At 70.2% G+C, this 51598-nt stretch carries 41 protein-coding genes and 1 tRNA gene; 7 read left to right on the top strand and 35 right to left on the bottom strand.

The genetic code is table 11. The features are described from left to right. Positions 1 to 202: 202 nt before the first annotated feature. The 5 genes from ACRX5W_RS08710 to coaE form a co-directional block, all read right to left on the bottom strand. Complete coding sequence (locus ACRX5W_RS08710; RefSeq protein ID WP_436787370.1) at positions 203 to 2044, bottom strand: TerD family protein; 1842 nt, start codon at positions 2042 to 2044, stop codon at positions 203 to 205. Between the two features lie 102 nt (positions 2045 to 2146). Continuing rightward, positions 2147 to 2719, bottom strand: a complete 573-nt coding sequence (locus tag ACRX5W_RS08705; protein WP_436787369.1) for a TerD family protein — start codon at positions 2717 to 2719, stop codon at positions 2147 to 2149. A 258-nt stretch (positions 2720 to 2977) separates the two neighbouring features. After that, positions 2978 to 5056: an excinuclease ABC subunit UvrB gene (gene uvrB / locus ACRX5W_RS08700; protein ID WP_436787368.1), complete on the bottom strand. Its 2079-nt coding sequence runs from the start codon at positions 5054 to 5056 to the stop codon at positions 2978 to 2980. Between the two features lie 68 nt (positions 5057 to 5124). Then, positions 5125 to 7200, bottom strand: coding sequence for a hypothetical protein (locus ACRX5W_RS08695; RefSeq protein WP_436787367.1), 2076 nt, complete (start codon positions 7198 to 7200; stop codon positions 5125 to 5127). 115 nt (positions 7201 to 7315) lie between these two features. Beyond that, the gene (coaE, locus tag ACRX5W_RS08690) at positions 7316 to 7927 is read right to left on the bottom strand and encodes a dephospho-CoA kinase (protein WP_436787366.1); all 612 of its coding nucleotides are present in this window, start codon (positions 7925 to 7927) and stop codon (positions 7316 to 7318) included. Positions 7928 to 8228: 301 nt separating this feature from the next. Here coaE and ACRX5W_RS08685 point away from each other — a divergent pair, with 301 nt between their 5' ends. Beyond that, positions 8229 to 9908 carry a N,N-dimethylformamidase beta subunit family domain-containing protein gene (locus ACRX5W_RS08685; protein WP_436787365.1) on the top strand — a complete coding sequence of 560 codons (1680 nt, stop codon included), beginning with the start codon at positions 8229 to 8231 and terminating at the stop codon, positions 9906 to 9908. Positions 9909 to 10013: 105 nt separating this feature from the next. On the opposite strand, the gene ACRX5W_RS08680 is transcribed toward ACRX5W_RS08685, so the two are convergent. The 7 genes from ACRX5W_RS08680 to rpsA all read right to left on the bottom strand — a co-directional run bounded on the left by ACRX5W_RS08680 (position 10014) and on the right by rpsA (position 18424). Further along, positions 10014 to 10769, bottom strand: a complete 756-nt coding sequence (locus tag ACRX5W_RS08680; protein WP_436787364.1) for a decaprenylphospho-beta-D-erythro-pentofuranosid-2-ulose 2-reductase — start codon at positions 10767 to 10769, stop codon at positions 10014 to 10016. Between the two features lie 39 nt (positions 10770 to 10808). Next, on the bottom strand, positions 10809 to 12197 hold the full coding sequence (locus ACRX5W_RS08675) for an FAD-binding protein (protein ID WP_436787363.1): 1389 nt from the start codon (positions 12195 to 12197) through the stop codon (positions 10809 to 10811). Beyond that, the gene (locus ACRX5W_RS08670; RefSeq protein ID WP_436787362.1) at positions 12190 to 13140 is read right to left on the bottom strand and encodes a decaprenyl-phosphate phosphoribosyltransferase; all 951 of its coding nucleotides are present in this window, start codon (positions 13138 to 13140) and stop codon (positions 12190 to 12192) included. The genes ACRX5W_RS08675 and ACRX5W_RS08670 overlap by 8 nt, the downstream gene beginning before the upstream one ends. A gap of 4 nt (positions 13141 to 13144) precedes the next feature. Then, entirely contained in the window at positions 13145 to 13669 is a 525-nt protein-coding gene (locus tag ACRX5W_RS08665; protein ID WP_436787361.1) for a phosphatase PAP2 family protein, read from the bottom strand. Positions 13670 to 14054: 385 nt separating this feature from the next. Continuing rightward, positions 14055 to 15128, bottom strand: a complete 1074-nt coding sequence (locus tag ACRX5W_RS08660) for a hypothetical protein (protein WP_436787360.1) — start codon at positions 15126 to 15128, stop codon at positions 14055 to 14057. After that, entirely contained in the window at positions 15109 to 16374 is a 1266-nt protein-coding gene (locus ACRX5W_RS08655) for an MFS transporter (RefSeq protein ID WP_436787359.1), read from the bottom strand. Before ACRX5W_RS08655 ends, ACRX5W_RS08660 begins: the two co-directional genes overlap by 20 nt. Before the next feature lie 562 nt (positions 16375 to 16936). Continuing rightward, positions 16937 to 18424 carry a 30S ribosomal protein S1 gene (gene rpsA / locus ACRX5W_RS08650; RefSeq protein WP_436787358.1) on the bottom strand — a complete coding sequence of 496 codons (1488 nt, stop codon included), beginning with the start codon at positions 18422 to 18424 and terminating at the stop codon, positions 16937 to 16939. Positions 18425 to 18749: 325 nt separating this feature from the next. Between rpsA and ACRX5W_RS08645 the strand changes: the two genes are divergently transcribed. After that, positions 18750 to 19580: a class I SAM-dependent methyltransferase gene (locus ACRX5W_RS08645; RefSeq protein WP_436787357.1), complete on the top strand. Its 831-nt coding sequence runs from the start codon at positions 18750 to 18752 to the stop codon at positions 19578 to 19580. A 16-nt stretch (positions 19581 to 19596) separates the two neighbouring features. Here ACRX5W_RS08645 and ACRX5W_RS08640 read toward each other — a convergent pair whose 3' ends face one another. The 4 genes from ACRX5W_RS08640 to polA all read right to left on the bottom strand — a co-directional run bounded on the left by ACRX5W_RS08640 (position 19597) and on the right by polA (position 25586). Further along, positions 19597 to 20676: a DUF3068 domain-containing protein gene (locus tag ACRX5W_RS08640; protein WP_436787356.1), complete on the bottom strand. Its 1080-nt coding sequence runs from the start codon at positions 20674 to 20676 to the stop codon at positions 19597 to 19599. Then, entirely contained in the window at positions 20666 to 20797 is a 132-nt protein-coding gene (locus ACRX5W_RS08635) for a hypothetical protein (protein ID WP_436787355.1), read from the bottom strand. The genes ACRX5W_RS08640 and ACRX5W_RS08635 overlap by 11 nt, the downstream gene beginning before the upstream one ends. Before the next feature lie 241 nt (positions 20798 to 21038). Beyond that, positions 21039 to 22307 (bottom strand): lytic transglycosylase domain-containing protein, encoded by a 1269-nt coding sequence (locus ACRX5W_RS08630; protein WP_436787354.1) that lies wholly within the window; start codon positions 22305 to 22307, stop codon positions 21039 to 21041. 540 nt (positions 22308 to 22847) lie between these two features. Continuing rightward, positions 22848 to 25586, bottom strand: a complete 2739-nt coding sequence (gene polA, locus ACRX5W_RS08625) for a DNA polymerase I (protein ID WP_436787353.1) — start codon at positions 25584 to 25586, stop codon at positions 22848 to 22850. Between the two features lie 197 nt (positions 25587 to 25783). Here polA and ACRX5W_RS08620 point away from each other — a divergent pair, with 197 nt between their 5' ends. Next, positions 25784 to 26236 carry a hotdog fold thioesterase gene (locus ACRX5W_RS08620; protein WP_436787352.1) on the top strand — a complete coding sequence of 151 codons (453 nt, stop codon included), beginning with the start codon at positions 25784 to 25786 and terminating at the stop codon, positions 26234 to 26236. Here the strand turns inward: ACRX5W_RS08620 and ACRX5W_RS08615 are convergent. Then, a complete protein-coding gene (locus ACRX5W_RS08615; protein ID WP_436787528.1) occupies positions 26226 to 27392 on the bottom strand; it encodes a branched-chain amino acid ABC transporter substrate-binding protein in 1167 nt (388 codons plus the stop codon). The two genes, ACRX5W_RS08620 and ACRX5W_RS08615, sit on opposite strands and share 11 nt — an antisense overlap. 125 nt (positions 27393 to 27517) lie before the next feature. Next, on the bottom strand, positions 27518 to 28138 hold the full coding sequence (locus tag ACRX5W_RS08610; RefSeq protein ID WP_436787351.1) for an ANTAR domain-containing response regulator: 621 nt from the start codon (positions 28136 to 28138) through the stop codon (positions 27518 to 27520). 131 nt (positions 28139 to 28269) lie between these two features. On the opposite strand from ACRX5W_RS08610, the gene ACRX5W_RS08605 reads away from it, so the two are divergent. Continuing rightward, a tRNA-Leu gene (locus ACRX5W_RS08605) sits at positions 28270 to 28354 on the top strand. A 101-nt stretch (positions 28355 to 28455) separates the two neighbouring features. Further along, the gene (locus ACRX5W_RS08600) at positions 28456 to 29316 is read left to right on the top strand and encodes a helix-turn-helix domain-containing protein (RefSeq protein WP_436787350.1); all 861 of its coding nucleotides are present in this window, start codon (positions 28456 to 28458) and stop codon (positions 29314 to 29316) included. On the opposite strand, the gene pyk is transcribed toward ACRX5W_RS08600, so the two are convergent. The 17 genes from pyk to hisI all read right to left on the bottom strand — a co-directional run bounded on the left by pyk (position 29234) and on the right by hisI (position 49452). Next, complete coding sequence (gene pyk / locus ACRX5W_RS08595) at positions 29234 to 30658, bottom strand: pyruvate kinase (RefSeq protein WP_436787349.1); 1425 nt, start codon at positions 30656 to 30658, stop codon at positions 29234 to 29236. The genes ACRX5W_RS08600 and pyk overlap by 83 nt on opposite strands. A gap of 202 nt (positions 30659 to 30860) precedes the next feature. Then, entirely contained in the window at positions 30861 to 32321 is a 1461-nt protein-coding gene (locus ACRX5W_RS08590) for a glutamate synthase subunit beta (protein WP_436787348.1), read from the bottom strand. Continuing rightward, entirely contained in the window at positions 32314 to 36879 is a 4566-nt protein-coding gene (gene gltB, locus ACRX5W_RS08585; protein WP_436787347.1) for a glutamate synthase large subunit, read from the bottom strand. Before gltB ends, ACRX5W_RS08590 begins: the two co-directional genes overlap by 8 nt. Before the next feature lie 331 nt (positions 36880 to 37210). Then, entirely contained in the window at positions 37211 to 37897 is a 687-nt protein-coding gene (locus ACRX5W_RS08580) for a VIT1/CCC1 transporter family protein (RefSeq protein ID WP_436787527.1), read from the bottom strand. Between the two features lie 252 nt (positions 37898 to 38149). Beyond that, on the bottom strand, positions 38150 to 39211 hold the full coding sequence (lgt, locus tag ACRX5W_RS08575) for a prolipoprotein diacylglyceryl transferase (protein WP_436787346.1): 1062 nt from the start codon (positions 39209 to 39211) through the stop codon (positions 38150 to 38152). Between the two features lie 255 nt (positions 39212 to 39466). Beyond that, the gene (locus ACRX5W_RS08570) at positions 39467 to 40279 is read right to left on the bottom strand and encodes a DsbA family protein (protein ID WP_436787345.1); all 813 of its coding nucleotides are present in this window, start codon (positions 40277 to 40279) and stop codon (positions 39467 to 39469) included. A gap of 210 nt (positions 40280 to 40489) precedes the next feature. Continuing rightward, positions 40490 to 41056: a MauE/DoxX family redox-associated membrane protein gene (locus ACRX5W_RS08565; RefSeq protein ID WP_436787343.1), complete on the bottom strand. Its 567-nt coding sequence runs from the start codon at positions 41054 to 41056 to the stop codon at positions 40490 to 40492. 248 nt (positions 41057 to 41304) lie between these two features. Next, the gene (gene trpA, locus ACRX5W_RS08560; RefSeq protein ID WP_436787342.1) at positions 41305 to 42105 is read right to left on the bottom strand and encodes a tryptophan synthase subunit alpha; all 801 of its coding nucleotides are present in this window, start codon (positions 42103 to 42105) and stop codon (positions 41305 to 41307) included. Further along, the gene (gene trpB / locus ACRX5W_RS08555; RefSeq protein ID WP_436787341.1) at positions 42102 to 43340 is read right to left on the bottom strand and encodes a tryptophan synthase subunit beta; all 1239 of its coding nucleotides are present in this window, start codon (positions 43338 to 43340) and stop codon (positions 42102 to 42104) included. Before trpB ends, trpA begins: the two co-directional genes overlap by 4 nt. Before the next feature lie 201 nt (positions 43341 to 43541). Next, positions 43542 to 43694: a tryptophan biosynthesis modulator TrpM gene (gene trpM / locus ACRX5W_RS08550; protein WP_436787339.1), complete on the bottom strand. Its 153-nt coding sequence runs from the start codon at positions 43692 to 43694 to the stop codon at positions 43542 to 43544. A 32-nt stretch (positions 43695 to 43726) separates the two neighbouring features. Further along, positions 43727 to 44536 (bottom strand): indole-3-glycerol phosphate synthase TrpC, encoded by an 810-nt coding sequence (gene trpC, locus ACRX5W_RS08545; RefSeq protein WP_436787338.1) that lies wholly within the window; start codon positions 44534 to 44536, stop codon positions 43727 to 43729. Between the two features lie 277 nt (positions 44537 to 44813). Continuing rightward, positions 44814 to 45344: a DUF2752 domain-containing protein gene (locus ACRX5W_RS08540; RefSeq protein WP_436787337.1), complete on the bottom strand. Its 531-nt coding sequence runs from the start codon at positions 45342 to 45344 to the stop codon at positions 44814 to 44816. A 70-nt stretch (positions 45345 to 45414) separates the two neighbouring features. Then, positions 45415 to 45846, bottom strand: coding sequence for a CD225/dispanin family protein (locus tag ACRX5W_RS08535; protein ID WP_436787336.1), 432 nt, complete (start codon positions 45844 to 45846; stop codon positions 45415 to 45417). 203 nt (positions 45847 to 46049) lie between these two features. Beyond that, positions 46050 to 46256 (bottom strand): HGxxPAAW family protein, encoded by a 207-nt coding sequence (locus ACRX5W_RS08530; RefSeq protein ID WP_436787335.1) that lies wholly within the window; start codon positions 46254 to 46256, stop codon positions 46050 to 46052. Positions 46257 to 46390: 134 nt separating this feature from the next. Next, a complete protein-coding gene (locus ACRX5W_RS08525; protein WP_436787334.1) occupies positions 46391 to 47164 on the bottom strand; it encodes a TIGR02234 family membrane protein in 774 nt (257 codons plus the stop codon). 118 nt (positions 47165 to 47282) lie between these two features. Next, the gene (locus ACRX5W_RS08520) at positions 47283 to 48824 is read right to left on the bottom strand and encodes an anthranilate synthase component I (protein ID WP_436787333.1); all 1542 of its coding nucleotides are present in this window, start codon (positions 48822 to 48824) and stop codon (positions 47283 to 47285) included. 223 nt (positions 48825 to 49047) lie between these two features. Further along, the gene (gene hisI / locus ACRX5W_RS08515; protein ID WP_436787332.1) at positions 49048 to 49452 is read right to left on the bottom strand and encodes a phosphoribosyl-AMP cyclohydrolase; all 405 of its coding nucleotides are present in this window, start codon (positions 49450 to 49452) and stop codon (positions 49048 to 49050) included. A 139-nt stretch (positions 49453 to 49591) separates the two neighbouring features. Here hisI and ACRX5W_RS08510 point away from each other — a divergent pair, with 139 nt between their 5' ends. Next, entirely contained in the window at positions 49592 to 50464 is an 873-nt protein-coding gene (locus tag ACRX5W_RS08510) for a septum formation family protein (protein ID WP_436787331.1), read from the top strand. A gap of 178 nt (positions 50465 to 50642) precedes the next feature. Continuing rightward, a complete protein-coding gene (locus tag ACRX5W_RS08505) occupies positions 50643 to 51527 on the top strand; it encodes a septum formation family protein (protein WP_436787330.1) in 885 nt (294 codons plus the stop codon). Positions 51528 to 51598: the final 71 nt, after the last annotated feature.

Raw genomic sequence — 51598 nt, 5'->3', positions numbered from 1 at the left:
ACCGCACGGCGGTCGGCACGACGGCGGCACGCGCACACTCTTGAAGTCCGCGCGGTCGCGGCGGAGCCACGCGGCTCACCACCCGGCGAGGCCTGACACTGCGTCAGGCCTCTGGCCGGCCGGGCTTGCGCGAGGACGGGGGAGATTCGGGCGGAACGCCGCCTCGGCTGTCGCCGTGCCCGACGCCCCCGCCCGTGCCCGGTCAGCGACCGCCCGCGGCGCTGGAAGCAACCCAGGTGAGCAGGGTCTGGGTCACGCCCGTGCCGTCGGACGGCAGGTCCGGCGTGTAGGTCCAGGCGTGGTTGACCCACGGGTCGGCGATGTGGTCCTCGGGAATCGGCGTCAGGCGCAGCATCGCCCGCCACAGCGGGTCGAGCAGCGGGCCGAACGACCCGGCGTCCGCGCGGGATCCGACGACCATCACGTGCACGCCGACCCGCGCGCCCTCGTCGACCAGGTGGCGCAACTGCGTGACCGTGCGGTCGTCGAACGCGTACGGGAACCCGTGCACGACGAGCAACTGGCGGCTGAAGTCGATGTGTTCGGGCAGCGCGTCGGTCGCACCGCTCTCGATCGCCATGCGGGCCAGCTCGACGCGGTCCATCAGTCGGCCCATCAGCGCCGCGACCTCGGGGGCGGTGGTCGCCGGCTGCCCGACCAGCAGGCCGCTGGCCGCCAGCGGCGCGAACGGCCCGGCGGCGGCGCCCTTGCCCTCGGGGTCGATCACGTGCAGCTTCAGGTCGCCCACCGGGAACGCCGCGAGCATGCGCGCCGCGATGGTCACCGCGAGCTCGGTCGCACGGGCCCGGACGGCCTCGGAGGCCAGGGAGGTCACATCGTCGTCGAGGCCGGACGCTCCGCTGTCGATCCACAGGCCGCGCTCCACCGGCAGGCGCAGCACCATCGGGATCCGCAACTGCGGGGACTCGGGCAGGTGCAGGTCGCCGAGCCGGATCGCGAGCGCGGTCTCCTCCGCGGCCCGCCAGCCCGCCCACACGGGCGAGTCCCAGCGCGCCATCTCCGGCGGCAGCTTCGGCTCCAACTGAGCGACTTCGGCGGCGAGTTGGGTGCTGTCCCGGTCCAGGCCGGCACGGGCGCGCTCGACGAGCTCGCGGTGCTTGGCACGTGCGGTTTCCTGAAGTGCCAGGCCTGCCGGGGATGTTCGCGCGGCAGGGTCGTTCAGCACCTCGGCGAGGTCCTGGTCGAGGCGGTTGTCGGCGAATCCGACCGACGACCGGTAGGAGGCGGCCGAGCGGGCGGCGTCCTCGAAGATGCCCCACACCTGCTCGTACAGCCGCTCGACCTCGCGGCGCGCCTCGCGCAGCGCGGCCTCGCGCTGCGCGTCGCTCATGCCGGGCGTGACCCGCGCCGCGGTCGACGCCTGGCCGGGCAGCCCCGCGGTCGGGAAGCCCGCGGCAGGCGGAACCGGCGCGACCGAGGGCGCGGACGCCTGGGAGGCGTGGGCGTTCGGACCGGGCGTGGTCGCCGGCTGCGGGGTGTCGGCGCGGGCGGGCACTGCGGATCCGCTGAGCTGTGCGCGCACCCGGTCCACGATGGGGGCCCGGAGTTCCACGCCGAGGTCGCGCAGCAGCGCGTCCAGGCCGCCGTCGAAGCCCTGGCCGATCGCACGGACCTTCCACGCGCCCTGGCGGCGGTACAGCTCGACGGTCTGGATGGCACGCTCCGCGCCGAGGTCGGTTATCGGGAACGACGCGACCGGACCGCCTCCGGAGAGGACCCGGACGACCGGCGGGGCGACCGCGCCGAAGCGGTCGACGCCGCTGCCTTCCAGCGTCGCGGCGACGATGACCCGGTCGACCTCCTCCGGCAGCGCGGAGAGGTCCGCGTCGACTCCGAGGGGGCGCACCGCGACACCGGCGATCGGGCTGCCGTCTCGGTGCACCACATCGGCGTCGCCGCGGACCTTGAGGTTCGCGTCGAGCAGCACGGCGACGAGTTCGACCGGGCACTGCGCGGTCACCTCGACCGCTGCCTGCGGCTGGGGCAGCGGCAGGTTCTGGCCCCGGACGAGTTCGGTGGTCATGGTGCGGTCCCCTCCCCGCCCCCCGAGGGACGGAACGGCACGGGCCGGGGCCGCCGGTCCTTCCGACCGTGTGGCCCCGGCCCGTTTCGGTTTGCTGCTCGGTTACAGGTGCGCGGCCAGGGCCGGCATCAGCTCGGTGAAGGTGCGGCCGTTGGCCGGCTCACCGATCGCGCTCATCTTCCAGCCGTCGCCGTGACGGTAGAGCTTCGCCATGACCTGCGCGTTGTGCGGGCCGCCCCCGGAGAGGGTGTACCGCGCGAGTTCCTGGCCGTTCGTCTCGTCGACGATGCGGCAGAACGCGTTCTCGATCTCTTGGAACGTCTGGCCCTGGAACGAGTTGACCGTGAAGATGATCTGCGTCACGTGCACGGGGACGCGGCTCAGGTCGACGATGATCGACTCGTCGTCGCCGTCGCCGGCACCGGTCAGGTTGTCGCCGGTGTGCCGGATCGAGCCGTCGTCGCTCACCAGGTGACCGAAGTAGACCGCGTCCACCGGCTGCTGCTCCGCGAACAGGACACACGACGCATCCAGGTCCACGTCGCGCTCCCGGCTCCCGAACAGACCCTTCTTCTTGATCGCGTCCCAGCCCAGGCCCATCCGGACCAGGGTCAGCTGGCCGCCACCCTGCTTTTCGAGCGACAGGCGCTGACCCTTGACCATGTTGACGGACACTGTGATGTCTCCCCTCACAAAGCTTTCCGCGGCACGCGGCCTCGCGCCCGCAGCGTAGTGCCCTTTCGGATCTCCCGTGTGCGGGATTCGGCAGGCACCCATCCGTGACGAACCTATCGTTCATGACGATCCGATTCGACGGGTCGTTCCCTCAGTTGAGGACCGATCTGGCTGATAAACGGTTCCGGCGGTCCGGAAACGGGAAATCTTCCGGGCTGTGCCTGGTTCCGGCCCGCCCGGCGGTGCGTTTCGGCGGTGTCATGCCATGCCTGCGGCTTTCATCCCGCGCAGCTCCTTCTTCAGTTCGCCGACCTCGTCGCGCAGCCGTGCCGCCAGCTCGAACTGAAGCTCCGCGGCGGCGGCGTGCATCTGCTCGGTGAGCTGGCCGATGAGGTCGGTGAGATCCGCGGCGGGCATGCCCTTGGTGTCCGGCATGCCGCGGCCCGCCGTCGGCACGGGTGCCTTCCGCCCCTTGCCGCCCGCCATCAGCTCGGCGGTGTCGGCGTCCTCGCGCGCGATCATGTCGAGGATGTCGACGATCTTCTTGCGCAGCGGCTGCGGGTCGATGCCGTTGGCCTTGTTGTACGCGACCTGCTTCTCGCGCCGCCGGTTCGTCTCGTCGATCGCCTTCTCCATTGACGGCGTGATGCGGTCCGCGTACATGTGGACCTGGCCCGACACGTTTCGTGCGGCACGGCCGATGGTCTGGATCAGCGACGTCCCCGAGCGCAGGAACCCCTCCTTGTCCGCGTCGAGGATCGCGACGAGCGACACCTCGGGAAGGTCAAGGCCCTCGCGCAGCAGGTTGATGCCGACCAGCACGTCGAACTCGCCCAGCCGCAGCTCGCGCAGCAGCTCGACGCGTCGCAGAGTGTCGATGTCGCTGTGCAGGTAGCGCACCCGGATCCCGAGTTCGAGCAGGTAGTCGGTGAGGTCTTCCGACATCTTCTTGGTCAGCGTGGTGACCAGCACGCGCTCGTCGCGTTCGGCGCGCTTGCGGATCTCGTGGACCAGGTCGTCGATCTGCCCCTCGGTCGGCTTGACGATCACCTCGGGGTCGACCAGTCCGGTCGGCCGGATGACCTGCTCGACGACGCCGTTGCCGCGCGACAGTTCGTAGGGCCCCGGGGTCGCCGAAAGGTACACGGTCTGACCGATGCGCTCCAGGAACTCCTCCCACTTCAGCGGGCGGTTGTCGATCGCGGACGGCAGCCGGAAGCCGTGGTCGACCAGGTTGCGCTTGCGCGACATGTCACCCTCGAACATCGCGCCGATCTGCGGCACGGTCTGGTGCGACTCATCGATGACCAGCAGGAAGTCCTCGGGGAAGTAGTCCAGCAACGTGTTCGGCGCGCTGCCGGCCTCGCGGCCGTCGATGTGCCGCGAGTAGTTCTCGATGCCCGAGCAGGTGCCGATCTGGCGCATCATCTCGATGTCGTACGTCGTGCGCATGCGCAGCCGCTGCGCCTCCAGCAGCTTGCCCTGCTTCTCGAACCGGGCGAGCTGCTCGGCGAGTTCGATCTCGATGCCGCTGATCGCGCGCTCCATGCGCTCGGGTCCGGCGACGTAGTGTGTCGCCGGGAACACGTAGAGCTGCTCGTCGTTGGTGACGACCTCGCCGGTGAGCGGGTGCAGTGTCATCAGCGACTCGATCTCGTCGCCGAACATCTCGATGCGGACCGCGAGCTCCTCGTACACCGGGAAGATCTCGATCGTGTCGCCGCGGACACGGAACGTGCCGCGCGTGAACGCGACGTCATTGCGCGCATATTGGATGTCCACGAAACGACGCAGGAGCGCGTCGCGGTCGATCTCCTCGCCGACCTTGAGCGACACCATGCGGTCGACGTACTCCTGCGGGGTGCCGAGGCCGTAGATGCACGACACCGACGCGACCACCACCACGTCGCGGCGGGTCAGCAGCGAGTTGGTGGTCGAGTGCCGCAGCCGCTCGACCTCCTCGTTGATCGAGGAGTCCTTCTCGATGTAGGTGTCCGTCTGCGCGATGTACGCCTCGGGCTGGTAGTAGTCGTAGTACGAGACGAAGTACTCGACGGCGTTGTTGGGCAGCAGCTCGCGGAATTCGTTGGCGAGCTGCGCGGCGAGGGTCTTGTTGGGCGCCATGACGAGCGTCGGTCGCTGCAGCCGCTCGATCATCCACGCGGTCGTCGCCGACTTGCCCGTGCCGGTCGCGCCGAGCAGCACGATGTCCTTCTCGTCGGCGCGCACACGCCGTTCGAGGTCGTCGATCGCCGCCGGCTGGTCGCCGTTGGGCTGGTAGGGGCTGACGACCTGGAAGGGCGCCACCTTGCGTTCGAGGTCCGTAATGGGTCGCACGCGTCAACGGTACGACCTGGCTCCGACATCCGGGGCGGGCCGGCGACGGCGCCCCTCCGGACCACGGGTCACTTCCGGGGCGGCGCCCACACGGCGACGAAGGAACCGCACGAGAACACCTCGCCGTGCAGCTCGCGCTTGACCCGCACCTCGATGTTGCGGTCGGTCCACTTGATGATCGGCTGGTTCGCCGGGACGTGCTTGGGCACATAGCCCGGCACCGCGACGAAGCGCACGTCGATCGTCTGGAACAGCACCAGGTAGTCGCCCTCCCGGTCGAGCTCCTTCGCGCGCTGGACCATCAGCTTCTCAGCTTCGGGGTTGGTCACCTCCATGTAGTAGAGCCAGTCCATCGGGAACGGGTTGTTCAGCTTGAAGACCGGATACGCCACCGCGGTGTCCGGCAGGATCGCCACCCACTTCGCCGGCCTGGCCTGGACGCAGTCGCGCACCTGCGTCATGTAGCGCCGGTCCCCCGGGCTCGTGCGGATGCCGCGCATCTCCGGCGACACCGTGCCCATGTCCTGCGTGAGGTGCGGACGGCCGCCGTCGATGTAGCCGTGTCCGTCGCGCACGTCCAGCAGCTTCACCGCGCCCGTGCCGACCACCAGCACGCCCGCGCAGGTCAGCGCGGTAGCCCGGACGAACACCGCCCGGCGCGCGGGCGACGCGGCGGCGGCGACCAGCGGCCCCGGGGTCACCGCGCCGCGCCACAGCACGACCAGCGTGGTGAGTGCGAGGGAGCCGCCGATCAGCGCGGGCACGTCGTAGCCGTACGACAGGCTGACCATCCAGCCCAGCGCCAGCACCGGCAGCGCGGCCGTCAGCACGCGGCGCCGCACGATCAGGTCGACGACCACCGCGGCGACCAGCATCCACCACAGGACGACCGAGTACAGCACCTCTTCGAAGATCCACTTGGCCTGCGCGAGCTCGGCGACCACCGCCGCGGTCGCCACCAGGCACGCGGCGGGGTCGGCCCATTCCGCGACGCGGCGGACCGGCCCGTCGCCCGCGTGCCGGGCGACCAGCCGGGCCACGACGATGGCCGCGAGAGCGGCGAGGAACAGCCACAGCCACCGGGCCTCGTGGGGCGCGTACTCCAGCATGTCGGGCAGCATCGTCAGGACGCGCTCGCCCCAGACGCTGTCGGTGCCCAGAAGCTGGTTCGGCAGCTCGGCGGTGCCGCCGCCGAGGACGACCCACACGACGTACGCGAACGGCCCGGCCGCCAGCGCCGCGAGGTCACGCACCACACCGCGGACGGTCGGCCTGCCGGTGCGGCGGGGGTGCAGGAACACCATCGCGAGCGCGACGATCGCGACCGGGGCGAAACTCTGCTTGCAGATGACCGCGTACCCGGCCAGGAACAGCCCCCAGCGGCGCATCGCCGGACTGTCGCGGCGCACGCCGCGGTCGATCAGGCACCAGCCGAGGCTGGCGAAGAAGATGCCGTCGGTGGTGTGCCACGTCATCGCGGCCCACATATGCAGGTTGATCATCGCCGCGGCGGCGGTCAGCCCGATCAGCAGCGGCCCGAAGCGCGTCCACCGGCGGCCGGTGACCAACACGGTCAGCGCGATCGCGGACACCACGAATTGCAGGGTCGCGATCCACGCCTGGACCAGCATCAGCGGCCCGGGGATCGCGAAGTCGACGATGTGGAACACCGCCGAACCCGCCGGGCGCGGCGAGAAGAAGTCCGCGTGCGGCACCTGGCCGTGGAGGATCCGCCACGTGAGTGCCTGCGTGAAGCCCTGGTCCATCGGCGCGAAACCGAAGCGGCCGACCGACACCGTCAGCCACGTGGCGAGCAGCACCGGCCAGCCCACTGCGAACGACACGCGCGCGGCGCGGCGCCGGTCCCATGCGCCGAGGCGGAAAGAAGCGGACCGCAGGCCGGCCCGGGAGGACTCGGCCTGTGGATCCGCGGTGGGGCGTCCGGCGACCGGGTCACGGTCCGACCGCGCCGGCCCGGCGCCGGGAGCGAGCGTCGCGTGCTCCGTGGCCGGCGCATCGGCCCGTATACCGGCCTTCGCGCGCGCCGGCACCGCGGCGCGCTGCTCGGCGCGCTGCTCGGTGCGCGCGGCGTCGCGGGCGCCGTCGCCCTCCGGGGCCCGCCCGCCGGCGGTGTCGTCCGTCATCGGGCGGTCGTCCTCGACCCGAGAATGGCCATCGTGTCCTTCTCCGTCACAGACGGTGTCGGCGTGCGTCAGCGCCGCGAAGTCGGCGGGCGCCGCGGTTCCGGTTCGGCCGCCGTCACGCGCCGGCGGCGGGTTCCTCGCCGGTCAGGCGCTTCCACAGCGCCCGGACCTGTGGTTCCAGCGCCTCGATCGGCCCGTCGTTGTCGATGACCACGTCGGCGATCGCGAGGCGCTCTTCGCGGGTTGCCTGCGCGGCCATACGGGCGCGGGCGTCCTGTTCGGTCATGCCGCGCAGCCGGACGAGCCGGTCCACCTGCGTCTCGGGGGACGTGTCGACGACCACGACCAGGTCGTACGCCGTTTTGGCCTTCGTCTCGGCCAGCAGCGGCACGTCGTTGACCAGCACCGCCCCCGAACCGGCCGCCGACGCCGCCAACTCGGCCGCGCGCGCACCCACCAAAGGATGCACGATCGCGTTGAGCGCGGCCAGGCGCTCCCGGTCGGAGAACACCAGCGCGCCCAGCTTGGGACGGTCCAACGTGCCGTCCGCAGCCAGCACGTCCTCGCCGAATTCCGCGACCACCGCGGCGAGTCCGGGCGTACCCGGCTCGACCACCTCGCGGGCGATCAGGTCGGAGTCGATCACCACGGCACCGTACGCCGCGAGCCGCTTGGACACCTCGCTCTTGCCGGATCCGATACCGCCGGTGAGCCCCACGTTGACCATGGCACGGAAGCCTAGTGCGCGTTGCCGCACGCTCCCGCGCCCGGGCACCGCCCCGCGCTCCCCGCACCGCACGAGCGGCGGTTTCCGCCGAATCGCCGCACGCCGCGTTCGGTTGTCGCTCGGCACCGGGCGGCAACCGAACGCTCCCCGGCATGCGTGGAAGCACCGCAACCCTTGTTCGACCCCCGTTCGAAGCTCTACCGTGCCAGCGCCGCGGCCCACGCGCCGCGCGTCGCCCCGACCACCCGAATATGCCACCGCCTGCCCACGCACGGCCCGAGCCAGGACCATCGAGGAGCCCATGCACCGCACCCGGCTCGGAGCACTGCTGACCGTTGTCCTCCTCATCGTCGTGACCGCGGGCGACGCGGCGCGCACCGAACACTCGGGCACCGGCGGCCCGTCCTCCGCGTCGGCCGCATCCGGTCCGGCACCGTCCTCGGCCGACACCGCCGACCGGCCCAACCCGGTCGGTGCCATGCCGCCGGACCGCTTCGGGCCCGCCACCGCGCCCTGCGCGAAGGTCCGCCGCCCGCAAGGCTGGCTCGCGCAGGAGAACTCCCGTCCGGGCACCGGGGACTGGCGCGTCCCCGAGCGCTGGGGCGCGGACTTGATGGGCTTTCTCGACACGGACAGCGCCGCGTGCGGCGACACCGTGCGAATACGGCTCACCGGCACCGGCCCGGCCCGCGTGACCGCGTACCGGCTCGGGTGGTACGGCGGCGCCGGCGGCCGTGCGGTGTGGTCGTCGAAGGAAGTGCCGAGCACCGTCCGCTCGAAGGGGCCCGTGGCCCCGCCCACCTACACGGTCGAGACGAACTGGCCGGTGGCGCTGAAGTTCACGGTGGGCGCCGACTGGCCTCCGGGCTACTACCTGCTCGTGCTGCGCAACAAGTCCGGCAGCGCCTACGGCATGCAACTCACCGTCCGCGACGACGCGGGCAGCGCGCCGCTGCTGTTCCAGGCGTCGAACCTGACCGCGCAGGCGTACAACACCTACGGCGGCTACGGCCTCTACAGCGGCCCCGCCGACCCGACCGCCGCGCGCACCGACCGCGCGCGGGTCGCGAGTTTCGAACGCCCCTACACCGGCAGCGGCTACCTCGTCCCATTCTGGTACGACATCCCCATGGTGCAGGCGCTGGAGCGCACCGGGCTCGACGTCGACTACGCCACCGACATCGACATCGACCGCAGGCCGTCCCAACTCCTGCGGCACAACGCCCTGATCATCGGCGGGCACAGCGAGTACTGGACGCGACGCATGTACGACGCCGCCGAGGCCGCCCGCGACCGCGGCGTCAACATCGCCTTCTTCGGGGCGAACACCGTCTACTGGCACACCCGCCTGGAACCCTCGCCCGCGGGACCGGACCGCCGCGTCGCGGTCTATCGCAAGTTCGACGAGGACCCCCTCGCCGCCCAGGACCCCCAGCAGGCCACCGTCACCTGGCGCGAATCCCCGCTCAACCGGGGCGAACACCGCCTTGTCGGCTCGACGTGGGGCGGCCTCGGTGTCATCGGCTCGTTCCGCGTCCTCGACGCGTCCTCGTGGATCTACGACGGAACGGGTGTGCACGACGGTCAGGTACTCGCCGACTCTCTCGGCGGCGAGTACGACACCGCTCTTCCCGGCGACCCGGCCACCCCGCCCACTCTGGACGTCATAGCCGCCGCGCCGCTGCGTGTGGGGCCCATGGCGACGATGGGCACGATGTCGTACTACACGGCCCCCTCCGGTGCAGGCGTGTTCTCCGCGGGCACGACCTACTGGCCCTGCCAACTCGCAGGCTCATGCCACGAGATGGCGGTGGTCCCGGAGACGCGGGCGGTGCTGCAGCGGATGACCGAGAACATTCTGCGGGCGTTCGCCGAAGGCCCGGCCGGCGACCGGCACCCGTCCCGCCCGTTCCTCCCTCCGGGCCCGGACAACCTGATAGCGAGCGCCGCCCGTCCCGAGGACATCGGCACCACCGGTTGAGCACGGAGCACCCGAGGACACGCCCCTATCGCGAACGCAGAGCGGCGGCCCCGAAGGACCGCCGCCCGCATGTTTCTTCGCCGTGTGCTCCGACGAACTCTCGAACTAGATCGGCAACTTGCGGAAGATCGGCCGCGGCACGTGGCGCAAGACGGAGAAGACGTACCGCAGTTGCCCCGGCACCCACACCGTCGTGGCGCGCTTGCGCAGGCCCTTGACGATGCCGTCCGCGACGACGTCCGGCGTGGTCGCCATCGGGCCGTCCGGCATGCCCTCGGTCATCTTCGTCTTCACGAACCCGGGCCGGACGACCATCACGTGGACGCCGGTGCCGTGCACCTTGTCGGCGAGGCCCTGAGCGAACGCGTCCAGGCCGGCCTTCGAGGAGCCGTAGATGAAGTTGGCCTTGCGGGCACGCTCCGCGGCGACCGACGAGATCACCGCGAGGGAGCCGTGGCCCTGGCGGCGCAGCGCCTTCACCGACGCGAGCCCGGCGGAGACACCGCCGACGTAGTTGACCTGCGCGACCTTCGCCGCCGCGACCGGGTCCTGCTCGTCGGACTCCTGGTCGCCGAGCACGCCGAAGGCCAGCAGCACGACGTCGATGTCACCCTCGGCGAACACCCCCTCGATCACCTTCTCGTGGGTGTCCGGCTCGGCCGCGTCGAACGCGACGACCTCGACGTTCGCGCCCTGCCGCCGCAGGCCCTCGGCCGCCTTGTCGAGCGCGTCGGAGGGACGCCCGGCCAACACGACACGGCGTACCCGCTCGTCGACCAGCTTGCGGGCGGTGTGAAGCGCGATCTCGGACGTTCCGCCGAGAATGAGGAGTGACTGCGGTGCGCCCAAAGCGTCTTTCACCGTTTTTCCTTCTAGTGAGTGGCTTGACCGGAACCCGCGTCAGGCGAGGCCGAGACGGCGGGCCTGGTCGGAGACGAACACCCCGTCCGGGTCCACCTTGGCACGAACGGTGCGGAACTCCTCCAGACGCGGATACATCCGGTCCATGTCCGCGGGGTCCATCCGCGAGTCCTTCGCCAGATACAGGCGCCCGTCGTTGGACAGGACCAACTCGTCGAGCTCACGCAACAACCGGGCCAGGCCGGGGGTGTTGGTCGGGAAGTCCAGCGTCAGCGTCCAACCCGGCTTGGGGAACGACAGGTAGCCGTTGTTCCCCGGGCCGAAGCGCTTGAGCACGGTCAGCGACGACGGCGCACCCGCCGCGCTGATCTTCTCGACGGCCTTGCGCAGCGCGTCCTCGCGTTCGAACGGCACAACGAACTGGTACTGCAGGAAGCCCGTCTTGCCGTACGCGCGGTTCCACTCCTGGACCGCGTCCAGCGGGTGGAAGAACGCCGAAATGCTTTGCAGTTGCCCGACCTTGTGCTGCGGCGCCTTGCGGTACCACATCTCGTTGAACAGGCCCATGGTGAACTTGTTCGGGAGACGACCGGGGACCACGTCCGGAACGGTCAGCAGTGTCCCGCCCTTGAAGCGCAGCGGGTTGGCGCGCTTCTTCGCCGGCAGGTCGTCGAGACGCGCGAACTCCCCGCAGGTGAGCACCGATCGGCCGAGGTTGCGGCCCTTGGCCAGGCAGTCGAGCCACGCGACCGTGTACCGGTACTTTGCGTCCGTCTCGGCCATCATGGCCATGATCTCGTCGAGGTTCCTCGCCCGGTCGGTGTCGACCGACACCAGCGACGTCTCGATCGGGGTCATGCGGATCACCGCGGAGAGCACGATGCCCGTCAGGCCCATGCCGCCCGCGGTCGCCCAGAACAGGTCGGGGTCGTCCTCGGGGGTGACCGTGCGCACGGTGCCGTCGGCGAGCAGCAGGTCCATCGACAGCACGTGGTCGCAGAAGCTGCCGTCGGCGTGGTGGTTCTTGCCGTGCACGTCCGCGCCGATCGCGCCGCCGACGGTCACCTGCCGGGTGCCGGGGGTCACCGGCACGAAGAACCCGAAGGGCACGAAGAGTTCGATCAGGCGATCGAGGCTCACACCCGCTTCGGCCGTGACGATCCCCTGCTCCAGGTCGGCGTCGAGCACGCGGTTCAGCGCCGTCATGTCGAGCACGAGGCCGCCGCCGTTCTGCGCCGGGTCCCCGTAACTGCGGCCCAGCCCGCGGGCGATGACGCCGCGTTCGGAACGGCGCTGCAGCGCACCCGCGACCTGCTCGCGCGTCATCGGCGTGACGACGTCGGCGACCGTCGGGGCGGTGCGCCCCCAACCGCTCAGCGACGTGCGCCGGGTGGCGGGGAAGAAATCGGCCGAGGGGCCGTCAGACATGGAACACTCCCAGAACGAACATGATCAGCCACGCGAAACCGAGTCCGACGATGACCTTGTCACGCAGGACAACGTCCTCGGGCGCACCCGCGGTTCCCGCGTCGACGTACACCGCGTACCGCAGCAGGACGAAGCCGAACGGCACCAGCGACAACTGCTGCCAGGCCAAAGTGGCGTCCTCCTGGGGGATTTCGAAGGCCCACAGGCTGTAGGTCAGCACCGTGACCGCGACGGCCATCTGCCACACGAAGCGCAGGTAGGTGATCGAGTAATTGGCGAGCGAGGCACGGGTCTTCGCCGCTTCCTCGCCCATCAGGACCATCTCCGAATACCGCTTGCCCGCGACCATGAACAACGACCCGAAGCCCGCGGTCAGCAGGAACCAGCGCGACAGCGGAATCTCGGCGGCCAGGCCACCGACCATCGCACGGAACAGGAAGCCGGAGGCGACCATCATCAGGTCGAGGACCATGACGTGCTTGAACGCGAAGCAGTACAGCAGGTTCAGCACGACGTACAGGCCCACGACCAGCGCGGTGTTCCTGTTGCACAGGACGACGGCCAGCACGACCGACCCCGCCGCCAGGATCGGGCCGAGCACCCACGCCAGCTTGACCGGCACCGCGCCCGAGGCGATCGGCCGGTTCCGCTTCTTCGGGTGCTGGCGGTCCGACTCGACGTCGAACGCGTCGTTGACGTAGTAAATCGACGCCGCCGCGAGACAGAAGATCGCGAAGATGTAGATGCACTGGCGGAGGACGTCCCAGTCGTCGATCTTGCCGGCCGCCAGGGGGGCCGCGAACACCAGGACGTTCTTGACCCACTGCTTGGGCCGCGCAAGCTTGATGAGCCCGCCCAGGAGTCCCCCCCTGGGTGGCCGCGGCGGCGCCTCCACCGATTCGGCGGCTGCCTGCGGCGACGCTTCGATCTCGGACGTGCTCACGTCTTCAGATCCCCTTCGGTACGGAAGTGGCGCGCTGGGACCACGACCGACCCAGATGCGCGGCCGCGGCACCCATGGCCGCGCCGCCGATCACGTCGGTCGGATAGTGGACGCCCACGACAAGCCGCGAGAAACCCATCGCGACGGCGGCGGGCACAGTGACCTTGGCCGGCACCAGGCCACGGAAGGCGACGACGGACGCGGCGGCCGACACGGAGTGGGAGGACGGGAAGCTGTGCCGTCCCGCCGTCCGCACCAGCGGTGCGAGTCCCTCGAAGTTCGGACGCGGCCGGCGTACGACGCGCTTGAGCGCCATGCTGGCCGCGTGTGCGGTGGCGATGGTGGCCGTGGCGCGGAGCCACTGCGAGCGACGGTGCTTGTCGAACGCGGCGCCGACAAGACCGGTCGCGAGGAACACGCCACCATGCTCACCCGCGAAGGAAAGGGCCTTGCTGGCCCCCTGGATCACCGGGTGCCCGGTCCGCCCGCGCACACCGCGGTACAGGGCCACGTCAGTCCCGGTGAACATGTTCAATACCTGCCCGGTGGCCGGAAACCCACCAGAGGCCATACGAATCCTCATTCCCACATGTCGCGACGGCACCGGAGAACCGGCCCCCGAGCGCTCTTGTCGTCGGTCGTCGGTCCCGGCCCGGCTCACCGCGTGCGCGCAATGACCCGCACAAGCGGGACGCCGCGCAGCAGGGCGCCAAAGGCCTTAGAGTACGCGAAAGGTTGGTACGGGCTCTGCGGGCGGGGACGCGGTCCACAACGGCGACACGCCCCGCACGGAGCCCACACACAGCACGGTCTTCGCAGGTCAGAGCGTGTCTGATGGAAGCGCTTTCAGTCGATCACTCTGCGCTCTTGTGACAGAACTGTGGCATTACCCGACCCCTTCGCGATCTTCTTGTTCACCCCAGCGGCACCGGGGAGAAACCGCCCGCGATCAGCCGCACCGGCGATCCGCCGCCGTCCGCCGGGACCGCCCACACGTCGGTCACCGCTCCGGAGCCGGCCGGGAGGCCATACGCCACAGTCCGCTGATCAAGCCAAACAGCCTGGTCGTCGACGCTGCGCCGCTCGGCCAGCTCGGTCTCGCGGCCGGTCGCCAGGTCCAGCACATACAGCCGCCACGGCTCGCGCGCATCGTCGGAGACCTTCTTCTTGAAGGCGAGCCGCGTGCCGTCGGGGGACAGCGACGGGCACTCGACGTTCTCACGCAGCACTGTCATCGCGCGTGCGTTCAGGTCGCCGCGCACGAGATAGGTGCGAGCCGGACTGAATGTCGACATCGTCGCGTAGAAGACGTTGTCGTCGGCGGTGAACGTGACGCCCCAGAAGTTGCGGTCGACCGTGCGGACGTCCTTGCCGTCGCGGGTCACCGCGAAGTCCTCCAGCGACGCGACCATCGCGCCGGTGTGCGTGTCGAGGATCGACGTGCGGGTGGCGAAGGACGTGCCGGCGTACGAGTCGCCGTACACGAAGACCGTCCACGACGCCATGCGCCCCGACGCCGACAGGCGGGCTCGGTTGGGTGTGCCGGCCAGTTCGACGCGACGCACCTCCCGCAGCCCGGCGTCGAGGATCAGCGCGTAGTTGCGGGTGACGACGCCGCGGTCCGCGGTCAGGCACAGTGCGGTCCCGGCCGCCGCGTACACCCGGTCGCACGTCCGGTCTCCGACCTGGCGTGGGCCGCCGGGATCGGTGGCCGACACCGTCGCCAGATGCCCGTAGCCGGGCCCGGACTCCGTGCTGCGGAAAAGCAGCCGCGGCGGCCCTTGCAGCGTCAGAGGCGCGGCCCCGGGGGCGGTGCCGTCCCCGCCGTACATCGCGCGGTCCTCCCGCTCGACGGCGTGCCGGGTGTACGCGACACCCACACCGGCGAGCACCGCAAGCGCCAGCACGAACACCAGCAGGCGACCGCGCGTGAACACGGCCGTGACCGGCTCCTCGGCTTCCACCGCGTCAACTTCTCCCGCGTCCACGTATGCGCGCCCCTCCCAGCACCGCGACACTCACCGCCACCGCCACCGCGAGCCACACCCCCGACCACCGCACGGCCCCCTCCGGCCCCCACTGCGTCCACGCCCACCCGAACGCGACCGACGAGACGAACCGCCCGGCCGCCTGGCCGGTCTGCAACACCGCCAGCCCGCTGGTCCGCAGCTCGGACGGCAGCTCCGCTCCGGCGGCGGCCATCAGGACACCGTCCGTCATCGCGTAGAAGACACCGTGCAGCGCAAGAGTCCCAACGAGCAGCCCCGCACCGCCGAACGGCCCCGCAAGCAGCACGTAAACGCCGCCCAGCGCGGCGTGCCCGGCAAGGAAGACCCGCCTGCGTCCGACTCGGTCCGCGAACCGGCCCACCGGGATCGCCAACAGCAGGTACACCCCCGCGGTACCGAGCGGCAGCAGGGGGAACCAGTGGGCGGCGATGGCGAGTTCGCGTTGCAGCACGAGATAGACGAACGCGTCGCTCACCGTCGCGACACCGAGCAACGCCGCGCAGAGGCACAACCTGCGGAAGGGCGCGTCGGCGAGCAACCGCACGCCCGCACGCCACGGCGCCGCACGCGCCTTGTCCGGCGAACCGGGCCGGTCGCGTACGAACAGCAGTAGGACGAGCAGGCCGACCATGCCGACACAGAAACTCACCACGAAAACCGCGTCGTACGCCGTCGCGACCGCCGACAGGATCAGGAACGCGATCAGCGGACCGGTGAACGCCCCGGCAGTGTCGAGCGCGCGGTGCACGCCGAACGCCCGGCCCTGGGCCTCGGGCGTGCTCGACAACGAGATCAACGCGTCACGAGGGGCGGTCCGCAGGCCTTTCCCGGCGCGGTCGACCGCGAGCATCGTCCCGATGCCCGGCACCGACGCCCCCACCAGCGGAAGGCCCAGCCTGCTGACCGCGGAGAGTCCGTATCCGGCCGCGGCGACCTTCTTGCGTGCCGAGAACCGGTCGGCGACGTGGCCTCCGGCCAGCCGCAGGGCGACCGTGACGCCGGAGTACAGGCCGTCGAGAAACCCGAAGTACAGGATCGACAGGCCGAGCCCCGTCACGAGGTACACCGGCATGACCGCGGTGACCATCTCCGACGATATGTCGGTGACCAGGCTCACCACCCCGAGCGCGACCACATTGGCCGTGACCACGCCCCGCCCGCGCGTACTCCCCCCGACCGCGTTGCCCAGCCCCGCATCCCGGCCTCGACTCGAAGCCACATACACGCCGCAGAGCCCCCCTCCGGCCGTCACCCACCCCGAGGCACCCTAATCGCCGCACGGCACTTCCGCGGCGGAAGTCGAAAGGCGGGGGTCAGCGGAGGTGCCGCCCGACCGGCCGGCGACAAACGCAGGCGCGACAAAGCGGCAGGCAGCCGACACGCTCTGTGCGGGCTGACTCAACCTGCCGGAGATCACCATGCGGGCGGTGAACCGCCGAAGCGGACAACCCGCCGGCTGTCGCCAGGCGAGGCAGCCGGAGTCAACGAGGGCGACCAGCCGCGAGGACGTGGACGCGCCCCTGCGGACGCGAGGGCAGATGGGCACGACCGAGCGAGAGGCGTCGCTGCGAGAGCCACGGCGCGGGAGCGGGAGCGCGGGAGCGGGAGCGCAGGAGCGCAGGAGCGCAGGAGCGTGAGCGCGTGGACTCGCCGCTGTGGGTGCGAGGGCAGATGGGTGCGGGTTGGGCGAAGAGCCGCTGCGGGGGCGCGGACCGGGGGTTTGCGTCGGGAATGGGGAAGGCCCCGCCGTGGGCGGGGCCTTCCGGGGTGTTGCTTGGTGCCAGGGGTCAGCTCTGGCCGCCGGCGAGCTTCTCGCGAAGAGCGGCGAGAGCCTCGTCGGAGGCTAGGGCGCCGCCACCGGTGGACTGGGGCTCGGCCGGGGCCGACGAGTAGGAGCCGCCGCCGGCGTTGCCGGACTCGGCCGCCGCCTCGGCCTCGGCCTCGCGGGCCTTGACGACCTGCTGCTGGTGCGACTCGAAGCGCTGCTGGGCCTCGGCGTACTGCCGCTCCCACTCCTCGCGCTGCTTGTCGTAGCCCTCGAGCCAGTCGTTGGTCTCCGGGTCGAAGCCCTCGGGGTAGATGTAGTTGCCCGCGTCGTCGTACGTCGCGGCCATGCCGTACAGCGTCGGGTCGAACTCGGCTTCGTTCGGGTCCGCGCCGAAGGCCTCGTTGGCCTGCTTGAGCGACAGGCTGATGCGGCGGCGCTCCAGGTCGATGTCGATGACCTTGACGAAGATCTCGTCGCCGACCTGGACGACCTGCTCCGGGATCTCGACGTGGCGCTCGGCCAGCTCGGAGATGTGGACCAGGCCCTCGATGCCCTCGTCGACCCGCACGAACGCGCCGAACGGCACCAGCTTGGTGACCTTGCCCGGGACGACCTGGCCGATCTGGTGGGTGCGGGCGAACTGCTGCCACGGGTCTTCCTGGGTCGCCTTCAGCGACAGGGAGACGCGCTCGCGGTCCATGTCGACGTCCAGGACCTCGACTGTGACCTCCTGGCCGACCTCGACAACCTCGGACGGGTGGTCGATGTGCTTCCAGGACAGCTCGGAGACGTGCACCAGACCGTCGACGCCGCCGAGGTCGACGAACGCACCGAAGTTGACGATCGAGGAGACGACGCCCGTGCGGACCTGACCCTTCTGCAGGGTCGTGAGGAACGTCTGGCGGACCTCGGACTGGGTCTGCTCAAGCCACGCGCGGCGGGACAGGACCACGTTGTTGCGGTTCTTGTCCAGCTCGATGATCTTGGCTTCGAGCTCCTTGCCGACGTACGGCTGGAGGTCGCGGACGCGGCGCATCTCGACAAGCGACGCGGGGAGGAAGCCGCGGAGGCCGATGTCGAGGATGAGACCACCCTTGACGACCTCGATGACGGTACCGGTGACGATGCCGTCCTCTTCCTTGATCTTCTCGATCGTGCCCCAAGCCCGCTCGTACTGCGCGCGCTTCTTCGAGAGGATCAGGCGGCCTTCCTTGTCCTCCTTCTGGAGAACAAGGGCCTCGATGTTGTCGCCGACCGCGACAACCTCGTGCGGGTCCACGTCGTGCTTGATGGACAGCTCGCGGGACGGGATGACGCCTTCGGTCTTGTAACCGATGTCGAGCAGGACCTCGTCCCGGTCGACCTTGACGATCACGCCATCCACGATGTCGCCGTCGTTGAAGTACTTGATCGTCTCATCGATCGCCGCGAGGAAAGCTTCCTCGGAACCGATGTCGTTGACCGCCACCTGCGGGGTGGTTCGAGTGGCCTCGGTGCTGCTCGTCATGTGGGAAAGGGCTCCGGTACGGACAGAAGTCGTCGGTAATACCACGCTCCAGGACCCGGTTTCGCCCTGTCGGACCGACAGCCAAGGGGATTGACCGAACCGAACGACAAAGGTGAGCGCGACCTGCTCCGTCTGAGTTCACGCAGGCCCGCGGCGCAACTTGCAGCATACGGGGCCGTCAGAGCGCGGTCAACGCGCGAGGCAACGGGCGGGTGGGCGGCCATGACGCGCCCCTACGGCGGTGCGGCGCCCGCCGCAACCAATCCCGCACGGGCGGCACGATAACGTACACCGATCCGGAACAACAGCACGTGAGGCAATTCATATGCACCAGACCGGGCCCGGCGCGTCGGCCGACGTGAGCGCGGGCGGCGTCGGTCGCCGTGCGGTCGGTGCCGCGGAGAGCGTGCGGGCCGGGCGCTCGTGGTGGGACGCCAACGCCGACGACTACCAGGCCGAGCACGGCGACTTCCTCGGCGACACGCGCTTCGTGTGGGGCCCGGAGGGGCTCGACGAACAAGACGCCCGCCTTCTCGGCGAGGTCGCCGGAAAGCGTGTACTGGAGGTGGGCGCGGGTGCCGCACAGTCCTCGCGCAGCCTGCTCGAACGCGGGGCCTTCCCGGTCGCGCTCGACCTGTCGTTCCGGCAGTTGCAGCACTCTCGGCGCATCGACGGCGCGCACGGCACCGCGGTGCCGACCGTCCAGGCGGACGCCGCGGCGCTGCCGTTCCGCGACGGCTCTTTCGACCTGGCGTTCTCGGCGTACGGCGCGCTGCCGTTCAGCCCCGACGGCGCCGGCATCATGCGCGAGGTGCACCGCGTCCTCAAACCGGGCGGGAGGTGGGTGTTCTCCCTGACCCATCCAATTCGCTGGGCATTTCCCGACGACCCGGGCGAAAACGGGCTGACCGCGACACACTCGTACTTCGACACCACGCCGTACGTCGAGGAGGACGCGGCCGGCGACGTCACATACGTCGAGCACCACAGGACCCTCGGGATGCGCGTCCGCGAGGTCGCGGGGGCGGGGTTCCGGCTGGTCGACCTCGTCGAACCGGAGTGGCCCGAACACCTGGTCCAGGTCTGGGGCGGGTGGAGCCCGACCCGGGGGCGGAGGATCCCGGGGACCGCGATCTTCGTGTGCGACCGGGACTGACCGGCGGCCCCCGGCATCAGCCGTCGTCGGCGCGGGTGGCGGCGGACAGCGTGAGCGTGTCGTCGTGCGCCGGTTCGGCCGGGTCGAAATCGACTTCGGCAGCGGGAACTTGGTCGGGTGACGGGTCCGCCTCGGCGGCGGGGTCCCGTATGCCGCCGTCGGCGTCGCCCGCCTTGCGGCGGCCCAAGTACTCGGTCAGCAGCGCCGTCAGGAAGAGCAGCACCCCGGCGACCACCAGGCCCAGCGGAAGCCGGTCGTGGACCAGGAGCAGCCACGACTTCTGCTCCCTGGCGTCCGCGACGAGCTCGTCCGACGACTCGGCCGTCATCTTGACGTGGCCGTCGAACAGCACGAATCTGCCCGGGTTGGCCGGGTCGTCGGGGTTCGGGGTGCGCAGTTCCTCCGTGCGGCGTTCCTCTGCGTACACAGGCAGGCCGGTGACCGGCTCGACGAGGATGCTGCGGGTGCCGGTGAACCAGCGCTCCATTCCGGCGGCTTCGATCTCGGCCGGGTTGACGCCGCCGGGAAGGCGCGGGATGCCCGCCCTGGTCCACGGCACCTCGTGCTCGAAACGGTAGACCGTGAGGCCGTCCAGGGTCTCGGTGCCTTTGTAGTGGATCGTCGCCGCGGTGCCGGTCTGCGGGTCGAAGTAGTTGTAGCCGCGCTTCTGCACGAAGTACGGCCACTTGTAGCGGACTCCGACATGCGCGGCCGGCTTGCCGTCGACGCTTTCGGCGCAGCAGTCGTCGGGGTTCTGGGTGACCGCGTCGAAGGCGTAGCGCTCGGGGATCCGGGTGACGACCGTGCCCGCGCTGTCGGTCACCGTGAGGCTGATGTCCCAGACGACGGTGCCGTCGTCGCCGGCTCCCGCGTCGGGCCGCACGGTCCGGACGATCGTGGCCTTGCCCTTGCCCGGGCCGTTCGGGTCGCCGACGACGGTCGCGTTGTCGGCCTGCGAGACCGTCACCCGGTACGCGTCCTCACCGGCAAGGGTGTTCGCGACGAGGCGGGGGAACACGAACTCGCGGAACAGCGGCGCGAGCGCCACGCAGAACGCCGCCGACGCCAGCAGAACGAGAGCGGCCCTACGTCGCATCGGGAGTCACTTCGAGCGGCTTGGTGACCTTGCCGGGCTCGGGCACCGCGAGCGCGGCCACCGCGTAGGCGACGCCCATCGCCAGCACCAGGCCGACGACGACCGCGGCGAAGGCACGCATCACGAACCCTCCTTTGTGCTCCGGGGACGGCACCGTAGCAAGGCGGGGCTCAGATGAGAACCTGTTCTTGATTGGTTCGTGGCGGGGCGCTTGTAGCGCGGCTGACGTGTAGTCAGTTTCTGTGTCTATGCGGAGGTTTACTCGGGCTGGGGCTCGTTGTCGCCGGGGTAACCAGGCCCCCCACCGGTTCGAGATCATGTTGCATCAGGGATATGACAACCGCCCCCCGCTTCTCCGCTGCTCAACCGGCCGACGCCGACGACTCCCCGGTCGGTTTCGTGTTCGTCGGGGACGTCTTGGTGCCGGAAGGCGGGGGCGTCGACACGTTGTCCGTCGGCTTGGTCGGAGACGGTGACGCGGTCGTCGCCGGCGGCGACGTAGGCGGTGTGGTGGTCGCGGGAGGCGGGGGCGGGGGCGGTGCCGCCGTGGTCGGCGCGGGCGCCGGCGGAGCGGGCGGCGGTGCGGCGACCGGCGGCAGGCTGGCCGCGATCGGGCGGACCCCCGCCTGGTAGAACACCATCCACGCCTTGACCGAATTCACGTACGCGGCCGACCGGTTGTAGCTGTAGATGGCCCGGTCCAGGCCCGCCGGCGTACCCAGGTCGCGGTCACCCGCACACAAGTAGCGTGCGGCGGTGAGCGCCGCGTCGAAGACGTTCTGTGGATCGGCCTTCCGGTCGTTGCTGCCGTCGAGCGCGTACGCCCGCCACGATGTCGGGATGAACTGCATCGGGCCCACCGCGCGGTCGTACTCACGGTCGTAGTCGAGCGCACCCTGGTCGGTGTCGCGGATGGCCATCGTGTTGCGGCTGCCGTCGAGCCGCGGGCCCAGGATCGGCGTCACCGCGGTACCGGCGACGTCGACCTGCCCGCCGTTGGCGTGCCCCGACTCGACGCGCCCGATACCGGCGAGGAGTTGCCACGGCAGCCGGCAGTCCGGGTCGGCCTTGGCGGTGGTCACCGCGGCCATCTGGTACGCCAGCAGCACGATCCGCGGAATCCCGTTCGAGCCCATCGCCACCACCGCGGGCGTCCCCGCCGACGGCACGGTGACCGGCGCCGCGGGCGGCGGCGCAAGCGGCGCCCCCGGTGTCGGAGACGCCGTGGTCTCCACCGGCGCGGCGAGCGGAACGGCGGGCGGCAGCGCGAGGTCGACCGGCGAACCGCCGTTCACCGGGCCGTCTTCCGGATCGGGCTCCGGGTCGGACATCTTCGGCACGTCGGAGACGTCGACTCGCTTGGTGGTCACCATCGTGAACAGGTTCTCCACCGAGGCAGCCGCGACCAGGAGCAACGCGACCACGGCCGCCGCCCCGACCCACGGGTTGATGATCCGGCGCCGCCACGGACGCTTCGCGGACTCGGACGGCGTACCGCCCACCGCGGCCTCTTCACGGGCGGCCATCTCGGGCGGGCGGGAACCCAGCGACGTGATCCACTCGTCGATCTCGTCGGCCGAGTCCCCACCGGCCGGAGCCTCCTTCGCGGCGGCGTCCGGTCTGGCGGCCACAGCGACCGCCACGGCAACCGGCGCGGCGGCCGACTTCCCCTCGTCCTGCGCCGCGGCCTCGTCAGGTCGCGGCGTGTCCGCGTCCCCGCTGCCCGAAACCGCTGACGGCTGCGGCCGTTCCGGATCCCGCGGACCCGGCCCCCGCTCGGCCTCGCCCACGAACCGCCCCCTTTGCACCGGCTGTATGTCGGCCTGCCGCCCCCGGCGCGGCCGGGACCGCCTCGTACCCGGCCCGGGCAACGGCAAGCGGAACTGAACCTACGTCAGGTTCCTTCACCACTCCAGCCCTTCGCCCCGTCTCACGCCGGCCCGGCGCCGATTCCCCCGCCACGCCAGGGCAGTTCCGGCAAAACGCACAGGCAGACGGCGGACAGCAGGCCGGGCCGGACGCGGTGGGCACGACACAGCCAAGTCGACAGGGGCGACGAGACGGCAGCACACCGTCACGCCGAAACGCCACCGGAATGTTCGGTGAACTTCCGGCGCGACCATGGTTCCAGGCCACGAACTCCACCAAGTCGAACGTGCCCTGACGCGGCGTCAGTGGCCCGCGTCCTCCCACGTCGCACCGAAGCCCACCGACACGTCCAACGGCGCCCGCAGCGGGTACGCGCCGGCCATCGCGCTCCGCACCAACTCCTCGACCGGCACACGCTCCCCCGGCGCGACCTCCAACACCAACTCGTCGTGCACCTGAAGCAGCACCCGGGACGCGAACCCGCCCTCCCGCAGACCCGCGTCGACCGCCAGCATCGCGACCTTGACGATGTCCGCCGCCGACCCCTGGATCGGCGCGTTCAAGGCCATCCGCTCCGCCATCTCCCGGCGCTGCCGGTTGTCGCTCGTCAGATCCGGCAGATACCGGCGGCGCCCGAACACCGTCTCGGTGTAGCCGGTCTGCCGCGCCTCGTCGACCACCGCACGCAGATAGTCACGCACCCCGCCGAACCGCTCGAAGTACGTCGCCATCAGCTTTCGGGCCTCCTCCGGCGTGATGTCGAGCTGCTGCGACAACCCGAACGCCGAAAGCCCGTACGCCAGCCCGTACGACATCGCCTTGATCTTGCGGCGCATCTCCGCGTCCACGCGGTCCGTCGGCACCGCGAAAACCGCCGACGCGACCGTGTTGTGCAGATCCTCACCGGACGTGAACGCCTCGATCAACGCCTCGTCACCGGACAGATGCGCCATGATGCGCAGCTCGATCTGGCTGTAGTCGGCCGTCAGCAACCCCTCGAAACCCTCACCGACCACGAACGACCGCCGAATCAACCGGCCTTCCTCGGTGCGGATCGGGATGTTCTGCAGATTCGGGTCCTTCGACGACAGCCGCCCGGTCGCGGCCACCGTCTGCTGGAACGTCGTATGGATCCGCCCGTCGTCGGCAATCGTCTTGACCAGGCCCTCGACCGTCACCCGAAGCTTCGTCTGATCCCGATGCCGCAACAACGCGGCCAGCAGATCCTGCGCCGGCACCGGAATCCCCGGCTGCGTCGCCAGCCACGTCAAAGCGTCCGCGTCGGTCGTGTAACCCGTCTTGATCTTCTTCGTCTTCGGCAGGTCCATCTCGCCGAACAAGATCTCCTGCAACTGCTTCGGCGACCCGAGGTTGAACTCCCGGCCCACCGCCTCGTGCGCGAGCTCCGTCGCCTGCTTGACCGCAGCTCCGAACTGCGCCTCCAGCTTGTCCAGGTACTCGCGGTCCGCAGCGATCCCCACCTGCTCCATCCGCGCCAGCACCGCCATCAACGGCAGCTCCATGTCGCGCAGCAGACCCAACGCCCCGCGCTTGTCCAACTCCTCGTCCAACGCGGCGGCAAGATCCACAACCGCTCGCGCGGCCAGCATCAACGCCTCGCCGCGCGCCGCCTCCGCCTCCTCCTCACCGGACATGTCGAACGCCAACTGCCCGCCTGCGGCGACCTCGTCGACCTTCAACTCCCGGTGCAGGAACCGCTGCGTCAACGTCTCCAGGGCGAACGACCGCTGCCCCGGCAGCACCAGATACGCGCCCAACGCGGTGTCCGACGTCAGGCCGGCGAGATCCCAGCCGTGCGCCTTGAACGCCAGCATCGGGCCCTTCGCGTCATGCACGGCCTTCGTCCGCGCCGGATCCGCAAGCCACGCGGCGAGCGCCCCGTCGTCCGCCTCGTCAAGCGCCAACGGGTCGATGAAAGCCGCCGTGCCGTCCGCAGCCGCCAGCGCCAGCCCCGTGACCGTGCCCGTGCCCCGCCCCGACGTGCCCTCCACCGCCAAGCCCGTACGCCCGTCCCCCGACGCATGCTCGGCCAGCCACGCCGCCACCTCGCCGGTGCCCAGCACCGACGTCTCCAGCACGAAACCGTCCTCCACCACCAGGACGTCCGCGCCGTCCCCCGCGGCAGCCGCCGGGTCCACCGCGAAGATGCGGTCGCGGAAGTTCGCGGCACGGAACTCCAGCGTGTCCATCACCTGTTCCAGCGCCGGACGGTCGAACGCCTTCCGCGCCAAATCCGCCGGCGCGACATCCAGCGGGACGTCCCGCACCAGCTCCGTCAACTCACGGTTTCGCCGCACCGACTCAAGGTGATCGCGGAAATTCTGCCCCGCCTTGCCCTTGACCTCGTCGGCCCGCTCCACCAGCTCGTGGAACGACCCGAACTCGCGGATCCACTTCGCCGCCGTCTTCTCCCCGACCCCCGGAATGCCCGGCAGGTTATCCGACGGGTCACCGCGCAGCGCCGCGAAATCCGGATACTGCTGCGGCGTGAGCTGGTACTTCTCCTCCACCGCCTCCGGTGTGAACCGGTGCAGCTTGCTGACCCCCAGCATCGGATACAGCACCGTCACATCCGGCGACACCAACTGCAAGGCGTCACGGTCGCCGGTGAGGATCAAGACCTCGAAGCCCTCCTCCGCCGCCCGCGTCGTCACCGTCGCGATGACGTCGTCCGCCTCGAAGCCCTCGACCCGCATCGTCCGGATGCCCATCGCGTGCAGCACATCCACGATCAGCTCGACCTGGCCCCGGAACTCCTCCGGCGTCTCCGAGCGGTTCGCCTTGTACTCCGCGAACCGCTCCGTACGGAACGACTGCCGCGAGACGTCGAAAGCCACACCGACATGCGTCGGGGCCTCGTCACGCAGCACATTCGCCAGCATCGACGTGAAACCGAACACCGCCTGCGTCGGCTGCCCCGTCGCCGTCGACATCGTGGCCTCCTTGAGCGCGTAGAACGCGCGATACGCCAAGGAATGCCCGTCGAGCAACAACAAGCGCGGACGCGCGCCGGAGGTCATCGCGCCGGAAGGTACGGAAGGCTGGGGTGCGTCAGAGGAAGCCACACACAGATCCTAGGCTGGGACGCCGACACACCCGGCCACGTCTTTCCCACGCACCCTTCCCGCGCACCCTTTCCCGCGCACCCACGCGGCAGCCGCGGCGGAGCCGCCCCCGGCAGGCAAGCCCACACCCCAAGCGACGGAGGAACCACGCCGTGACGACCGTCCGCAAGTTCGAGTTCCCCCTGCCCGTCGACGAGCTCACCGGCATCTTCGGCGCCGACACCGCCCGCGCCACCCTCGGCGGCACCATGGGCATCGTCGTCCACGAGGCGACCGCCGACCGCGTCGTCGCCACCATGCCCGTCGACGGCAACACCCAGCCCTACGGCCTCCTCCACGGCGGCGCCTCCTGCGTCCTCGCCGAAACCCTCGGCTCGATCGGCTCCTCCATCCACGCAGGCCCGGACGCCGTCACCGTCGGCATCGAGATCAACGCCACCCACCACCGCTCGGCCACCAGCGGCCTCGTCACCGGAACCGCGACACCCGTACACCTCGGCCGTACCCTCGCGACCTGGGACATCGCCATCACCGACGAAGCCGGCAAACGCGTCTGCACCGCCCGGCTCACCTGCATGATCCGGCCGAACACAGTCAGCGGCTGACCAGTTCGTCGACCCTGCCGAGATAGGCGATCCGCCCGGCCGTCACCTGATACAGGTACACGTCCTCCCCCACGAAATCGCCCTTCTCGTCGAAGGCGAAAGTCCTCGTCAAGCCGCGGTACGTCGCCTTCCGCAGACTCCCGAGCACCGCCTCACGGGTCACCTCGGAACCCGCCGCATCGAGCTTCCCGATTTCCTCCACGACCATGTTCGCCACGTCGTACGCCTCCGCGGAATACGCCCCCGGGTCCATCTTGAACTTGGCCCGGTAATCCGCGCTGAACTCCTTCATCGACGGCTCGGCACCCGCGTCCGCGCACGGGCACGCGACAAACCAATTCTCCGCCGCGTCCCCCGCCGACTCCACGAACCTCGCATCTTTGGTGCCGTCACCCGCAATCACCGGTATCGCGACACCCGCCTCCTTCAACTCCCTCGCGAGCAGCGCGGCATCCCGGTAATAACCGGCATACACCAGCCCTTCCGCACCGGAATCCCTCACCCTGGCCGCCGCGGGTCCGTAATCCGGTGTCCCCTTCGGCACCGACTCGCTCACCACCTGCACCCCGGCCCTGCCCGACTCATGCCGCACGACATCCCCCAACCCCACGCCGTACTCGGTCCCGTCATCCACCACGAGGACCTTCCTCAGCCCCAACTCCCTCAAATACGACGCGATCCCCGAACCCTGCGCGACATCACCCGGCACCCCCCGCAACAACGACGCGAAACCATTCCCCGGATCCGTCAACCCCGGGCTCGTCGCCGACGGCGACACCGCCGCCAACTTCGCCGCCGCGTACAACTGCCCGGACGCCCTCGCCGTGTCCGAAAACGCCGGACCGATCACCGCCACGACGTCACCGTCGCCGATCAACCTCTGCGCGGCAGCCGGCGCCTGCGCCTCCGACCCGCCGTCATCCGACTTGACCAACCTCACCTGGAACGGAGCTTCCGGAGAACTGTTGAACTTCTCGACCGCCAGCTCGACACCGTTCGCCTCGTTGATTCCGAACTGCCCGTTGCCACCGGACAAGCCCGCCTGGAAACCAATCGTGTACGTCTTGGCGCCGCCACCTCCGCCGGAATCGCCCCCGGAACCACAACCGCCCAGAAAAAGCGCGGACAATCCCGCGACCAGCGCCAAATTCAGCACGTGCCTGTTCAGCACAGCCCACCCTTCGAAAACAAAACCCACCCGAACAAACAAAAACCGCCCGGACTCCGCAAAGCCAGGGCGGTCATCAAGGATCGACGCGCGAAAACGGAGACGGAAACCCGCTACTCCGCGACTTCACCCCCCGAAACCACAACCTCCGCGACCGCCCGCATCGACAGCCGACGGTCCATCGACGTCTTCTGGATCCACCGGAAAGCCTCCGGCTCGGACAACCCATACCGCTCCTGAAGCACCGACTTGGCCCGATCCACCAGCTTCCGGGTCTCCAGACGCTGCGTCAGATCGACGACCTCACGCTCCAACGCGGCAAGCTCGGTGAACCGCGACACCGCCATCTCGATGGCCGGCACCAAATCACCCTTCGTGAACGGCTTGACCAAATACGCCATCGCCCCCGCGTCCCGCGCACGCTCCACAAGCTCGCGCTGCGAGAACGCCGTCAGCATCAACACCGGGGCAAGCCGCGCCCCGGCGATCCGCTCCGCGGCCGAGATACCGTCGAGAACGGGCATTTTGACATCGAGGATCACCAGACTCGGCCGCAACTCCTCGACCAAACGCACGGCGGCCTCCCCGTCCCCGGCCTCCCCGACGACGCGGTAACCCTCCTCCTCCAGCATCTCCTTGAGATCCAGCCGGATCAGCGCCTCATCCTCGGCGATGACCACGCGGATACCGGAGTCGCCGGCGGACTGCTCCGGCGGCTTGGCGGCTGACGTCACGGCTCTCCTAGGTTCGGGCGATACCTGCAGGCAGAAGGGTACCGAGAGGCGGTATCGTAGAGCGCGCTGAGGGCGACCGACGCACACAATAAAGGGCAAAACGGACATTATTCCCAAGTCCCGATATATAGGCCGGAATGGCGAAATCAGGCAAACGCGGTGGTCTCAAACACCACTGCCCGAAAGGGCTTGCGGGTTCGAGTCCCGCTTCCGGCACCGCCACACGATCAGTGAAAACTTGAGCACGAACACTCATTCGAGTGTTTTGTGCTTGGTTTTTCTTTCGCGTGATCCGCAGGGGCGTCAGAGTCGGTCACATGTTCGCTCCTCATCCACCAGAAGTCCGTTACCGTGCCATCGCCATGCTGCGCGCCGGGCAACGCAATTCGGAAGTCGCAAGCGCACTGGGTATCCCGGCAGGCACAATCGCACACTGGCGCCACAACGATCGCGCACGCCGTAATGAACTGCCGGGACGCCGACAGGCTCAATGCTTCCGGTGTCTACAGCTCGATGTCGACCAAGTGGCATATGCCTACTTGCTCGGGCTCTACCTCGGGGACGGCCACATCGCCCACCACCGCAGATGCTGCAGCCTGTCCATCTACTGCGACAACAAATGGCCTGGCCTCATCCTTGCAGCACAAACGGCGATCGATCGGGTCCTGCCGGGCTCAACGTCGAACCTGGTCCCGCAGCCTGGTTGTACCGAGGTCAAGCGGTACTCGCAGCACTGGCCCTGCCTCTTCCCTCAGCATGGAAAAGGCATGAAGCATCTGCGAATCGTGCAACTTGCTTCCTGGCAGCGCGAGATGGTCGAGGCTCACCCTTGGCCGTTCATCCGTGGCCTCATCCACTCCGACGGCTGCCGCATCACCAACTGGACTGTCAGGACCGTCGCAGGGCAGCCCAAGCGCTACGAATACCCGCGCTACATGTTCAGCAACGAGTCCACCGACATCAAAGGCCTGTTCACCTGGGCCCTCGACATGGTCGGCGTCGCGTGGAAGGTGGCCAACCGCAAGAACATCTCCGTCGCCCGCAAGGAGGCCGTCGCCTTGATGGATCTCCACGTCGGGCGTAAGCGGCTACCGCCTACCGGCCGACCATTTCTCCTATGTGGTGCACACGGATCATGTTGGTCGAGCCGGGGACTCCCGGGGGCGAGCCGGCGGTGATGATGACGACGTCGCCGGGCTTGCAGCGGCCGATGTTGAGGAGTGCGGCGTCGACTTGCTGCACCATCTCGTCGGTGTGCTCGCACAGTTCGCCGAGGAAGGTCTCGACGCCCCAGGTCAACGAGAGTTGGCTGCGGACCGACTGCTCGGGGGTGAAGGCGAGCGTCGGGATCATCGGGCGGTAGCGGGACAGGCGGCGGGCGGTGTCGCCGCTCTGGGTGAAGGCGACGAGATACTTGGCGCCGAGGCGTTCGCCGATCTCGGCGGCTGCGGCGGCGATGACGCCGCCTTGCGTGCGCGGGTCCGGGAGGGAGCGCAACTCCTCCTGGAGGGCCGAGGATTCCTCGGCGGCGGTGATGATGCGGGCCATCGTCTTGACGGTCTCGATGGGGTACTTCCCGACCGAGGTCTCGCCGGAGAGCATCACGGCGTCGGTGCCGTCGAGGACCGCGTTGGCGACGTCGGAGGCCTCGGCGCGGGTGGGGCGCGAGGCGTTGATCATCGAGTCGAGCATCTGGGTGGCGACGATGACCGGCTTGGCGTTGGCCCGGGCGAGGGTGATGCAGCGCTTTTGGACGAGGGGGACTTGTTCGAGGGGCATTTCGACGCCGAGGTCGCCGCGGGCGACCATGATGCCGTCGAAGGCCTCGACGATTTCCTCCAGGTTGGCGACCGCCTGGGGCTTCTCGATCTTGGCGATGACCGGGACGCGGTAGCCGACTTCGTCCATGATGCGGTGGACGTCGGCGGCGTCCTGGGCGCTGCGGACGAACGAGAGGGCGACCATGTCGCAGCGCATGCGCAGGGCCCAGCGGAGGTCTTCGATGTCCTTGTCGGACAAGGCGGGGACGCTGACGGCGACGCCGGGCAGGTTGAGGCCCTTGTGGTCGGAGACCATGCCGCCTTCGATGACCATGGTGTGGACGCGGGGGCCTTCGACGTCGGTGACTTCGAGGGTGACGCGGCCGTCGTCGACGAGGATGCGCTCGCCTTTGCCGACATCGCCCTGGAGTCCCTTGTAGGTGGTGGAGACTTCGTGGCGGTCGCCGGGGACTTCTTCGGTGGTGATGGTGAATTCGTCGCCGCGTTCGAGGAGGACGGGGCCTTCCGCGAAGTTGCCGAGGCGGATCTTGGGACCTTGGAGGTCCATGAGGATGCCGACGCTGCGGCCGGATTCGTCAGATGCCTTGCGGACGCGGTGATAGCGCTCTTCGTGCTCGGCGTATGTGCCGTGGCTGAGGTTGAAGCGGGCTACGTCCATGCCTGCGTCCACGAGCGTGCGGATTTGCTCGTAGCTGTTGGTGGCTGGGCCCAGAGTGCAGACAATTTTGGCTCGACGCATGTGGTCAACCCTAGTTCCTACCGGAAGGTAACGGGTGGGGCGGCGTCCGGTTTGCCGCTTTGGGTCGATCGACGTCTTGTCGACCGAGCGGGGACACCGAACGTGCGGGGCCCCCGCACCGTATGTAACGACGCGGGGGCCCTGGATGGTTCTGTCCGACGCGGAACGTTCGGGCGAATCCGGGGTGAACCCGGTGTGCGTGTCAGACGAGGAGTTGGCGGTCGGTGGGCTTGATGGGGCGCGGCAGGTTGGTGCTGCCGGTGAGCCATTGGTCGACTTCGGCGGCGCAGGAGCGGCCTTCGGCGATGGCCCAGACGATGAGCGACTGGCCGCGTCCGGCGTCGCCGGCGACGTAGACGCCGTCGACGTTGGTGGCGTAGGCGCCGTTGCGGGCGATGTTGCCGCGGTCGTCCGTGTCGAGGCCGAGTTGTTCGATGAGGCCGTTGGAACGGTCGGTGCCGGTGAAGCCCATGGCGAGGAACACGTAGTCGGCGGGGATTTCGCGTTCGGTGCCTTCGACGGGTTGGAACCGGCCGTCGACCATGGTGACCTCGACGAGCCTGAGGGCCTTGACCCGGCCGTCCTCGCCGCCGATGAACTCCTGGGTGTTGACGGAGTAGACGCGTTCGCCGCCTTCTTCGTGGGCGCTGGCGACGCGGTAGATCATCGGGAAGGTCGGCCAGGGCTGAGAGGCGGGGCGCTCGTCGGACGGCCGCGGCATGATCTCCAACTGCGTGACCGAGGCGGCGCCTTGGCGGTGTGCGGTGCCGAGGCAGTCCGCGCCGGTGTCGCCGCCGCCGATGATGACGACGTGCTTGCCGGCGACGTCGATCGGGGAGGTGACGAGGTCGCCTTCCTGGACCTTGTTGGCGTACGGGAGGTACTCCATGGCCTGGTGGATGCCGCCGAGTTCGCGGCCGGGCACCGGGAGTTCGCGCCATGCGGTGGCGCCGGCGGCGATGATGACGGCGTCGTAGCGGCGGCGCAGCTTGGCGGCGTCGACGTCGGTGCCGATCTGCATGCCGGTGTAGAACTTGGTGCCTTCCGCGCGCATCTGCTCGATGCGGCGGTTGATGTGGCGCTTCTCCATCTTGAACTCGGGGATGCCGTAGCGGAGGAGGCCTCCGATGCGGTCGGCGCGTTCGTAGACGGCGACGGTGTGGCCGGCGCGGGTGAGTTGCTGTGCGGCGGCGAGGCCGGCGGGGCCGGAGCCGATGACGGCGACGGTCTTGCCGGTCAGGCGCTCGGGGGGCTGGGGTGCGACGTTGCCGTCGTCCCAGGCCCGGTCGATGATCGACACCTCGACGTTCTTGATGGTGACGGCGGGCTGGTTGATGCCGAGCACGCACGCCGATTCACACGGGGCCGGGCAGAGGCGTCCGGTGAATTCGGGGAAGTTGTTGGTGGCGTGGAGGCGTTCGGCGGCGCCCTGCCAGTCTTCGCGCCACACGAGGTCGTTCCACTCGGGGATGAGGTTTCCGAGCGGGCAGCCGTTGTGGCAGAAGGGGATGCCGCAGTCCATGCAGCGCCCGGCCTGCTTGGTGATGATGGGCAGCAGGGTGCGCTCTTCGTACACCTCTTTCCAGTCGCGGATGCGCACGTCGACGGGGCGGCGCTTGCCGTGCTGCTGGGGTGTGGTGAGGAAGCCCTTCGGGTCAGCCATGTGCCGCCTCCATCATCTTCTGGACGGTCTCGGACTCGGTGAGTCCGGCCTGCTCGGCGGCGTCCTTGGCGGCGAGCACTGCTTTGTAGTCCCTCGGCATGATCTTGCCGAAGCGCCGGGACGCTGTGTCCCAGTCGGCGAGGAGTTGTTCGGCGACGGTGGAGCCGGTCTCCTCGTGGTGGCGCCGCACAACGTCGTGCAGCTCCGCGAGGTCGGTGGCGCTGGGTTCCTCGATGTCGGCGAGTTCGGTGTTGACGCTGTCCCGGTCGATGTCGAGGAGGTAGGCGACGCCGCCCGACATGCCGGCGGCGAAGTTGCGTCCGGTGGGGCCGAGGACGACGGCGCGTCCGCCGGTCATGTATTCGCAGCCGTGGTCGCCGACGCCTTCGGCGACGACGGTGGCGCCGGAGTTGCGGACGCAGAAGCGTTCGCCGACGCGGCCTCGGATCAGTATTTCGCCGCCGGTGGCGCCGTAGGCGATGGTGTTGCCGGCGATGACGTTGTCCTCGGCGGCGAAGGTCGCCTCGCGGGCGGGGCGGACGATGATGCGTCCGCCGGAGAGGCCCTTGCCGACGTAGTCGTTGCCGTCGCCTTCGAGGCGCAGCGTGACGCCGCGGGGGACGAAGGCGCCGAAGGACTGTCCGGCGGATCCGGTGAGCGTGATGTCGATGGTGTCGTCGGGGAGTCCGGCGCCGCGGTACCGCTTGGTGACCTCGTGGCCGAGCATCGTGCCGACGGTGCGGTTGATGTTCTGCACCGGCAGTTGGATGCGGACGGGTTCGGCCTTCTCCAGGGCGTCGGCGGCCAGTTCGATGAGCTGGTTGTCGAGTGCCTTGGTGAGGCCGTGGTCCTGGACGGTGGTGCAGACGCGGGCGGCGCCTTCGGGGAGTTCGGGCACGTGGAAGAGCGGCGCGAGGTCGAGGCCCGCGGCCTTCCAGTGGTCGACGGCGGCGGTCGTGTCGAGGAGTTCGGCGTGGCCGATGGCCTCGTCGAGGCTGCGGAAGCCCAGGGCGGCGAGGTGTTCGCGGACCTCTTCGGCGATGAACTCGAAGAAGTTGACGACGTATTCGGCCTTGCCGGTGAACCGGGAGCGGAGCTCGGGGTTCTGGGTGGCGACGCCGACCGGGCAGGTGTCGAGGTGGCAGACGCGCATCATGACGCAGCCGGACACGACGAGGGGTGCGGTGGCGAAGCCGTATTCCTCGGCGCCGAGGAGCGCGGCGATGATGACGTCGCGGCCGGTCTTGAGCTGGCCGTCGGTCTGCACGACGATGCGGTCGCGCAGGCCGTTGAGCAGCAGGGTCTGCTGGGTTTCGGCGAGGCCGAGCTCCCAGGGCCCGCCGGCGTGCTTGAGCGAGGTCAGCGGGGAGGCACCGGTGCCGCCGTCGTGGCCGGAGATGAGCACGACGTCGGCGTGCGCCTTGCTGACGCCGGCCGCGACGGTGCCGACGCCGACTTCGGCGACGAGCTTGACGTGGATGCGCGCGGCGGGGTTGGCGTTCTTGAGGTCGTGGATGAGCTGCGCGAGGTCTTCGATGGAGTAGATGTCGTGGTGCGGGGGCGGCGAGATGAGGCCGACGCCGGGGGTCGAGTGCCGGGTCTTGGCGACCCAGGGGTAGACCTTGTGGCCGGGGAGCTGGCCGCCTTCGCCGGGCTTGGCGCCCTGGGCCATCTTGATCTGGATGTCGTCGGCGTTGACGAGGTATTCGGAGGTGACGCCGAAGCGGCCGGACGCGACCTGCTTGATCGACGAGCGGCGGGCGGGGTCGTACAGGCGCTCGGGGTCTTCGCCGCCTTCGCCGGTGTTGGACTTGCCGCCGAGGCGGTTCATCGCGATGGCGAGGGTTTCGTGCGCCTCCATGGAGATGGAGCCGTACGACATGGCGCCGGTGGAGAAGCGCTTGACGATGGCGCTGACGGGCTCGACCTCGTCGATGGGGACGGGGGTGCGCCCGGTGTCGTTGAACTTGAACAGGCCGCGCAGGGTCATCAGGCGCTCGGACTGCTCGTCGACGCGCGCGGTGTACTTCTTGAAGATGTCGTACCGGCGCTCGCGCGTGGAGTGCTGGAGCCGGAAGACGGTCTCGGGGTCGAACAGGTGGGGTTCGCCTTCGCGGCGCCACTGGTATTCGCCGCCGATTTCAAGCCGGCGGTGCGAGGGGGCGATGCCGCTGGGCGGGTAGGCCTTGGCGTGGCGTTCGGCGACCTCGCGGGCGATGACGTCGAGGTCGATGCCGCCGAGCTTGCTGGTCGTGCCGGTGAAGTATTCGGCGACGACGCTGTCGGCGAGGCCGACGGCTTCGAAGACCTGGGCGCCCCGGTAGGAGGAGACCGTGGAGATGCCCATCTTGGACATGACCTTCAGGACGCCCTTGCCGAGCGCCTTGATGAGGTTCTTGATGGCCTTGTCGGGGTCGAGGTTCTGCAGGAAGACGCCTTCGCGGACGAGGTCCTCGACGGATTCCATGGCCAGGTACGGGTTGACCGCGGCGGCGCCGTAGCCGATGAGCAGCGCGACGTGGTGGACCTCGCGCACGTCGCCGGCCTCGATGATGAGGCCGACCTGGGTGCGGGTCTTGGTCCGGATGAGGTGGTGGTGGACCGCGCTGGTGAGCAGCAGCGAGGGGATCGGCGCGTGCTCGGCGTCGGAGTGCCGGTCGGACAGCACGATGATGCGCGCGCCGTTCGCTATGGCGGTGGTCGCCTCGGTGCGGATCTCCTCGATGCGGCGGCGCAGGCCTTCGCCGCCGCCGTCGACGGGGTAGAGCCCGGAGATGGTGGCGGCCTTGAGGCCGGGCATGTCGCCGTCGGCGTTGATGTGGATGAGCTTGGCGAGCTCGTCGTTGTCCAGCACCGGGAAGGGCAGGACCACGTTGCGGCACGCGGCCGGGGTGGGGTCGAGCAGGTTGGTCTGGGGGCCGACGAAGGTGCCGAGCGAGGTGACGAGTTCTTCGCGGATGGCGTCCAGCGGCGGGTTGGTGACCTGCGCGAAGAGCTGCACGAAGTAGTCGAAGAGCAGGCGCGGCTTGTCGGAGAGCGCGGCGATGGGGCTGTCGGTGCCCATGGAGCCGAGCGGTTCGCCGCCGGTGCGGGCCATCGGGGCGAGGATGACGCGGAGTTCTTCCTCGGTGTAGCCGAAGGTCTGCTGGCGGCGGGTGACGGAGGCGTGCGTGTGGACGACGTGCTCGCGCTCGGGCAGTTCCTCGAGGTTGACGAGCCCGGCGTGCAGCCACTCGCTGTACGGGTGTTCGGCGGCGAGGGCGGACTTGATCTCGTCGTCCTCGACGATGCGGTGGTCCTCGGTGTCGACGAGGAACATGCGTCCGGGCTGGAGGCGGCCCTTGCGGACGATCTTGGCCGGGTCGATGTCGAGGACGCCGACCTCGGAGGACAGGACGACGAGGCCGTCGTCGGTGACCCAGTAGCGCGAGGGCCGCAGGCCGTTGCGGTCGAGGACGGCGCCGATGCGGGTGCCGTCGGTGAAGGTGACGCACGCGGGTCCGTCCCAGGGCTCCATGACGGTGCCGTGGTAGCGGTAGAAGTCGCGGCGTGCGGGGTCCATGGAGGTGTGGTTCTCCCACGCCTCCGGGATCATCATGAGGACCGCGTGGGGCAGGCTGCGTCCGCCGAGGTGGAGGAGTTCGAGGACCTCGTCGAAGGAGGCGGAGTCGGAGGCTCCGGGGGTGCAGATGGGGTACAGCCGGGACAGGTCGCCGGGGATGAGGTCCGTCGCGAGCATCGATTCGCGGGCGGCCATCCAGTTGCGGTTGCCCATGACCGTGTTGATCTCGCCGTTGTGGGCGATGAAGCGGTACGGGTGGGCGAGCGGCCACGCCGGGAACGTGTTCGTGGAGAACCGCGAGTGGACCAGGCCGATCGCGGACGTGAAGCGCCGGTCGGACAGGTCGGGGAAGAACGGCTCGAGCTGCCCGGTGGTCAGCATGCCCTTGTAGACGAGCGTGCGCGCGGACAGCGAGGCGAAGTAGACGTCGACCTCGCGCTCGGCGCGCTTGCGCAGGCAGAAGGCGAGGCGGTCGAGGGCGACTCCCTCGCGCTCCCCGGTGGCGTCGGCGACGAAGATCTGGGCGAACCGCGGCATGGTGGCGCGGGCGGTGGCGCCGACCAGCTCGGGGGTGGTCGGGACGTCGCGCCAGCCGAGGACCTTGAGGCCTTCCTCGGCGGCGATGCGCTCGATGGACGACTTGGCGCGTCCGGCGTGGACGTCGTCGTCGGGCAGGAACGCCATGCCGGCGGCGTAGGTGCCGGCCGGGGTCAGGGCGATGTCGGTCGCGGCGCGGAAGAACTCGTCCGGGATCTGGGTGAGGATGCCCGCACCGTCGCCGGTGTCCGGTTCGGCGCCGGTGGCGCCGCGGTGCTCCATGTTGCGCAGCACCGTGAGGGCCTGCTGGACGATGTCGTGGCTGGGCTCACCGGTGAGCGTGGCGACGAAACCGACACCGCAGGCGTCGTGCTCCATGCGGGGGTCGTAGAGGCCTTGGGCTGCAGGGACTGCCGAGAACAGAGGGCTCTGGCGGGGGGTGGATGCAGCAGGAGGCATGGGCGCTCCCGTCGTCGTCGTGGCGTTTGGTGCGCAACAGGGACGACGTTGGCCCTCTGCGATTTCGTGCAGGTTACACGATCAGTTGTGGCATCCGGAACACAAGACACCGTTGTCTCGTCATCCGGACACCTCGGGGTAAATCGGGGCTCGGTGTCCGGTTTCCGCGTATCACCACCGCCGCCGCGCCCATGGCTCATTCCCAGGCGCCCGTTCACCGAAACGGCCGATCCGGGCGTACCGGAGACGGCCGTGACGTGTACGGACGCGGTCGGTGACCGTGGTGTTTCGTGGATCTCACTCGGGCGTGGACGGTTGCGATGGGTGCGGGTCAGCCGATGCCTTGGCCGATGGCCATGCCGAGCAGGTACGTCAGCCCCCCGGCGACGGTGCCGAGGAGGAGTTGGCGCAGGCCCCCGAACCACCACGGGCGCGCGGTGACGTGCGACACGGCGGCCCCCGCGGCGAACAGGCCGACCAGCGTGAGGATGACGGCGGGCCACAGCGCGGTCGCGCCGAGCAGGTAGGGCATCAGCGGCAGTATCGCCCCGACCGCGAAGGCCGCGAACGAGGACCCGGCCGCGAGCCAGGGGGACGGCAGGTCGTGGGGGTCGACGCCCAGTTCCTCCCGGGCGTGGATCTCCAGGGCTTGGTCGGGGTCGCGGGAGAGCTGCGCGGCGACCTGGTGGGCGAGGTTCTCGTCGAGTCCGCGGGCGATGTACAGCTCGGCGAGCTCGCGTCTTTCGGCTTCGGGGGCGCGGACGAGTTCGCGTCGTTCGACTTCGACTTCGGCCTTCGCGAGTTCGCCTTGCGACGCGACCGAGGTGTACTCCCCCGCGGCCATGGAAAACGCGCCGCCGGCCAGGCCGGCGAGGCCGGTGATCGCGATGGTCGACGCGGACGCGTTGCTGCCGGCGACGCCGGCGATCAGCGCGGAGTTGGAGACGAGCCCGTCCATGGCGCCGAACACCGCCGGGCGCAGCCAGCCTCCGGCGATGTCGCGGTGGGTGTGGTCGATCTCGGGTTCGCTGCTCTTGGCGGCGGCGGTGCTGTGCGATCCGCGCGTTTTCGGGGAGGCCTTAGCCGCTGCCGCGGTGTCGCCTGTCCCGGCGGTGCTCACGTCGGATCCTCCTTCGCCGGACGCCTGGTTCTTGTTCGGTGCCGCTTCGGTGTCCTTTCGACGCTAGCGCGCGGCGCGATGCCTCACCAGCAAGGCAAGGCTGCCCGAACTGGGACCGAACATGCAGGTCACAGGGCTGGGCAGCGGGTCTCAGGAACGAGTGGAACCACCGGTGGAACGCTCCTTGGCGGGCTCTTCTTCCCGCTCGTCCGACTCTTTCCGTTCTTGGCGTTCTTGGCGTTCCTCGCGGGCGGAGTCAGCCTCGGGGGTTTCCGCCGTGGCGTCGCCGGGCCGCTCCTCGGCGGCATCGCGGCCGTGGCCGGAGTCGTCCGCCTCGCCGTCGGCGTCGTCGTCGCGGCCGGCGCCTTCGCTTTCCTCTTCGAAGGGCCGGGTGCCCTTGAGCTCCGCCGGGTCCTCGCGTCCGGGGTGTTTGCGAGTGGAGACGTAGATGTACGCGACGGCGCCGGCGAAGACGAGGATCGACGTCCAGTTGTTGAGGCGCATGCCGAGGATGTGCTCAGCCTCGTCGATGCGGAGGTATTCGACCCAGAACCGGCCGACGGTGTAGGCGGCGACGTAGAGCGCGAAGGCACGGCCGTGGCCGAGCTTGAAGCGGCGGTCCGCCCAGAGCACCAGCACGGCGACGCCGACGCACCACAGCGATTCGTACAGGAACGTCGGGTGGTAGGTGCCGGCGACGCCGTCCGGGCTGTTCTCCGCGTTGATCTTGACGGCCCAGGGCACGTCGGTGGCCTTGCCGTAGAGCTCTTGGTTGAACCAGTTGCCCCAGCGTCCGATCGCCTGGGCGAGGACGATGCCGGGGGCGAGGGCGTCGGCCATCGCGGGCAGGGGGATGCCGCGCCGGCGGCACGCGATCCACGTGCCGACGCCGCCGAGGAGGATCGCCCCCCAGATCCCGAGCCCGCCCTTCCAGACGGCGAACGCCTGCATGGGGTCGCCGTCTTCGCCGAAGTACGGCCCGGGTGTGGTGATCACGTGGTACAGACGGCCGCCGACCATGCCGAACGGCACGGCCCACACGGCGATGTCCATCACCGTGCCGGGGCGTCCCCCTCGGGCGATCCAGCGGCGTTCTCCCAGCCAGATGGCCACGATGACGCCGATGATGATGCAGAGCGCGTATCCGCGCAGCGGCAGCGGCCCGAGGTTCACGACTCCGCGTGAAGGGCTGGGAATGTATGCGAGGTCCATGGCAGGAACGACGCTACCTTGCCGTCCGCGCCGGTGGGGAGCCGCTCCGGGTCGGATCGTGCGACGGGGCCCGTTTTCGCGCTGCGGCCCCGCCCGGCAGGAAGGCGTGGTGCCGCGCGAGGTGCGGCCGACGTGCGAAGGGCGACTCGTCGGCCCCGCCTGCCGCATCGGGCAGCCGCCGAACGGAGGCGGGGCGGAAGCGGGCGGACGCACCGGCCCTCTTCCGCCCCGGACCCGTCGGCCTCGGTCGCTGCGTCAGGGCGTCGCGGCGATCATCTGCTCGATCTGGGCGCGGAAGGCTGCCGGGCTCATGACCTGGTTGCCTTCGGTGTACTTCAGCTTCTGGTTGTTCATGGCGAGGGTCGGGGTGCCGGTGACCTCGGAGTCGCCGACCTTCGCGTTGTTGAAGTCCTCCTGGGACGCCTTCACCCACGGTGCGTAGGACAGGTCGTTGACGCACTGGTCGAAGGCGGGGCTGCGCAGGCCTTCGACCTGGTCGGCGAGTTCGAGGAGGTAGGACTTGTCGCCGAACCTGTCGCTGCTCTCGTCGGGCTGGTTGGCGTAGAGCACGTCGTGGTACGCCTTGAACTTCCCGACGTCCTGGGCGCACGCGGCGGCGTTGGCGGCGTACTTTGAGCCGTTGCCGCCGAGGTTGCGGTCGAGGAACGAGGCAATGTGGAAGTCCAGCCGGATCTGTCCGGCGTCGGCCATCTGCTGCATCGTGGGGCCGAGCGTTTCTTCGACCTGGTGGCAGATCGGGCAGCGGAAGTCCTCGTAGATCGTCAGGACCGGCGCGTTGGGGTTGGTGCCGACGGGGATCACATTGCTGGTGGTGCCGGCCGGGAGCTTGAGGGGCTGGTCGGCCACCGTGGCCCAACTGGACTCGTTCTTCTCGGATTCCGAGGTGCCGACGAGGATGCCGACGGTGGCGGCGACGGCGAGGACCGCGACGACCGAGCCTCCGATGATCAGCGCGCGCTTGCGTTTCTCCGCCGCCTTCTGGCGGGCTCGTTCCGCCTGCATGCGCTCGCGGGCGGTGCGCTTCGCGTCGTCGTTCTTCTTGCTCATGTCCTCAGGTCACCGTCTATCTGTCGGTCGGATTGCTTCGGTGGAGGGGAATCGTGTGAGGTCAGGGCGGTGCGATGTCGGGTGGAAGCCTGAAATGTCGGGCGGATGAAGGGCCGGGAGGGCCGTCGGTCAGTTTGTCGGCCGGGGGACCGGCCGAGTTCCCGGCGTTTTCCGCTCGACACCGCGCCGGGCGCCGCGGGCCGTGACCCGTCAGTCGTCGTCCGGCTCGTCGTCCGCGCCGTCGTCCTCGGGCAGGTCGTCGATGGCGAGCCAGGCGTCGGCGGACAGGTGGGTGCGGGGCAGGAAGAGCAGCCACACGGCCGGGACCATGAAGGCCAGGTCGCGCAGGATCTCCTGGAGGTACTTGGTCTGGTCGGGGGCGATCGGTCCGCCGCCGCCGAAGCAGCCGCAGTCGATCGCCAGGCCCCGCGCCCACGCCTGGGCGATACCGGCGATGAAGACGACCAGGAGCAGGGCGGAGATCCCCGCGACGATGCGGGTGCCGAGGCCGATGACGAGGAGCGCGGCGAGGCCGAGTTCGAGGTACGGCAGGGCGTAGCCGATGGGCTCGACGAGGCTCTCGGGGAGCACATCGAACGCGCGTACGGCCTGTGCGGCCTGTGCGGGATTGGTGGCCTTCTCCCAGCCTGCCCACGCCCAGACGACGGCGAGTGCCAGGCGGGCGGCGACACCGATCCACGGCAGCGCGCGGCGGACGGAGGTGCGGCCGCCGGATCCTCCTCGGCGGGAGGTCTCGGCGACGAGCGTGGCGTTCATCGCGGCCTCCCGTGCGGGGAGTGCGGCGCCGGAGTCGTGCCGTGCGAGTCCATATGCGGTTGACCTCCAAACGGAACCGGACGGGACGTGTCGGGGCTGGCCCCCTTGCTTAACCGTTTGGGAGGGCACGAGGTTCCTGCATCCGGCGTAACTCGTTGAAGTCAAACGGCGACGGGCGGTCGCTTCCGCGAGGAAGCAACCGCCCGCCATGATGCCATCTAAACCTGTTTGTCCAAATTTCTCGGTGGTCAGCGTCCGGCACGCACTCCTTCGGCGAGGGCCGCGGCGAGGGTCCGGACGGCGTCGATGCCGGCTTGTTCGGTTTCGGCGTCCAGGAGGGCCCGGACGAAGGCCGAGCCGACGATGACGCCGTCGGCGTAGGCCGCGATCTCGGCGGCCTGGGCGGGGGTGGAGACGCCGAGGCCGACGCAGATCGGCAGGTCGGTGGCCTTGCGGGTGCGTGCGACGAGTTCGGCGGCGCGTTCTCCGACGGTGGCGCGGGTGCCGGTGATGCCCATCGTGGAGGCGGCGTAGACGAAGCCGCCGCAGGCGTCGGTGGTGAGCCTGAGCCGCGCGTCGGTGGACGAGGGGGCGACGAGGAAGACCCGGTCGAGGCCGTGTTTGTCGGTGGCGGCGATCCAGTCGGCGGCTTCGTCGGGGATGAGGTCGGGGGTGATGACCCCGGCTCCGCCTGCCGCGGCGAGTTCCTCGGCGAAGCGGTCGACGCCGTACCGCTCGATGGGGTTCCAGTACGACATCACCAGTGCGGCGGCTCCGGTCTCGGCGACCGCGCGGGCGTTGGCGATGACGTCGTGGGTGTTGGTGCCGCGGGCGAGCGCGTGTTCGACGGCGCGTTGGATCACGGGGCCGTCCATCTGCGGGTCGCTGTACGGCAGTCCGATCTCGATGACGTCGCATCCGCCCTCGACCATCGCGCGGGCGGCGGCGGCCGAGCCGTCGGCGGACGGGTAGCCCGCGGGGAGGTAGCCGATGAGGGCGGCGCGGTTCTCCGCGCGGGCGGCGGCGAGGACTTCCGAAAGACGGGTCACTGCTGGTCCTCCTCGCGGACGTCGGCGTCGAACAGGTCGAAGTAGCGGGCGGCGGTGTGCATGTCCTTGTCGCCGCGCCCGGAGAGGCTGACCAGGATGGTGGCGTCGGGGCCTAGTTCCCTGCCGATTTCGAGGGTGCCTGCGAGGGCGTGGGCCGATTCGATGGCCGGGATGATGCCCTCGGTGCGGCACAGCAGCCGGAAGGCCTGCATGGCCGCGTCGTCGTTGACCGGGCGGTACTGCGCGCGACCGGTGTCGTGCAGCCACGCGTGTTCGGGGCCGACGGCGGGGTAGTCGAGGCCGGCGGAGATGGAGTGGCTTTCCCGGGTCTGGCCGTACTCGTCCTGGAGGAGGTACGTGCGGGCGCCGTGCAGGACGCCGACCGCGCCGCCGGTGATCGACGCCGCGTGCCGTCCGGTCTCGATGCCGTCGCCTCCGGCTTCGAAGCCGTAGAGCCTCACGCCCTCGTCGGGGATGAAGGCGTGGAAGATGCCGATGGCGTTGGACCCGCCGCCGACGCACGCCGTGACGGCGTCGGGGAGCCGGCCGGTGAGGTCGAGGACCTGCTGCCGTGCCTCGACGCCGACAATGCGTGCGAAGTCGCGGACCATCGCGGGGAAGGGGTGCGCGCCGGCGGCGGTGCCCAGCAGGTAGTGCGTGTTGTCGACGTTGGTGACCCAGTCGCGGAGCGCTTCGTTGATGGCGTCCTTGAGGGTGCGCGAGCCGATGGTGACGGGCACGACCTCGGCGCCGAGTACGCGCATGCGGGCGACGTTGAGGGCTTGCCGCTGCGTGTCGGCCTCACCCATGTAGACCACGCATTCGAGACCGAGCAGCGCGCACGCGGTGGCGGTGGCGACGCCGTGTTGGCCGGCGCCGGTTTCGGCGATGACGCGGGTCTTGCCCATGCGCTTGGTGAGCAGCGCCTGGCCGAGCACGTTGTTGATCTTGTGCGAGCCGGTGTGGTTGAGGTCTTCGCGCTTGAGGAGCACGCGGGCGCCGCCTGCGTGTTCGGCGAACCGGGGGGCCTCGGTGATGATGCTGGGGCGGCCCGCGTAGTGCGTGAGAAGGCCGGTGAATTCGGCTTGGAACGCGGGGTCGGTCTTGGCCTTCTCGTACGCCGCGGTCAGTTCGTCGAGGGCGGCGATGAGCGCTTCGGGCAGGAACCGGCCGCCGAAGACGCCGAAGTGGCCGGACGGGTCCGGCTGGGATGCGGGATTTGCCTCACTGGACATGGCGATGTCGATCCTCTGGGTGCCTTGGGGCGAAGTTGTCGGGATGCCGGACGGACTGCGGCGGCCGGGACGGGCAGCCTCCGAACGGCACGCTGTCGCCGGTGCGTCGGCACCGCAACGGCCCCGCGGCCGACTCTGCGGTCGGACTGCGGGCGGCGTTGCGGGCGACACCGCACCGGGACGGCCACGGCTGACGGAGTGTCAGCGGTGGCGCCATCGCCTCCCGGGGACCTGGCCGGGTTCGCAGCCGATGACGAAGCGGACCCGGCGGCCGAGCACCCTGCGGGCGGGCGCGCGGCAGCCGCGCGGTTTGGCACCGCGGGCGAAACGCCCTGTCAGGTCACGGCAGTTCATGTCGTCGAATCCCGGTCGCCGCTCGCTGCGCCTCAGCCGCGGCCGTGGCGCAGCGCGGGGTGCGCGCCGGCGGCGACGAGGTCGGCGACACTGCTGCGCGGGTCGCGGCCGGTGACGAGGGATTCGCCGACGAGCACCGCGTCGGCGCCGGAGTTGGCGTACGCGATGAGGTCGTGCGGGCCGCGCACACCGGACTCGGCGATGCGGACCACGGTGTCGGGGATCATCGGGGCGATGCGGGCGAAGTTGGAGCGGTCGACCTCAAGGGTTTTGAGGTTGCGCGCGTTGACGCCGATGATCTGCGCGCCGGCGTCCAGCGCGCGTTCGGTCTCCTCTTCGTCGTGGACCTCGACGAGCGGCGCGAGGCCGATCGACTTGGCACGCTCGATGAGGGACACGAGGGCGTTCTGGTCGAGTGCGGCGACGATGAGGAGGGCGAGGTCGGCGCCGTGTGCGCGCGCTTCCCACAGTTGGTAGCTGGTGACGATGAAGTCCTTGCGCAGGACGGGGATGTCGACGCGTGCGCGGACGGCGTCGAGGTCGTCGAGCGAGCCTCCGAAGCGGCGCTGCTCGGTCAGCACGGAGATGACCGCGGCGCCGCCCGCCTCGTAGTCGGCGGCGAGGCCGGCGGGGTCGGCGATCGCGGCGAGCGCGCCTTTGGAGGGGCTGGACCGCTTCACCTCGGCGATGACGGCGACACCGCCGGAACGCAGGGCACCGAGGGCGTCCTTCGCCGGGGGCGCGGCGGCGGCCATGTCCTTGATTTCATCAAGTGACACCCGGGCCTGTCGCTCGGCGAGGTCGGCGCTCACACCGTCGATGATCTCGTCGAGCACACTCACGCTTTGCTTCCCCTCGTCACAGGTGACGGACTGGAGTGGTCCGACCGGGTCGCCCGGACCGGGTGTCCGGGCAGCGCCCGCGTTGTCCGATGGTTCCGGCCCTTCGATGGTATCGGCCCGCCGGAGGCCCCCGCCTCCCGCGTGTCCTCGAAGAGACGCAGGCAGCATACGGCGTTCCGCTCCCCGGCTGTCCAACCGTCCGCAAGACGGGCATATTGCCGTGCTCGTGCTGCATATTGGCGGGAAATCGCAGGTCATGGGCCTGATGTGCGACCGGTCAGGGGGCGAGCGCGGCGCCGAAGGGCAGGTTGCGTACAACGGAGAACGCCACGATCGCGGCCGGCAGCAGGCGGATCAGCCGCGGGTCGGCCACAGTGGTCCGGGCCTGCCCACGAAACGAACGCAGCGTCCACCGCAGCCAGATGAACGCGATCAGCGGAACGGTCGCGACCGCGAACGCGTTGAGCGCGAGCGCCGCCGGGATGTCGCCGTGCGCCAGCGCGTGGGCGCAGCGCAGTCCCCCGCAGCCGGGGCAGAACAGGCCGGTGACGGCGAGAAACGGACACGCGGGGTAGTGCCCGGGCTGGTGGGGGTCGACCAGCGCGATGTACGCCGCCGCCCCGGCGGCGCCCAGTGCCGTCGCGGCGGGGCCGAGGAGGCGGCGCGGGAGCGTGCCGGAGGGCGCGGCGGGCGCGGGCGGAACGCGCGGCCACGCGGCGGTGGGCGGGATACCGGGCGGCGGGCTGTGCCGCGCGGGCCCGTCGGGGCCTGCCGCTCGGGGACGTCGGGCGCCGGTCACGCCGTTCATCGTGCCCTCCCTGGGCCCGGGCTTCAAACACGTCCCGGCACGGCGCGTACGGGATTCGGGTCCGGGCGACTCACAGGTCGCCCAGGGTGTCCTTCCAGCCGAGCACGAAGACGCCGACCATCCACGTGGTCCAGAAGATGACGCCGAGAAGCACGGCGCCGATCGTCCAGTTGCGGGCGCGGAGCGACGCGTCCCGGGCGCCGACGGTGTCGCCGCGCAGCCACCGCTCGTTGACCGAGGTCGCGGCGACCAGCGCCGGTATGCCGGCCGGGAAGCAGCAGAAGACCGTCGCCAGGATGGCCCACACCAGGTAGTTGTCGGGCGGCGGCGACGTGACCGGGGGCATGCCCGGTGGCTGGAATCCGGGCGGCTGGGCGGGGCCCGGGTAGCCGTAGGGAGTGGTCGGCGCCACCGGTGGAACGGCGTTGCCGAACTGTTGTCCTGCGCCCCACTCCGAGGGCCGCGGGCCACCGGGCTGCTGCGGCGGATAGCCCTGAGTCATCGCGTGCGTCCCCTTCGCGCCCGCCCGGCCGCGGCGTGGCGAAAACCCCCGCGTGCCGGTCCCCTGGTCCGGAAGACACCGGACGGCGTGCCCACCCTAGCGAGCCCCGCCCTGACGCGCCGACGCCTCGTCGCGCGGCCCGAACGGTCCCGCGCGGGGAGGCGTCGCGTGCTGCCGAAAGCCCGGCGGGCGCGGGGCGCGGGTCAGCGGCGGGCGGGGACCGTGCCCATGCCGGCCATGCGCATCGCGCCGCCGGCGATGCAGCCGACGAGGCAGATGGCGATGCCGGCCCAGAAGACCACGGGGCTGGCGGCGATCAGCGCGACACCCGCGACGGTCGAGCCGATCAGCGCGAGAATCGTGAGGGTCCAGGCGGCAGGAGTGTTCCCGTGGCCGGCGCCTTGCGACATCGTTGCTCCTTGAAGGGGGTGACGGGCCGCTTCGGCGGCGGGCCCACGCAGACCATTGTCCCTGTGCCGCGCAGTGCTCTTGACCCGGGGTGGGCGCTGTGTCCGGTACGGCCCGAGACCGGCGGACGCACGGGTCAGCGGGTGGGGTCCTCGCCGCGGTCGAGCGCGTTCCACATGTCGGCGGATGTCGCGGCGCGGCGGGGGGCGCGGGCGCCCGGGGCCTCGTAACGGCTGCCCATTCCGGGCCAGTTGCGTCCTCGCGCGACGACCACGAGGCCGCCCGCGGCGATCAGCAGGCCGCCGATCAGCGTGATCCACGGCCACACGGTGTGGCTCACGTCGACCGCTTGCGCGCCTTCGACGGCCGCCTTGGACGCGGCGCGCGTGTCGAGGGCGGACCGGTCGGAGGCTCCTGAGGCCGCCGCGGCGGCGATCCCCGCACCGGCGAGGGCCAGGATCGCGCCGACGAGGATGCGCCCGCGTCCCCGCGTCGCGAGCGCGGCGACACCCCCGGCGAGAGCGAGCACCGCGAGGGCCGCGGGCACCTTGGTGACCGACGACCCGGTGGCCTCGATCGCGAAACCGGAGCCGTGGACGAGTGCGGTGCCTTCGGCCCACACGCGCCCGCCCAGCGACAGGACGAGCGCCGCACCGACCGCGACGAGGAGCAGTGCGGTGCCCATCTCGCGGCGTACGGTCTGGCGGGCGGATCGGGCGGATCGGTCGGATCGGTCGGCGGGTTCGGGGGCGGGAGAAGTGTCGCCGTCGGCCGGGTCGGTGTCGGTCGCGACGGCGAGTGCGGTGTCGGTGTGGCCGTCTTGCGGTTCGTGCGACTCCGTCTTTCCCTGTGTGGCCGATTTGTCGCCGGTGCCGCCTGCGGTGCCCGCGCCGCCCGTGTCGTCCGCCATGCCGTCTCCGTTCCGGTCGCTCGTTCGCGTAGCCCCCGCCGGTCCCCGCCCCCTCAAGAGTGCCGTGCCCGGTGGCGGCCCCCGTCCGCGCCCCCGTTCTCCCGGGCGCGGCCCGCGCTCACCGTGCCGGCTTCAGCGTCTCGGCCGCCGCGATCGCGCGGAGCACCGCGGCGGCTTTGTTGCGGCACTCGGTGTCCTCGGCGACCGGGTCCGAGTCGGCGACGACACCCGCGCCCGCCTGGACGTAGGCGACGCCGTCGCGGATGAGTGCGGTGCGGATCGCGATGGCGGTGTCGAGGTCGCCCGCGAAGTCGATGTAGCCGACGCATCCTCCGTACAGCCCGCGCCGCGTCGGCTCGAACTCTTCGATGATCTCCATCGCGCGCGGCTTGGGCGCGCCGGACAGCGTGCCCGCCGGGAAGCAGGCCGCGAGCACGTCGAGAGCGGTGCGTCCGGCGTCGAGTTCGCCGACGACGGTCGAGACGATGTGCATGACGTGGCTGTAGCGCTCGATGGACATGAAGTCGACCACCTCGACGCTGCCCGGAGCGCACACGCGCCCCAGATCGTTGCGGCCCAGGTCGACGAGCATGAGGTGTTCGGCGCGTTCCTTGGGGTCGGCCAGGAGTTCGTCGGCGAGCGCGGCGTCTTCCTCGGGGCCGGCGCCGCGCGGCCGGGTGCCCGCGATGGGATGCAGCATTGCGCGTCCGCTCGTGACCTTGACCAGGGCCTCGGGGCTGGAGCCGACGATGTCGAAGCCGCCCTTCGCGGTGCCGTCCGGGCCGGGCAGGCGGAAGAGGTACATGTAGGGGCTGGGGTTGGTGGCGCGCAGCACGCGGTAGACGTCGAGCGCGCCGGCCGTGGTGGGTGTCTCGAAGCGCTGCGAGAGCACGATCTGGAACGCCTCGCCGGCCCGGATCTCCTCCTTCGCGGCGTCCACCGCCTTGCGGTAGTCGGCGCCGCCCCACGGGCCGGTCCACTGGGGGGTGACGCCGCCGCGCACGTACGACGCGCTCCCGTCGGCGGGTGCGGCGAGGTCGGCGGTCATGGCGTCGAGGCGGGCGACGGCGTCGTGGTAGGCGTCGTCGACGCCGGAGTCCAGGCCGTTCCAGTTGATCGCGTTGGCGATCAACAGCACGGTGCCGTCCGCATGGTCGAGGACCGCTATGTCGGTCGCGAGCAGCATCATCAGCTCGGGCACGCGCAGGTCGTCGCGGGCGTGTTCGGGGAGCCGTTCGAGGCGCCGCACGATGTCGTAGCCGAGGTAGCCGACCATGCCTCCGTGCAGCGGCGGCAGATCGGGCAGGCCGGGGATGTCGTGCGGGGTGTGCAGCGCTTCGACCGTGGCGCGCAGGACTTCGAGGGGGTCGCCTTCGCGGGGCACGCCGATGGGCGGCTCGCCCAGCCACCGCGCGGTCCCGGCCGCTTCGGTCAGCGTCGCGGCGCTGCGGACGCCGACGAACGAATAACGCGACCAGGTACGCCCGTTCTCCGCCGATTCGAGGAGGAATGTCCCGGGTCGTTCCGCGGCGAGCTTGCGGTACAGCCCGACCGGGGTGTCGCCGTCCGCGAGGAAGCGCCGGGTGACGGGGATGACTCGCAGCGTTCGGGCAAGTTCGCGGAAGGCGTCGAGGTCGGGGGTGACGGTGCCGGTGGTCATGGTGCGGCAACTCCCGGGGCGCAGATGGCACTCATACGTGGATTTGGCTGCGGAAAATGGACATTCACGAGTATCGGCACCTCAGACGTCCCGGCCCTGCGGGCACCGCGGCCGGTCGGCGCCGGCGGCACGGGCCCCGGCCGAACCGGGTTTTGGGACGCACCGGACCGTATGTCTCGGCGGTCTGCCGGGCGGTGAGGCTTCCACCCGACCTGACACAGCGTCAAGAGCCGTGTGTGGCAGGGCCCGTGACCTTGAGCTCGCGTGCGTCGAAGCAGGTGCGGTCACCGGTGTGGCAGGCCGCGCCCGCCTGGTCGACCTTGACCAGGACTGCGTCTCCATCGCAGTCGAGGGCCACCGAGACGACGCGTTGCGTGTGGCCTGATGTATCGCCCTTGACCCAGTACTCGCGGCGGCTGCGGCTCCAATAGGTGCAGCGGCCGGTGGTGAGTGTGCGGTGCAGCGCCTCGTCGTCCATCCAGCCCACCATGAGGACTTCGCCGGTGTCGTACTGCTGCGCGACGGCGGCGAAGAGCCCTTGCTCGTCGCGTTTCAGCAGCGCGGCGACCGCCGGTTCGAGGTGCGAAGGGCGCGGAGGTCGGGAGGGCGGGGGTGAGGCACCGGTCATGTCCGCATTCTCGCAGACGGCACGGGGCGTCCGGCGGGGAAGCATCGCGCGGTCACCGTGGCCGCATGGATTCGCACACGTTGTCAAGCGGTGACACCCACGCGTGCGGGGAGTTCATGCTATCGGGCAAGCTTTGCGCATGACGATGCCACCTCCGCCGGGACAAGGGGGCTTCCCGCCCGGTTACGGAAATCAGCCCGATCCGGGCTATCAGAGCGGCCCCGGTTATCCGGGGGACTATTCCGGCCAGCAGTATCCGGGCGGTCCGCAGTACCCGCCCGGCCCGCCCGGGGGCGGTCCGCAGTACCCCGGCGGTCCGACGTACGGAGGTGGGTTCGGCGGTGGACCCGGCGGCCCCGGGGGCTTCCCCGGCCCGCCCGGCCCTCCGCCCGGGGGCGGGCGCGGCCCGCTGATCCTCACGGTCGTCGGCGCCCTCGTGGTGGTCGGCGGTGTGATCGCCGCACTCGTGTTCCTGGTGGGCGGCGGTGACGACGACAAGAAGAACGTGAGCGGCAGCGGATCGCCGTCGACGACGCCGACCAGCTCGCAGTCCTCGGCGACGGCGTCGCCGTCCGAGACCGAGACCACGCGCTCGACGACGCCGACGGCCACCCGGACGTCGCGGACGCCGACGTCCACGGCCACGCGGACGCCGACCGGGTCGTCCACCGACCAGACCGTCGAGAACATCGAGCTCAGCGTGGGCGAGTGCGTCGACCTCGACGGCACCCAGTTCGACCGGGTCTCTTGCACGCAGCCGCACGACATGCAGGTGATCAAGAACTTCGACCTGACCGGGTCGACGTACCCGACCGCCGCCGAGCGCCAGCGCCAGACCGAGACGCAGTGTGCGCCCGCGTTCGAGGCGGCCGTCGCCGACGAACCGGACCCGTCGCAGTACACGGTGAACTCCGTCTACCCGCTGGAGTCAAGCTGGGACCTCGGCAACCGCGAGGTCACCTGTTTCGTGGTCGACGTGGACAACGGCAAGATCTCCAAGAAGCTCGGCTGACGGCAAGGCGCCGCACACGGCGGACGATTCGAGCGAGCCAGGCGAACCGTTTCGGGTGGTTCCGACGTCGTGACGGGTGTGCAGCGTCGAGACGGGGCTGCGACGAGGGAATCGAGATACATCGACGGACACGGCGCACCGCGCGGTCGCGGCGCCCAGTGCGAAACGAGGTGCGCGCGTGAGTACTCCTCCGCAGTACCCGGGGGCGGGCTGGCCTCCTGGTCCGCCTCCCGGCAGCGGCTACGGCGGCACACCCCAGGGCAACACCCCGGACAGTGGGCCGTACGGGAGCGGAGGCCCGTACGGCGGCTATCCCGGCGGGCCGGGTGGCGGCTACCCGGGCGGACCGAGTGGGCCCGGCGGTCCCGGGGGGCCGGGCAACTTCGGTGGCCCGCCTTCGTTTCCGCCGGGTCAGCCGGGCGGGCCCGGAGGTTCCGGGGGCAACAGCGGCAGGCTCGTCGCCTGGATCGTGGTCGGGGCACTCGTGGTCGCGGGCATCGTCATCGGGCTGGTGCTGAGCCTCGGCGGCGACGACGGCGACAGCACGGCCTCCGCGTCGTCGTCGGCGTCGACCTCCAAGTCGTCTTCCGCCAAGTCGTCCTCGTCCAAGTCGCCGTCCGAATCGCCGTCGGAGACGGAGGCGAGCGACAGCCCCGATCCGACCACGCGCAAACCGACCTCGAATCCGACCACGGCCACCGCATATCCGACGGACGACGGCACCACGGTCGAGCGGGTCCCGTTGTCCGCCGGTGACTGCGTGGTCTTCCCGCCGGGGACGGGCGAGGTCAACAAAGTCTCGTGCACGTCGCCGCACGACGCGGAGCACGTCGCGAACCTGGAGATGACGGACGGTCCGTGGCCGGGGGACGCGGAAGCCCAACGGCAGGCCGCCGAGCTGTGCGAGGCGGCGATCGAACCGATCGTCGCGAGGCAGCCGAACCCGGGGGATCTGACAAGCGACTTCATCTACCCCTCGGAAGGCTCGTGGGCGGACGGCGACCGCGAGGTGCAGTGCATGATCCAGAGCGCCGAGGGCCAGTTGACCGCGCCGCTGCGGTAGTCCGGAACAACAGGGTTCAGGCGTGCGGAGGTTGCCGGACACGCCGCCCGAGAGGTGCGCGACGAAGTGGG

The sequence above is a fragment of the Yinghuangia sp. YIM S10712 genome (assembly GCF_051388935.1).
In the GTDB taxonomy this organism is placed as follows: Bacteria; Actinomycetota; Actinomycetes; order Streptomycetales; family Streptomycetaceae; genus Yinghuangia.
This window is presented reverse-complemented; position numbering and strand designations above follow the sequence as displayed.

Excerpts from the sequence above, each read along its gene's own strand:
- ACRX5W_RS08710 (WP_436787370.1), bottom strand. The coding sequence starts at position 2,044 with ATGACCACCGAACTCGTCCGGGGCCAGAACCTGCCGCTGCCCCAGCCG.
- ACRX5W_RS08695 (WP_436787367.1), bottom strand. The coding sequence starts at position 7,200 with ATGACGGACGACACCGCCGGCGGGCGGGCCCCGGAGGGCGACGGCGCC.
- coaE (WP_436787366.1), bottom strand. The coding sequence starts at position 7,927 with ATGGTCAACGTGGGGCTCACCGGCGGTATCGGATCCGGCAAGAGCGAG.
- ACRX5W_RS08685 (WP_436787365.1), top strand. The coding sequence starts at position 8,229 with ATGCACCGCACCCGGCTCGGAGCACTGCTGACCGTTGTCCTCCTCATC.
- ACRX5W_RS08675 (WP_436787363.1), bottom strand. The coding sequence starts at position 12,197 with ATGTCTGACGGCCCCTCGGCCGATTTCTTCCCCGCCACCCGGCGCACG.
- ACRX5W_RS08665 (WP_436787361.1), bottom strand. The coding sequence starts at position 13,669 with ATGTTCACCGGGACTGACGTGGCCCTGTACCGCGGTGTGCGCGGGCGG.
- rpsA (WP_436787358.1), bottom strand. The coding sequence starts at position 18,424 with ATGACGAGCAGCACCGAGGCCACTCGAACCACCCCGCAGGTGGCGGTC.
- ACRX5W_RS08645 (WP_436787357.1), top strand. The coding sequence starts at position 18,750 with ATGCACCAGACCGGGCCCGGCGCGTCGGCCGACGTGAGCGCGGGCGGC.
- ACRX5W_RS08640 (WP_436787356.1), bottom strand. The coding sequence starts at position 20,676 with ATGCGACGTAGGGCCGCTCTCGTTCTGCTGGCGTCGGCGGCGTTCTGC.
- ACRX5W_RS08635 (WP_436787355.1), bottom strand. The coding sequence starts at position 20,797 with ATGCGTGCCTTCGCCGCGGTCGTCGTCGGCCTGGTGCTGGCGATGGGC.
- polA (WP_436787353.1), bottom strand. The coding sequence starts at position 25,586 with ATGACCTCCGGCGCGCGTCCGCGCTTGTTGTTGCTCGACGGGCATTCC.
- ACRX5W_RS08600 (WP_436787350.1), top strand. The coding sequence starts at position 28,456 with ATGTTCGCTCCTCATCCACCAGAAGTCCGTTACCGTGCCATCGCCATG.
- pyk (WP_436787349.1), bottom strand. The coding sequence starts at position 30,658 with ATGCGTCGAGCCAAAATTGTCTGCACTCTGGGCCCAGCCACCAACAGC.
- ACRX5W_RS08590 (WP_436787348.1), bottom strand. The coding sequence starts at position 32,321 with ATGGCTGACCCGAAGGGCTTCCTCACCACACCCCAGCAGCACGGCAAG.
- gltB (WP_436787347.1), bottom strand. The coding sequence starts at position 36,879 with ATGCCTCCTGCTGCATCCACCCCCCGCCAGAGCCCTCTGTTCTCGGCA.
- lgt (WP_436787346.1), bottom strand. The coding sequence starts at position 39,211 with ATGGACCTCGCATACATTCCCAGCCCTTCACGCGGAGTCGTGAACCTC.
- ACRX5W_RS08570 (WP_436787345.1), bottom strand. The coding sequence starts at position 40,279 with ATGAGCAAGAAGAACGACGACGCGAAGCGCACCGCCCGCGAGCGCATG.
- ACRX5W_RS08565 (WP_436787343.1), bottom strand. The coding sequence starts at position 41,056 with ATGAACGCCACGCTCGTCGCCGAGACCTCCCGCCGAGGAGGATCCGGC.
- trpB (WP_436787341.1), bottom strand. The coding sequence starts at position 43,340 with ATGTCCAGTGAGGCAAATCCCGCATCCCAGCCGGACCCGTCCGGCCAC.
- trpM (WP_436787339.1), bottom strand. The coding sequence starts at position 43,694 with ATGAACTGCCGTGACCTGACAGGGCGTTTCGCCCGCGGTGCCAAACCG.
- ACRX5W_RS08540 (WP_436787337.1), bottom strand. The coding sequence starts at position 45,344 with ATGAACGGCGTGACCGGCGCCCGACGTCCCCGAGCGGCAGGCCCCGAC.
- ACRX5W_RS08535 (WP_436787336.1), bottom strand. The coding sequence starts at position 45,846 with ATGACTCAGGGCTATCCGCCGCAGCAGCCCGGTGGCCCGCGGCCCTCG.
- ACRX5W_RS08530 (WP_436787335.1), bottom strand. The coding sequence starts at position 46,256 with ATGTCGCAAGGCGCCGGCCACGGGAACACTCCTGCCGCCTGGACCCTC.
- ACRX5W_RS08525 (WP_436787334.1), bottom strand. The coding sequence starts at position 47,164 with ATGGCGGACGACACGGGCGGCGCGGGCACCGCAGGCGGCACCGGCGAC.
- ACRX5W_RS08520 (WP_436787333.1), bottom strand. The coding sequence starts at position 48,824 with ATGACCACCGGCACCGTCACCCCCGACCTCGACGCCTTCCGCGAACTT.
- hisI (WP_436787332.1), bottom strand. The coding sequence starts at position 49,452 with ATGACCGGTGCCTCACCCCCGCCCTCCCGACCTCCGCGCCCTTCGCAC.
- ACRX5W_RS08510 (WP_436787331.1), top strand. The coding sequence starts at position 49,592 with ATGACGATGCCACCTCCGCCGGGACAAGGGGGCTTCCCGCCCGGTTAC.